The organism is Paractinoplanes tereljensis (assembly GCF_016862435.1).
Taxonomy (GTDB): Bacteria; Actinomycetota; Actinomycetes; order Mycobacteriales; family Micromonosporaceae; genus Actinoplanes; species Actinoplanes tereljensis.
On the sequence record NZ_BOMY01000034.1, the window covers coordinates 54,444 to 112,114 of the forward strand.

43 protein-coding genes (2 of these 43 cut by a window edge) are annotated in these 57,671 nt (G+C 70.7%); 24 read left to right on the forward strand and 19 right to left on the reverse strand.

Annotation, left to right across the window (positions count from 1 at the left end; genetic code table 11):
- The 4 genes from Ate02nite_RS25415 to Ate02nite_RS25430 all read left to right on the forward strand — a co-directional run.
- Nucleotides 1-391, forward strand: partial view of a ricin-type beta-trefoil lectin domain protein gene (locus Ate02nite_RS25415; protein ID WP_203809798.1) — the 3' portion only. It extends 95 nt beyond the left edge of the window; 391 of the gene's 486 nt are visible here — the last part of the coding sequence; its start codon lies beyond the left edge, outside the window; its stop codon occupies nucleotides 389-391.
- A gap of 63 nt (nucleotides 392-454) precedes the next feature.
- Nucleotides 455-1,597, forward strand: coding sequence for a hypothetical protein (locus Ate02nite_RS25420; RefSeq protein WP_203809800.1), 1,143 nt, complete (start codon nucleotides 455-457; stop codon nucleotides 1,595-1,597).
- A gap of 24 nt (nucleotides 1,598-1,621) precedes the next feature.
- On the forward strand, nucleotides 1,622-2,251 hold the full coding sequence (locus tag Ate02nite_RS25425; protein ID WP_203809803.1) for a maleylpyruvate isomerase N-terminal domain-containing protein: 630 nt from the start codon (nucleotides 1,622-1,624) through the stop codon (nucleotides 2,249-2,251).
- 74 nt (nucleotides 2,252-2,325) lie between these two features.
- On the forward strand, nucleotides 2,326-2,595 hold the full coding sequence (locus Ate02nite_RS25430; protein ID WP_203809805.1) for a flagellar biosynthetic protein FliQ: 270 nt from the start codon (nucleotides 2,326-2,328) through the stop codon (nucleotides 2,593-2,595).
- Nucleotides 2,596-2,688: 93 nt separating this feature from the next.
- On the opposite strand, the gene Ate02nite_RS25435 is transcribed toward Ate02nite_RS25430, so the two are convergent.
- Nucleotides 2,689-3,537 carry an SMP-30/gluconolactonase/LRE family protein gene (locus tag Ate02nite_RS25435; protein WP_203809807.1) on the reverse strand — a complete coding sequence of 283 codons (849 nt, stop codon included), beginning with the start codon at nucleotides 3,535-3,537 and terminating at the stop codon, nucleotides 2,689-2,691.
- A 341-nt stretch (nucleotides 3,538-3,878) separates the two neighbouring features.
- Here Ate02nite_RS25435 and glgX point away from each other — a divergent pair, with 341 nt between their 5' ends.
- Entirely contained in the window at nucleotides 3,879-5,987 is a 2,109-nt protein-coding gene (gene glgX / locus Ate02nite_RS25440; RefSeq protein ID WP_203809809.1) for a glycogen debranching protein GlgX, read from the forward strand.
- Here glgX and Ate02nite_RS25445 read toward each other — a convergent pair.
- The 5 genes from Ate02nite_RS25445 to Ate02nite_RS25465 all read right to left on the reverse strand — a co-directional run bounded on the left by Ate02nite_RS25445 (nucleotide 5,981) and on the right by Ate02nite_RS25465 (nucleotide 11,014).
- Nucleotides 5,981-6,193 carry a hypothetical protein gene (locus Ate02nite_RS25445; RefSeq protein WP_203809811.1) on the reverse strand — a complete coding sequence of 71 codons (213 nt, stop codon included), beginning with the start codon at nucleotides 6,191-6,193 and terminating at the stop codon, nucleotides 5,981-5,983. The genes glgX and Ate02nite_RS25445 overlap by 7 nt on opposite strands.
- Before the next feature lie 407 nt (nucleotides 6,194-6,600).
- Nucleotides 6,601-7,089, reverse strand: coding sequence for a permease-like cell division protein FtsX (locus Ate02nite_RS25450; protein WP_203809813.1), 489 nt, complete (start codon nucleotides 7,087-7,089; stop codon nucleotides 6,601-6,603).
- A 40-nt stretch (nucleotides 7,090-7,129) separates the two neighbouring features.
- Nucleotides 7,130-7,618 carry a permease-like cell division protein FtsX gene (locus tag Ate02nite_RS25455; RefSeq protein ID WP_203809815.1) on the reverse strand — a complete coding sequence of 163 codons (489 nt, stop codon included), beginning with the start codon at nucleotides 7,616-7,618 and terminating at the stop codon, nucleotides 7,130-7,132.
- A gap of 57 nt (nucleotides 7,619-7,675) precedes the next feature.
- A complete protein-coding gene (locus tag Ate02nite_RS25460) occupies nucleotides 7,676-9,856 on the reverse strand; it encodes a PAS domain-containing protein (RefSeq protein ID WP_203809817.1) in 2,181 nt (726 codons plus the stop codon).
- A gap of 18 nt (nucleotides 9,857-9,874) precedes the next feature.
- Entirely contained in the window at nucleotides 9,875-11,014 is a 1,140-nt protein-coding gene (locus Ate02nite_RS25465; protein ID WP_203809819.1) for an FIST N-terminal domain-containing protein, read from the reverse strand.
- A gap of 105 nt (nucleotides 11,015-11,119) precedes the next feature.
- Here Ate02nite_RS25465 and Ate02nite_RS25470 point away from each other — a divergent pair, with 105 nt between their 5' ends.
- From Ate02nite_RS25470 to Ate02nite_RS25480, 3 genes are all read left to right on the forward strand, one after another.
- Complete coding sequence (locus tag Ate02nite_RS25470) at nucleotides 11,120-12,211, forward strand: response regulator (RefSeq protein WP_203809820.1); 1,092 nt, start codon at nucleotides 11,120-11,122, stop codon at nucleotides 12,209-12,211.
- A gap of 108 nt (nucleotides 12,212-12,319) precedes the next feature.
- A complete protein-coding gene (locus tag Ate02nite_RS25475) occupies nucleotides 12,320-14,470 on the forward strand; it encodes a two-component system sensor histidine kinase NtrB (RefSeq protein WP_203809822.1) in 2,151 nt (716 codons plus the stop codon).
- On the forward strand, nucleotides 14,467-15,720 hold the full coding sequence (locus Ate02nite_RS25480) for an HDOD domain-containing protein (protein WP_203809824.1): 1,254 nt from the start codon (nucleotides 14,467-14,469) through the stop codon (nucleotides 15,718-15,720). Before Ate02nite_RS25475 ends, Ate02nite_RS25480 begins: the two co-directional genes overlap by 4 nt.
- An 8-nt stretch (nucleotides 15,721-15,728) precedes the next feature.
- On the opposite strand, the gene Ate02nite_RS25485 is transcribed toward Ate02nite_RS25480, so the two are convergent.
- Together Ate02nite_RS25485 and Ate02nite_RS25490 are read right to left on the reverse strand one after the other, a co-directional pair.
- A complete protein-coding gene (locus tag Ate02nite_RS25485) occupies nucleotides 15,729-17,282 on the reverse strand; it encodes a sensor domain-containing diguanylate cyclase (protein WP_203809826.1) in 1,554 nt (517 codons plus the stop codon).
- On the reverse strand, nucleotides 17,279-19,900 hold the full coding sequence (locus tag Ate02nite_RS25490; RefSeq protein ID WP_203809828.1) for an ATP-binding protein: 2,622 nt from the start codon (nucleotides 19,898-19,900) through the stop codon (nucleotides 17,279-17,281). Before Ate02nite_RS25490 ends, Ate02nite_RS25485 begins: the two co-directional genes overlap by 4 nt.
- A 243-nt stretch (nucleotides 19,901-20,143) precedes the next feature.
- On the opposite strand from Ate02nite_RS25490, the gene Ate02nite_RS25495 reads away from it, so the two are divergent.
- The 3 genes from Ate02nite_RS25495 to Ate02nite_RS25505 all read left to right on the forward strand — a co-directional run bounded on the left by Ate02nite_RS25495 (nucleotide 20,144) and on the right by Ate02nite_RS25505 (nucleotide 27,416).
- Nucleotides 20,144-24,463 carry a PAS domain S-box protein gene (locus Ate02nite_RS25495; protein WP_203809830.1) on the forward strand — a complete coding sequence of 1,440 codons (4,320 nt, stop codon included), beginning with the start codon at nucleotides 20,144-20,146 and terminating at the stop codon, nucleotides 24,461-24,463.
- A gap of 28 nt (nucleotides 24,464-24,491) precedes the next feature.
- Nucleotides 24,492-26,135, forward strand: coding sequence for a sensor domain-containing diguanylate cyclase (locus Ate02nite_RS25500; RefSeq protein WP_203809832.1), 1,644 nt, complete (start codon nucleotides 24,492-24,494; stop codon nucleotides 26,133-26,135).
- Between the two features lie 75 nt (nucleotides 26,136-26,210).
- Complete coding sequence (locus Ate02nite_RS25505) at nucleotides 26,211-27,416, forward strand: lanthionine synthetase LanC family protein (RefSeq protein ID WP_203809834.1); 1,206 nt, start codon at nucleotides 26,211-26,213, stop codon at nucleotides 27,414-27,416.
- Here Ate02nite_RS25505 and Ate02nite_RS25510 read toward each other — a convergent pair.
- On the reverse strand, nucleotides 27,411-28,343 hold the full coding sequence (locus Ate02nite_RS25510; protein WP_203809836.1) for an NAD(P)-dependent alcohol dehydrogenase: 933 nt from the start codon (nucleotides 28,341-28,343) through the stop codon (nucleotides 27,411-27,413). The genes Ate02nite_RS25505 and Ate02nite_RS25510 overlap by 6 nt on opposite strands.
- A 108-nt stretch (nucleotides 28,344-28,451) precedes the next feature.
- Here Ate02nite_RS25510 and Ate02nite_RS25515 point away from each other — a divergent pair, with 108 nt between their 5' ends.
- From Ate02nite_RS25515 to Ate02nite_RS25530, 4 genes are read left to right on the forward strand one after another with little or no spacing between them, the layout of a single operon-like run.
- Nucleotides 28,452-29,864 carry a DHA2 family efflux MFS transporter permease subunit gene (locus tag Ate02nite_RS25515; protein WP_203809838.1) on the forward strand — a complete coding sequence of 471 codons (1,413 nt, stop codon included), beginning with the start codon at nucleotides 28,452-28,454 and terminating at the stop codon, nucleotides 29,862-29,864.
- On the forward strand, nucleotides 29,861-30,901 hold the full coding sequence (locus tag Ate02nite_RS25520) for an alpha/beta hydrolase (protein WP_203809840.1): 1,041 nt from the start codon (nucleotides 29,861-29,863) through the stop codon (nucleotides 30,899-30,901). The genes Ate02nite_RS25515 and Ate02nite_RS25520 overlap by 4 nt, the downstream gene beginning before the upstream one ends.
- Nucleotides 30,898-31,680, forward strand: a complete 783-nt coding sequence (locus Ate02nite_RS25525; protein WP_203809842.1) for a class I SAM-dependent methyltransferase — start codon at nucleotides 30,898-30,900, stop codon at nucleotides 31,678-31,680. Before Ate02nite_RS25520 ends, Ate02nite_RS25525 begins: the two co-directional genes overlap by 4 nt.
- Complete coding sequence (locus Ate02nite_RS25530; RefSeq protein ID WP_203809844.1) at nucleotides 31,674-32,144, forward strand: P-loop nucleotide/nucleoside kinase family protein; 471 nt, start codon at nucleotides 31,674-31,676, stop codon at nucleotides 32,142-32,144. The genes Ate02nite_RS25525 and Ate02nite_RS25530 overlap by 7 nt, the downstream gene beginning before the upstream one ends.
- A 299-nt stretch (nucleotides 32,145-32,443) precedes the next feature.
- Here Ate02nite_RS25530 and Ate02nite_RS25535 read toward each other — a convergent pair whose 3' ends face one another.
- Together Ate02nite_RS25535 and Ate02nite_RS25540 are read right to left on the reverse strand one after the other, a co-directional pair.
- Nucleotides 32,444-33,223, reverse strand: a complete 780-nt coding sequence (locus Ate02nite_RS25535) for an erythromycin esterase family protein (RefSeq protein ID WP_203809846.1) — start codon at nucleotides 33,221-33,223, stop codon at nucleotides 32,444-32,446.
- 40 nt (nucleotides 33,224-33,263) lie between these two features.
- Nucleotides 33,264-34,829 carry a CocE/NonD family hydrolase gene (locus Ate02nite_RS25540; protein ID WP_203809848.1) on the reverse strand — a complete coding sequence of 522 codons (1,566 nt, stop codon included), beginning with the start codon at nucleotides 34,827-34,829 and terminating at the stop codon, nucleotides 33,264-33,266.
- A gap of 211 nt (nucleotides 34,830-35,040) precedes the next feature.
- Between Ate02nite_RS25540 and Ate02nite_RS25545 the strand changes: the two genes are divergently transcribed.
- From Ate02nite_RS25545 to Ate02nite_RS25555, 3 genes are read left to right on the forward strand one after another with little or no spacing between them, the layout of a single operon-like run.
- On the forward strand, nucleotides 35,041-35,646 hold the full coding sequence (locus Ate02nite_RS25545; RefSeq protein WP_203809850.1) for a TetR/AcrR family transcriptional regulator: 606 nt from the start codon (nucleotides 35,041-35,043) through the stop codon (nucleotides 35,644-35,646).
- A gap of 26 nt (nucleotides 35,647-35,672) precedes the next feature.
- A complete protein-coding gene (locus Ate02nite_RS25550) occupies nucleotides 35,673-36,941 on the forward strand; it encodes a S1 RNA-binding domain-containing protein (RefSeq protein WP_203809852.1) in 1,269 nt (422 codons plus the stop codon).
- Nucleotides 36,942-36,950: 9 nt separating this feature from the next.
- The gene (locus Ate02nite_RS25555) at nucleotides 36,951-37,700 is read left to right on the forward strand and encodes a 3-keto-5-aminohexanoate cleavage protein (RefSeq protein ID WP_239147677.1); all 750 of its coding nucleotides are present in this window, start codon (nucleotides 36,951-36,953) and stop codon (nucleotides 37,698-37,700) included.
- A 65-nt stretch (nucleotides 37,701-37,765) separates the two neighbouring features.
- On the opposite strand, the gene Ate02nite_RS25560 is transcribed toward Ate02nite_RS25555, so the two are convergent.
- Nucleotides 37,766-38,284 (reverse strand): GNAT family N-acetyltransferase, encoded by a 519-nt coding sequence (locus tag Ate02nite_RS25560; protein ID WP_203809854.1) that lies wholly within the window; start codon nucleotides 38,282-38,284, stop codon nucleotides 37,766-37,768.
- Nucleotides 38,285-38,372: 88 nt separating this feature from the next.
- On the opposite strand from Ate02nite_RS25560, the gene Ate02nite_RS25565 reads away from it, so the two are divergent.
- Entirely contained in the window at nucleotides 38,373-39,989 is a 1,617-nt protein-coding gene (locus Ate02nite_RS25565; RefSeq protein ID WP_203809856.1) for an alpha-amylase family glycosyl hydrolase, read from the forward strand.
- On the opposite strand, the gene Ate02nite_RS25570 is transcribed toward Ate02nite_RS25565, so the two are convergent.
- Nucleotides 39,916-41,679 (reverse strand): SpoIIE family protein phosphatase, encoded by a 1,764-nt coding sequence (locus tag Ate02nite_RS25570; RefSeq protein ID WP_239147678.1) that lies wholly within the window; start codon nucleotides 41,677-41,679, stop codon nucleotides 39,916-39,918. The two genes, Ate02nite_RS25565 and Ate02nite_RS25570, sit on opposite strands and share 74 nt — an antisense overlap.
- 129 nt (nucleotides 41,680-41,808) lie before the next feature.
- On the reverse strand, nucleotides 41,809-42,123 hold the full coding sequence (locus Ate02nite_RS25575; RefSeq protein ID WP_203809858.1) for a type II toxin-antitoxin system PemK/MazF family toxin: 315 nt from the start codon (nucleotides 42,121-42,123) through the stop codon (nucleotides 41,809-41,811).
- Nucleotides 42,124-42,320: 197 nt separating this feature from the next.
- Here Ate02nite_RS25575 and gnd point away from each other — a divergent pair, with 197 nt between their 5' ends.
- The gene (gnd, locus tag Ate02nite_RS25580) at nucleotides 42,321-43,757 is read left to right on the forward strand and encodes an NADP-dependent phosphogluconate dehydrogenase (RefSeq protein ID WP_203809860.1); all 1,437 of its coding nucleotides are present in this window, start codon (nucleotides 42,321-42,323) and stop codon (nucleotides 43,755-43,757) included.
- Here gnd and Ate02nite_RS25585 read toward each other — a convergent pair.
- On the reverse strand, nucleotides 43,754-46,060 hold the full coding sequence (locus Ate02nite_RS25585) for a putative bifunctional diguanylate cyclase/phosphodiesterase (RefSeq protein WP_203809862.1): 2,307 nt from the start codon (nucleotides 46,058-46,060) through the stop codon (nucleotides 43,754-43,756). The genes gnd and Ate02nite_RS25585 overlap by 4 nt on opposite strands.
- A 75-nt stretch (nucleotides 46,061-46,135) precedes the next feature.
- Nucleotides 46,136-47,779 (reverse strand): phosphoglucomutase (alpha-D-glucose-1,6-bisphosphate-dependent), encoded by a 1,644-nt coding sequence (gene pgm / locus Ate02nite_RS25590; protein WP_203809864.1) that lies wholly within the window; start codon nucleotides 47,777-47,779, stop codon nucleotides 46,136-46,138.
- Nucleotides 47,780-47,889: 110 nt separating this feature from the next.
- On the opposite strand from pgm, the gene Ate02nite_RS25595 reads away from it, so the two are divergent.
- Together Ate02nite_RS25595 and Ate02nite_RS25600 are read left to right on the forward strand one after the other, a co-directional pair.
- Nucleotides 47,890-49,545, forward strand: a complete 1,656-nt coding sequence (locus tag Ate02nite_RS25595; protein ID WP_203809866.1) for a copper resistance CopC/CopD family protein — start codon at nucleotides 47,890-47,892, stop codon at nucleotides 49,543-49,545.
- Nucleotides 49,546-49,603: 58 nt separating this feature from the next.
- Complete coding sequence (locus tag Ate02nite_RS25600; RefSeq protein ID WP_203809868.1) at nucleotides 49,604-49,948, forward strand: STAS domain-containing protein; 345 nt, start codon at nucleotides 49,604-49,606, stop codon at nucleotides 49,946-49,948.
- On the opposite strand, the gene yaaA is transcribed toward Ate02nite_RS25600, so the two are convergent.
- Nucleotides 49,943-50,728 (reverse strand): peroxide stress protein YaaA, encoded by a 786-nt coding sequence (yaaA, locus tag Ate02nite_RS25605; RefSeq protein WP_203809870.1) that lies wholly within the window; start codon nucleotides 50,726-50,728, stop codon nucleotides 49,943-49,945. The two genes, Ate02nite_RS25600 and yaaA, sit on opposite strands and share 6 nt — an antisense overlap.
- Nucleotides 50,729-50,751: 23 nt before the next feature.
- Nucleotides 50,752-51,378, reverse strand: a complete 627-nt coding sequence (locus tag Ate02nite_RS25610; RefSeq protein ID WP_203809872.1) for an FKBP-type peptidyl-prolyl cis-trans isomerase — start codon at nucleotides 51,376-51,378, stop codon at nucleotides 50,752-50,754.
- 371 nt (nucleotides 51,379-51,749) lie between these two features.
- On the opposite strand from Ate02nite_RS25610, the gene Ate02nite_RS25615 reads away from it, so the two are divergent.
- Together Ate02nite_RS25615 and Ate02nite_RS49510 are read left to right on the forward strand one after the other, a co-directional pair.
- Nucleotides 51,750-52,568, forward strand: a complete 819-nt coding sequence (locus Ate02nite_RS25615; protein ID WP_203809874.1) for a hypothetical protein — start codon at nucleotides 51,750-51,752, stop codon at nucleotides 52,566-52,568.
- A 35-nt stretch (nucleotides 52,569-52,603) separates the two neighbouring features.
- The gene (locus tag Ate02nite_RS49510) at nucleotides 52,604-56,821 is read left to right on the forward strand and encodes an MMPL family transporter (RefSeq protein WP_275422961.1); all 4,218 of its coding nucleotides are present in this window, start codon (nucleotides 52,604-52,606) and stop codon (nucleotides 56,819-56,821) included.
- A gap of 668 nt (nucleotides 56,822-57,489) precedes the next feature.
- Here the strand turns inward: Ate02nite_RS49510 and Ate02nite_RS25625 are convergent.
- Nucleotides 57,490-57,671, reverse strand: the end of a protein-coding gene (locus Ate02nite_RS25625) for a hypothetical protein (RefSeq protein WP_203809876.1). Its footprint extends 352 nt past the window's final position; the window shows 182 of its 534 coding nt (coding positions 353-534); its start codon lies beyond the right edge, outside the window; its stop codon occupies nucleotides 57,490-57,492.

A 57,671-nucleotide genomic window follows, 5' to 3' on the forward strand; every position in this document is an offset into this window, starting at 1 on the left:
CCTGATCAGCAGCCAGGACGGCCGCTGCCTGGACGCCGACAACTCGGTCACGGCCCACGACGGCACCAAGGTGCAGACCTGGCAGTGCTTCGGCAACGTGCCCCGCAACCAGAGCTGGCGGTCGTACTTCGACGGCACGATCCGCAGCTCGTGGGACGGCCGGTGCCTGGACGAGGACATCGCCGGCGGCACCCGCAACGGCAGCAAGGCCCAGCTCTGGGTGTGCAACGGCCAGCTCAACCAGCAGTGGGACTTCCACGCCGACGGCTCGATCACCAGCCGCAACGACGGACGCTGCCTCGACGAGGACATCGCGGGCGGCACCCACAACGGCACCAAAGTCCAGGTGTGGGACTGCAACGGCCAGCTCAACCAGAAATGGCACCGTTAGGCCTACATTCGCGGCCTCGCCGTCCGAGGATGGACATGTCCTACCTGATCACGGGAGGCACCCATGTCGGACGGCGAGTTCCACGTCTATGTCGGTCTGCTGGCCTTCAGCGGCCTGGCCCTGGCGGTCCTCGCCGTGCGCGGATTCGACCAGCGCGGCTTCACCCGGGTGATCGACGGGCTGTTCGCGGTCGCCTTCCTCGGGTACGCGGCGCTGCTCGCGGTGGCCGACCCGGCCCCCGAGGTGAGCCGGGGTTTCTACGGCCTGATGGCCGTGCCGGTGGTGCTGGTGCTGCACATGCGGCGGCAACAACGCCGGGTGCGGGCCAGCCGGTTCGCCGCCGGCTTCACTCCCGAGGCGTACGGGCCCAAGACCGCCCCGACCCCATTGACCCCGTTCCCGGCTCCGCCGCCGCCACTGAGCAGCGGCGGGGCCGAGGACGGGTCCGCCGAGCGCGGCAGTGACGCCCCACCTCGGTCCGGGCTGTCCGGGCTGTCCAACCTGCCGCCGCCCACGCTGCCACCGACCAAGTGGGTCGCACCCACGCCGGGGTCGCGCCCGCCGATGCCGTCCGGGCTTCCGGCGGCGGCACCGGCCGTAGGCCCGCCGGCCAATCTGCCCGGGGTTCTGCACGGCCTGAACCCGCCCCCACCGCCGCCCGACCCGCACCCGCCGCTCGGCGCCCCGGCCGGCCCGGCCCGGGCCATCGAACCGGCCCGCCCACCTGCCGCCCAGCCCGAGTCTCCGGCCGCTCCCCCGCCGGGGGAACCCGGCGGTTCACCAGTGCCCGGTTGGCACCAGCCCGGCCGGCACGAAGGAACCGCCGGCCGCCACGAGTCCGCCGAGCAGCCCGGGTACAACACGCCCTACGGGCGGCACGGCGACTACAGCGCGGCCGACCGGTACAGCAACTACGACCCGGGTGAACAGTTCGGCACCTACCAGCCGACCGGGTCCGGGGAGGCCTGGAACCAGGGTGGCTACGCCGGCCACGACACCCACGCCGGCGGGGACAACCACGCCGAGAACGCGCACCTCTACGAGACGAGCAGCCGACTGCGGCAGCCGGCCTGGCTGTCCTCGTACCCGGCGGACGACGCGCAGCCGGAGGCGGACGACGAGCCGGAGGAGAACGGCCGGCATTCTCGCGGCGGCCCGCCCGGCCCGCCGCAGCAGCCGGGCGACTGGCCGCCGCGGCCCGGCTGACCGCGGCCGGGGAGAATGGGCGGCATGGACTTTCGCCGGACCTACCGCTCGGCCGCCGTCGCCTATGTCGACCTCGTCTCGCGGGTGCCGGCGGGGCGGTGGGACGAGCCGGCGCTGGGCGACTGGACGCTGCGGGAGCTCGTCGGGCACACGGTGAGCTCGGCGCTGCGGCAGGTTCCGGGCGTGCTCGGCACCCCGGCCGAAGTGGTCGCGGTGGCCAGTGCCGAGGACTACTGGGCGCTGGCCCGGTCGGTGCCCGCCGAGACCTACGCGGCCGCCGTCGCCGCTTCCGGGGACGACGCGCGGGCCACCGGGTTGATGCTCGGCGACGATCTGCTCGACGCGGTGCGGGAGATGGCCGGGCGGGCCACCCAGGCCGTCGCCTCGGCCGGGGACGATGACGTGGTGACCACCGCGGCCGGCGGGATGCTGGTGCGCCAGTGGCTGCCGACCCGGACGTTCGAGCTGGTGGTGCACGGGATGGATCTGGCCGGCGCGATCGGCGTACCGCATGGGATGGGTCCGGAAGCCCTCGCCGAGGCAACCAGCCAGGCCGCGCGGGTGGCCGTCGCCGTCGGCGACGGGGAGACGGTGCTGCGGGCCCTCACCGGGCGCGGCGAGCTGACCGCGAAGTTCTCGGTGCTCCGAACCTGAGGATTCCGGCGGCCCGAACCGGATTGCAACCGGTTAACACTTGTCGGGTTGCGGTTTCGCCCGAAGTGATAGGTATGACCGACACGATGATTGTTGAGCTGGGTCTGCAGGCCATGACCATCGCCGCCAAGATGGCCGCCCCGGTGCTGCTGACCGCGCTCGGGGTCGGCTTCACGATCTCGCTGTTCCAGTCGGTGACCCAGATCCAGGAGGCCACCCTGGCCTTCGTCCCCAAGGCCGCCGCCTGCGGCGCCGCGCTGCTGTTCTCCGGCAACTGGATGCTGCACGAGATGGTCGGTTACACCGAACAGCTGTTCGCAAAACTCCCGATGCTGCTCAGCTGACCTGCGCCGCGCTGACGCCGATCACCAGGCGCCGGCCGTTCGGGAGGACGTTTTGTCCGTGTTAATCCGTTAGCGTGATGCGGGCGGCCATCGCTACGGACCTGGTCTCCGGGGGACGGCGACGACGTCGTAGCGGGCGCCGGGGGTTACCGGGGTGGTCAGCCGGGCGTTGACCACGTAGAGGTGGTCGCCGAAGGTGGCGGCCGCGGTCGGGATGGCGAAGCGCGGGTCGGTGATGGTGGCGGTGCGGACGCCGGCGGTGCCGTGCCGGTTCAGGGTGAAGACCGCGACGGCGTTCAGCCGGTTCTGCACCACGTAGAGGGTGTGGCCGTCCAGCAGCAGGCCGTCGCCGTTGGGGACGGTGGCGCCGGCCAGGTCCACCCGGGTGGTCGCGCCGGAGGCCGGGTCGGCACGGAACAGCAGACCGGTGTTGGACTGCACGACCAGCAGGGCGCGGCCGTCGGGGGTGGCACAGATGCCGTTGAGGTTGACGGTGCCGGCGGCGACGGTGAGGCCGGTCAGCGGCAGGGCGGTGACCGTGGCGTCGAGCGGGGCGGTCGGCAACCGGTACAGGGTGGCGCTGAACGAGTCGGTGAACCAGGCGGCGTCCCGGGTGAGGACCACGTCGTTGAGGTACGACGAGGTGCCGAGCCGGTGGGTGGCGAGCAGCGTGCCGGTGGCGGTGGCGATGACCCGGATGTCGCGGCCGGCCAGGAACGCCCGGCCGTTGGTGTCGATCCTCAGGCCGGTCGTCGGGGTGCCGGGGCCGGTGTGCACGATCTCGCCGGCACCGGTGGCCAGGTCGGCCCGGTAGATCGAGCCGGTCGCCCGGGAGCTCAGGTAGGCGGCGGAATCCGCGATCGCGATGCCCTCGGGAGCGAATCCGGCGGGCAGGTCGATGGTGTCGGGGAAAACGCCGGTCATCACGGAACCGCTTCGCATTGGCGATCTCCTCAGTGGCAGCGCGCTCGATACTGCCCAATTCACGTGGTTCGAGTCCAGACCTGAACGAAAATTAAAGAGCCCTTTTAGAATGATGTGCATCGATCAGGTTTTGATTTAAGCGGGACCGCTCACGCACGTCGCGCGGACGGGCCGGGCGCTCTGGGCGCCCCGCGCCCTGCCCGGCCCGTCCGCGTCCCGGCGGGAGCGGCGGTCCGTACCACGCGCCCGGGCACGACAAGACGATGTTGATTGTTCGCCTTGTGTTCCTGGCTGTGACGGGTTTGACTCCGGGTTCGGGCCGGGATTGCGCGGGGGGACTTGTGGGAAGCAGTGCGGGTATGAGGATCTGGCCGGGCAATCCGTACCCCCTGGGCGCCACCTACGACGGTGGTGGCACCAACTTCGCGCTCTTCACCGAGGTCGCCGAGCGCGTCGAGTTGTGCCTGTTCGACGACGACGGCACCGAGACGCGCATCGACCTGCCGGAGCGTGAGGCGCTCGTCTGGCACGGTTACCTGCCGCGGATCGTCCCGGGGCAGCGCTACGGGTATCGAGTTCATGGGCCTTACGACCCTTCGTCCGGTTTGCGGTGCAATCCCAGCAAATTGCTCCTCGACCCGTACGCGAAAGCGATCGACGGGCACAACGAGTGGAACGAGGCGCTGTTCGCCTACCGGTTCGGCGACCCGCTGTCGCGCAATGACGCCGACTCCGCCCCGTTCGCCCAGAAATCCGTCGTGGTGAACCCGTTCTTCGACTGGACCAACGACCGGCCGCTGCGCATCCCGTTCTGGGAGACGGTCATCTACGAAACCCACGTCAAGGGCATCACGATGCGGCACCCGGGCATTCCCGAGGACGTCCGGGGAACCTATTCCGGGCTCGCCCACCCGCGCATGATCGAGCATTTCAAGAAACTCGGCGTGACCGCCGTGGAATTGATGCCGGTGCACCAGTTCGTGCACGATTCCACGCTCGTCGAACGCGGCCTGACCAACTACTGGGGCTACAACACCATCGGCTTCTTCGCGCCGCACAACGACTACCACTCGTTCGGCGGGCACGGCGGTCAGGTGCAGGAGTTCAAGTCGATGGTGAAGGCCCTGCACCAGGCCGGCATCGAGGTCATCCTCGACGTGGTCTACAACCACACCGCCGAGGGCAACCACATGGGCCCGACCCTGTCGTTCCGGGGCATCGACAACCCGGCGTACTACCGCCTGGTCGACGAGGACAAGCAGTACTACTACGACACCACCGGCACCGGGAACAGCCTGAACGTGCGGCACCACGAGTCGCTGCGGCTGATCATGGACTCGCTGCGGTACTGGGTGACCGAGATGCACGTGGACGGGTTCCGGTTCGACCTGGCCGCCGCGCTGGCCCGGGAATTCCACTCGGTGGACCGGCTGGCCGCGTTCTTCGACCTGGTCAACCAGGACCCGATCGTCTCGCAGGTGAAGCTGATCGCCGAACCGTGGGACGTCGGCGACGGCGGTTACCAGGTGGGCGGGTTCCCGCCGCTGTGGACCGAGTGGAACGGCAAGTACCGCGACTCGGTGCGCGACTTCTGGCGCGGCGAACCGGCCAGCCTCGGCGAGTTCGCGTCCCGCTTCACCGGCAGCTCCGACCTGTACGAGGTGGACGGCCGGCGGCCGATCGCGTCGATCAACTTCGTCACCGCGCACGACGGGTTCACCCTGCACGACCTGGTGTCGTACAACGAGAAGCACAACGGCGCCAACGGCGAGGACAACCGGGACGGCGAGAGCCACAACCGGTCCTGGAACTGCGGGGTGGACGGCCCCACCGAGGACGCCGACATCGTCGCGCTGCGGGAACGGCAGAAACGCAACTTCCTGGCCACCCTGCTGCTGTCGCAGGGCGTCCCGATGATCGCGCACGGCGACGAGCTGGGCCGCACCCAGCACGGCAACAACAACGTCTACTGCCAGGACAACGAGCTGTCCTGGGTCGACTGGGAGGACGCCCGCAACCAGGACATCCTCACCCGGTTCACGGCCAACCTGACCAAGCTGCGGGCCGAGCACCCGATCTTCCGGCGCCGCCGGTTCTTCACCGGCGACCTGGTCGGCGACACCAAGGTGCCGGACATCGCCTGGCTGCGCCGCGACGGCGAGCCGATGACCGAGCCGGACTGGAACACCGCCGGCGGGATGACCATGACAGTGTTCCTCAACGGGCACGGCATCCCGGAACGGGACGCGCTCGGCGAGGCCATCATCGATGACTCGTTCCTGCTGCTGTTCAACCCGCTCGGCGACCAGGTGTCGTTCACGCTGCCGCCGCGGGAGTTCGGGCGCACCTGGGAGGTCGTGGTGAACACCGCCGACCCGCTGCTGGCCCAGCGGCGCAAGACCGCCCGGGCCGGCAGCGAGGTGGTCGTCCCCGGGCACGCCCTGCAGGTGCTGCGCTGCCGCTACTGAAGTAGCACCGCGTCCCGCAGGGCCTCCGGCTCCCGGTCCAGGATCTTCCCGGTCTTGTCGAGCAGGTAGATGGTGTCATCCCGGTCGCCGGTGATCCGCACGAGCAGGCGGTTCCCGGCGACCGGGTGCACCTCGGCGTCCAGCTTGGCGGCCGGGGCGATCTCGGCCGGTAACGGCACCTCCCGGCCGGTTTCCGTGTCCACCACCCGGAAGGCGAGTAGACGTCCAGGAGGATGCGCTTGGCCGGGTCGTCCTCGGCGACCAGCATCCGTTTCGAGTCCGGCAGCCAGGTGGGCACGTTGCCGCCGGTGCACAGGACGTGGTCGAGGACCTTCCGGCGGCCGGTGCCGTCCGGGTTGGCCACGATCAGCACCTGGCTGCCCAGCTCGTCGATCTCGGCCCAGGCGACCAGGCGGTGGTCCGGGGACACGGTCAGGCCGTACGCCGTATCCGGCACCTTGATCAGCGCCCGCAGGGCTAGGCGCAGGGTGGCCGGCCCGGCCCGGCCGGGTCGGCGCCGGGCCGGTCCGGCATCCGGACTCGTCCTCAGTGGTCTCCACGGCATCCCAGACGCTCGGCGGGCGGCGAATGGTTGGCGCCGGCCGGCAAGTTTTCAGCAGGCGACCGGCCCGCCCGGACGCTTGCCGGTGGGCACCATGGTGACCCGGACGTCGCTGAGGCCCGGCAGGGCCCGGACCGCGGCCAGCTGCGCGCACCGGAACTCGGTGCCGGTCGTGATCAGCTCGAACGACTGCGGCATGCTGTCGGCGTCGAGGCCCTCCAGGTACGCCGTCATGTTCTGGCTCTCCATGAGTTCCTTGGTGCGCGCGTAGGCCTCGGCCGAGCTGGTGTACTTCACGCCGTCCGTGGCCGGGATCCGGCCCAGCTCGGCCCGCACCGCGGCCTTCTGCGGCTCGGTGACGTCGGTCTTGAGGGCGGCCCACACCCGGAACTCGCGCACCACCGGCTGCCGCCACCCGGCCAGGTAGAGCGCCCCACCGGCCGCCCCCACGCCGAGCACCATGGACACCGCCGACACGGCGATCGTGACCAGCCAGATCTTCGCCGGTCGGGGCGGAACAGCCTCGAGTACGTCAGTCACGGCGCCGAAGCTACAACAAAGCGCGCCGATGCGATGCCCCTCAGCAGACCAGCTCCATGCCCGGCCGGCTCGCGGTGGCGACCATGCCCACCCGGACCCGGTCGAGGCCGGCCAGGCCGCGGAGCCCGGCCAGTTGGTCGCAGCGGAAGTCGATGCCGGTCACAGTCAGCTCGAACCGCTGCGGCCAGGTCGTCACGTCGGCGCCCGCGAGGGCCTCCGACATGGCCGCGCTGCCCGGGTCCTTCCTGGCGTTGGCGAGGTCCTCGGCGGAACTGACGAACTTCACGGCGTCCTTGGCCCGGATCTTCCGTAGCACGGCGCCGATCGCGTCCCGCTGCTCGGGCGTCGCCTCGTTCTTCACCAGCACCCACACCACGAAGTCGCGCCGCTCGGCCTTCTGCCACCCGGCCAGGACCGGCCCACCGACGCCGATGACCGCCCCGAGCAGCAGAGACAATGCGGCCACGATCAGCGCCACCGGCCACAGCCGAACCGGGCGCGGCGCCTGGGTCTCCACTACGTCGGTCACGGCGCCGAAATTACAACAACACGCGCCGATCCGATGCCCCGTGCGAACCGGAGGGCGTCACTCCGGAGTCGTGTCCGGCACGTGGGTGGGGATGGTGATGGTGAACTCGGCGCCCGCTCCGGGGCTGGACCTGACGTGGATGGTGCCGCCGTGTTTCTGGACGATGGTGGCGTACGCCATGCTCAGCCCTTGTCCGGTGCCCTTGCCGACCTCCTTGGTGGTGAAGAAGGGGTCGTAGATCCGCTGCTGGGTGGCGTCGTCCATGCCGATTCCGTCGTCGGCCACGACGATCCGGATCTCGTCCGGTGCCCGCGCGGTGCGCACCGTGATGTGACCGAGCCCGCCGCCACGCTGCGATGCGGCCGCCTCGACCGCGTGCGCGGAATTGACGATGAGGTTGAGGATGACCTGCTTGAGCTCGCCCTCGTAGCAGGGCACGAGGCCGACGTCGGCGCCTAGGTCGAGGGTCAGTTCGGCGTGGTACTTCCATTCGTTGCGGGCGACCTGAGAGGTGCTCTCGACCGCGCGGTTGAGGTCGACGTCACCACGGCCGTGTCCGGGGTGCGAGAAGTCCTTCATGGCCCGGACGATCTGGGCGACCCGGGCGAGCCCCTCCAGCGACTCGGTCATCGCGGTGGGCACCTCGGTGACGAGGAAGTCGAGGTCGAGGTCAGGATCGACGGCGACGATGGGCTCACGGACCTGAGTGACGGCGTTCAGCAGCTGGGTGAAGGACTGTTCGACGAACCGGGTGTTGTCGGAGATGAACTGGATCGGGGTATTGATCTCGTGAGCGATGCCGGCCGCGAGCTGGCCGATAGCCTCGAGACGGTTGGTCTGGTTGAGCTGGCGTTCCAGCGCGCTGATCCGGGTGACGTCGGCGCCGATCCCGATGACGCCGACCCGGCCGTCGCCCACGGGCTGGGGCAGCGCGCTCATCAGGACGGTACGCACGGTGCGATCCGGGCCGGTCACGGTGGCGTGATGGTCGACGATCGGCTCGCCGGTGTCCAGGACGCGGGCTTCCAATTGGGACAGCAGCCGGGCGAGGTCGTCGGCCGCGCCGATTTCGTTCTCGGTGCGGCCGGTGAGATCGCTGCCGGCCGGTAGTCCGCGGGTGGCCAGGAACGCCGCGTTGTGACCCACGTAGCGACCCTCGGCGTCCTTCCAGTAGATGAGGTGCGGAATCGACGAGATGACCCCGGTCAGCACCGCCTTCTCCACCGACAGCTCGTCGGCGAGCGCCTCGGCACGGTTCTTGGCCGCCTGCTGGGCCTGCTCGGCGTTGTACCGCTTGGTGATGTCCCGTTCGACGGCCATCAGGCTGACGACGCCCTCGTCGTCCGTGACCCGGTACAGCACGACGCGCATCCAGCAGGGCCGCCCGTCCTTGGTCCGGCTCTCGAACTCGGGCAGCACCATCGAGCCGCCGACGGCTAGCGCGGCGAGGTCGACGAGGGGGAGGGTATCGGTGCCGAGGAGGTCGGCGCGCAGCCGCCCGGTCGCCTCCGCCCGGGTGTACCCGCTCAGTTTGGTGAAGGCGTCGTTGACCCACTCGATCCGGCCCTCGGTGTCGGCGATCACGACGCCGTCCTCCATGTGCCGGGCTACCAGGGCCAGCCGGGAGGCCTCGCGGGTGGCCTGGCGCAGCTCCTCCTGAATACGGACGGCGTTCGTCTCGTCGGTGAGGGTGAGCACCGCCTGGGCGTCGCCGTGGCCGCGCACCGGGTCGGCCCGCATCCGCCACCAGCGCGGGCCCTCGGCCGTCTCGACCTGATGGGCGGCGGTGACCTGGCTCGACTGGTTGTCCAGCATGAGCCGCACCATGGTGGCTGCCTCGCGGGTCAGCGCGCCGAGCCCGTCCGTCGCCCCGCCGGCCAGCTTGAAGAAGCTGGTCGCGGTGCGGTCACCACTCGCGCGGTTCAGCATCGTGCCCCACACCTGGTTGGTGTCGACGATCCGGCCGTCACCGTCCAGGATGCACAACCCCGCGTCGATCGAGTCGACGACGGCCCGCAGCAGCTGTTCGGCGTTGCGGATGCGCTCGGTGCGTTCGACCAGACGGCGCTGCAACGTCATGTTGCGCTGCCAGGTGGCCAGGGCCGAACTGTCCGGTTCCCCGGTGGTGCGCCGCTCGGCCGCGACGATCAGGGCGTCGATGGTGCGCCGCTGTTCCTCGACCGTCCGGCGCAGCACCGCGGTCTCGTCGGTCCCCGGCCTCGTCGCCGTGTCGGTCATCGGGTCTCCTCGGATCGGTCAGCCGAACGCCACAGCCACCAGGGAATGGTTCATGTGCATTCCGTTGAACTGCTCGCCGTACGTGCTGAAGCCGATCGCCCGGTGCTCGGCGAGGAACTCGCCCACCTCGTCGGCCAGCCCGTGTTCTTCGAACTCCAGGCGGCGCAGGATGCAGTCGAAGGTGAGCACGGCGCTGATCGAGCCGAGTTCAGCGCCGACCGCGTCGAACCGCTCGGCGAGCTTCTCCAGCATTCCCACCGGGCGGCCGAGCCGCAGGACGTCACCGGTGTCGACCCGGGCCAACAGGCTCAGCGACTCGTCGTCGTTGAGCGCGGCGATGCTGCGGATCCAGCTCGACCCGGCCGCCTTCAGCAGCAGCGGATGCGTCGAGAACGTCGTCGGCCCGATGTCGGCCAGGTCAGCGCCGACCGCCTCCGCGTACGCCGAGGCAGCGGGCCGTCCGTTGAACTCCCGGATGATCCGCCGGTCGGCGTCCACATCGGTCGCCACCAGGATGGTGTCGGTGGGGTCGTGATGTTGTAACCGAAACAGCAGGAACGGCGCCTCGGCCCGGACCAGGGTGACCGTGGCGGTGTTGACCAGGAACTTTCCGTCGTGATAGACGGCGGTGTGCGCGAAGGTCAGATCGTCGCCGGCCGAGCCGCCCACGATCGGTACGTCGCCCAGCGTCGCCATCAGGTTCGCGGCCAGCAGGTCCTCGTTACGGGTGAGCCCGTCGGTGAGCAACACCGCGAAGCCCTCGCCGTCGTCGGCGAGCTCCGCCCGCAGCCCGGCCAGGGCCGAGCCGGCCTGTTCGACGGCGGTGGCGGTGTCGTCGAGCGGACCGACGGTTATCGTCCGGGTCCGGAGGCCGCCTCCGGTGAGCGCGGCCGCGCAGATGCCGGTCCGCTCGTAACCGTTCGGTCCGATGTTTCCGGAGCTTGTGCATCCGATGACCTGGTCGCCGAAGTGCTGCTTGAGTGCCGGTCCCACCACCTCGAGGTCGTAACCGGTCGAGACGAACACGGTGTAGAGATCGGCCTGGGAACCAAGCGCGGCGGCGATCTCGGCCACCGCGGCGGCGCCGTCGGGCAGGTGCGACGCCACGGATGCGGCGGAGATGTGCTGCCCGCTTCGGGGCAGAGTCGTCGTGACCATGAATTTCTCCCGTCTGCCGCCTTTCCTTTCGACCCCGCGGCAGCGGAGCTTAGCTGAGCTGAGCATTTGCCCATCATTCCGGCGTACGAGACATATGCTGCGCACGTGGCTGAGCGCATACTGATGGTCGACGACGAACAGCGGCTCCTGGACGGGCTCCGGCGCTCGCTGCACGGCCGCTACGCCATCGACTTCGCCACGTCGGGCGCCGACGGGCTCGCGCAGATCGCGGGCGCCCCCGGCCCGTACGCGGTCGTGGTGTCCGACATGATGATGCCGGTCATGAACGGCGCGGAGTTCCTCGCGCGTACCCGCGAGGTCAGCCCCGACTCGGTGCAGATCATCCTCAGCGGCCAGGCCGACCTGACCTCCACCATCGCCGCCGTCAACGACGGGAACCTGTTCCGCTTCCTCACCAAGCCGTGCGAACCGGACCACCTGACCCGCGCTCTGGACGCCGCCCTGCACCAGCACCAACTCGTCATAGCCGAGCGGGAACTGCTGCAGCGCACCCTCGACGGCACCGTGGAGCTGCTGACCGACCTGATGAAGGCGGCCAGCCCGCTGGCCGCGGCCCGCAGCGAGCAGGTCCGCGCCCTCGTCGACGCGGTCGCCCCGGCCGAGGCCTGGGAACCACGGATCGCCGCACTGCTCGGGCAGGTGGGGCTGCTCGCCATCCCCGGTGAGGTCCTCGCCCAGGTTCGGGCCGGCGTGCCGCTGGACCAGGAGGCCGAGGCGCTGTTCCGCAGCCATCCCCGGCTGGCATACGAGCTGACCAGGCGCATCCCCCGGCTCGAACGCGTCGCCGAGTGGGTGGCCGCGCAGCCGGTCGCGGCCGGGGCGACACCGGCCGGCACGGTCGACGACGACCAAGCGCCCTACGCCGCCGCGATCGCCTTCGTCGTGGGGGTGGAGGCGGGCGGATCACCGGCGTCGGTCGCCGCCGGGCTCGCCGGCTACCCGAGAGAACTCGTCGATTCCCTGCTGCGGGCGTACACGACCGCGAAGGTGCGCAAACCCCGGAAGGTCGCCGGGGCCGAACTCATGGTGGGCATGATGGTCGACCAGGACGTCATCACGACCAGCGGGCTCGTCCTGGTGCGGGGCGGCGAACTGCTGAGCGAGACGATGGCCATCCGTCTGCGGCACTTCGCCGAGGGCGTCGGCATCGTCGAACCGGTGGCCGTACTTGTCTGACGTTGCCCCCGTGGTGCGGGGGCACCGGGATTCGCGTCAGTCCGGCAGCCGATAGGCCGATAGGAACAGATGGCGGCCATTCGCGCAGGCGAAGGACGAGGAGGACCGATGGGAGGACGGGTACGCCGCGTCATCTCGTACTGGGCCCGCGAGCAGGACAGCATGCTCGGACAGGTCCGTCCGCTCTTCCTGACGTTGTGCGTGATCTGGACGCTGCTCGGTGTCGCCCGGGCAGACCTGACCGGTACGGGCGAGCCCTACGTGACGATCGGTGCCGTCACCGCGGTGCTGGTGCCCTTGGTCGTGGGCTACCGCCGCGGCGGCCTTCCGCGCTGGACCTGGGTCGTCGAAGGTGTCGGCGTGTGCGTCATCGCCACCGGTTCGGGGCACGCGATCACGTTCGGCCTGCTCTTCGTGTGGGTAAACTTCCGGGCCCTGTACGGCTCCTTGACCGACCAGATCATCGGCGGCAGCACCGTTGCCGGGATCATGGTGGCGGGCGCGGTGTTCCTGCACATCCCGGTACCCGACGCGCTCTCCATGCTGGTGGCGGCGTTCCTCGGCCTGATCGTCAACCATGTGCTGGCGCGCGGCATCCGGGGCCGGGACCGGGCGGCCATCCGGGAACGGGCGATGGCCAAGGCGGGCGCGCAGTTCGCGGCCTCGAACAGCCGGTCGGATGCCACGGCCGTCGCGGTCACGGCGGCGCTGACCATGGACCCCGACGCGCGGGCCACCCTGATCGCCATCGTGGCCGGCGGCAACGCGCGGATCATCGGTGCCGACGGCGAACTACAACCGGAGGTGGTCGGCCGGGTGGCGCCGGTCGACCAACTGGGCGACGAGATTCGCGCGGCCCTGGTGCCCGGCGGGTTCGCGCTGGTGAGCGGCGAGGCCGCCGCTCACCTCGCGCAGGTGTTCCAGCTGACGCCCGCTGCCGCCGTCGCGGTGGCACCGCTGGCCGTGCACGACGATGTGTTCGGCATGATCGTGCTGCTGCTCACCCGGCGCCCGCCGGACGACCTGGAGGCCGCGCTCACGACGCTGGCCGACGCGGCCGCTCTGACTCTCGATCAGCAACTGAGCCGGTCCCGGTTGAAGATCGTGGTTGAGCACTCGCCGGACGCCCTCATCCTGGCGAGCGAACGGGGGATCATCCGGTTCGTCAATCCGGCTGCCGAGAGGCTGCTAGACCGGTCCGCAGCCGAACTGCTCGGCAGCGACATGCGGCTGCTGCTGAATCCGGAGGATCTGGCGGCCACCCTGGCCGCTCCCACGGCGGTGGCGCAGACCTGCCGGATCCGCGGCCGGGAGGACCGGGCCTGGACCGAGACCGAGGCGGTGGTCGAGTACGTCACCGAGCACGACGGCTCGCGCAGCATCGTGTTCAACGCCCGGGACGTCTCGGAGCGCCGGCGGCTGGAGATGGAGCTGCAGCACTCGCGGAGACTCCAGTCGGTGGGCCGCCTGGCCGCCGGTGTCGCCCATGAGATCAACACGCCGATCCAGTTCATCGGTGACAACGTCCGCTTCATCGAGGAGGCGTTCACCGGGTTCGTCAAGGTCCTCGACGCGTACGAGAAGCTGTGCCCCGCCGAGGCGGCCGCCCCGATCGAGGAGGTGATCGAGGCGGCTGATCTCGAGTACCTCCGGGAAGAGACGCCGATCGCCATCGGGCAGTGCCTCGAGGGCGTCACTCAGGTGGCCCACATCGTGCGGGCCATGAAAGCGTTCGGGCACCCGGGTGGCGAGGCGAAGGAGCCCGCCGACCTGAACGAGGCGATCCAGAACACGATCATCGTGGCGGCCAACGAGATCAATTTCGTCGCCGACGTCACGACCGATCTGGCCGATCTGCCGATGGTTCCGTGCCGGATCGGCGACATCAACCAGACCATGCTCAACCTGATCATCAACGCGGCCCACGCGATCGAGTCGGCGAACCGGGGGCGCGGCACGATCCACATCACCACCCAGGTCCAGCGGGACCACGCCGTCATCGAGGTGGCCGACACCGGCACCGGCGTGTCACCGGAGATCGCGGACAAGCTGTTCGACCCGTTCTTCACCACCAGGGACGTCGGTGGCGGCACCGGGCAGGGCCTCGCGCTCGTACGGACGTTGGTGGTGGACCGCCACGGCGGCGAAGTCGACTTCACCACCGAGCCCGGCGCCGGCACGACGTTCCGGGTACTCCTGCCCTTGCAGAACCCCACCGCACCGCATCGCGCCGAAGACATCATGGAGGCGGCAGCGTGACTCCGAAACCACACGTCCTGTTCGTGGACGACGAACCGCGCGTCCTCGACGGTCTGCGCCGGATGCTGCGTGGGCAGCGGAACCGCTGGGAGATGTCGTTCGCCGGCGGCGGAGCCGAGGCGCTCGTCCTGCTCGGCGAACGGCATTGCGACGTGGTCGTCTCCGACTTCCGGATGCCGGAGATCGACGGGGCCGCGCTGCTGGAGAAGGTACGAACGCTCTCGCCGGACACCGCCCGGATCATTCTGAGCGGCCAGACCAGTGCCGACAACGTCATGCGAGTAATGACGCTCGCTCACCAGTTCCTCAACAAACCGGCCACCTCGGACGAGATCATCGAGGCGATCGAACAGGTACTGGGTGCCCAGGAGACGACCTCGGCCAGCGCCGGCCTCATCAGCGACGTCTCCGGCGTGCAGTCGCTGCCGAGCCCGCCGGCGCTGCTCGCAGAGCTGCTCGGCGTGCTCGAGGACGAGAAGGCGAGTGCCTCGTCGATCGGCCAGGTGATCGGGGGAGACCCGGCGGTGGCTGCCAAGATCCTCAACCTCGCGAACTCCTCGGCGTGCACCGCCGGCCGCCGGCTCGCCGATATCACGCAGGCCGTCGCGCTGCTGGGCACGAACGTCGTACGAGGGCTGGTGCTGCTGCATGACATCGTGAGCGTCTTCACCGAAGGTGTGCACCTGCCCGCGGCCTGGCTGGACGCCCTCAACACGCACTCGGTGCAGTGCGCCCAGCTCGCCAACCGGCTGGCCACCGGGAAGGACTGGGCCTCGCACGCCTTCACGGCCGGGCTGCTGCACGAGGTCGGTCAGCTCGTGCTCGCGACATCCCGCCCCGACCCGTTCGGCGTCGTCGTGAGCGAGTGGCGGCAGGCGGGCGAGGCGGCCGAGACCGCTGCGGCCGGCGCGAACGGCCCGGACAGTGACGCGAGGGGTGCCCCTGCCCTCGGCGAGCTCGAGTCCGCTGGCCTCGGCACCTCGCACAGCGACGCCGGCGCCAGCCTGCTGTCGCTGTGGGGACTGCCCTCGGAGATCGTCGAGGCCGCCGCCCGGCACGCCCGGACCGAGACGCCCACCACGGCCGAGGACCTGAATGCCGCGGTGGCGCTCGCACACGCGGCGGTGGAACAGGAGTTCGGCCCGGTGTGCGGGGCCCGCCCGACAAGCCCGATCGACGAGACGACGCTCGGTCCCGCCGAGCGCAACCACCTCCACCGGTGGCGGGCCGCACTGCGTCCGCCGGAGTGAGGCCGTCGTCAGCGAACCTTCGAGCCGGCGTGCGAGAGGTTGACGTTCACGATGTCGTCGCGGTACACCGCCCAGCCGGTGTCCTTGGCGCGTTTGGCGTGATACATGGCGGCGTCGGCCCGTTGGAGCAGTTGATCGGTTCCGGCGCCGCCGGGGCCGGTCACGGCGATGCCGATGCTGGCCGTGCACCGGATCGTGGTGCCGGCGAGGGTGACGGGCTCGGCCAGTCCGCCGAGGATGCGGGTCGCGACCGCGACCGCGTTGTTCTGCGAGGTGATGTCGCCGAGCACCACAGCGAACTCATCGCCACCCAGCCGGCCGACCGTGTCCGATCCCAGCACGGATCTCTGCAGGGTGTTCGCGACGGCGATCAAGAGGTTGTCACCGGCCTCGTGGCCGAGGGTGTCGTTGATCGGTTTGAAGTCGTTGAGGTCGATGAACAGCACCGCCAGGCACCCACCCGCCGGTAGGGTCGCCAGTGCTCGATCGAGGGCTTTCAGCAGCGCTCCGCGGTTGGCCAGGCCGGTCAGCACGTCGTGGGCGGCCTCGTGTTGAAGCAGGTCCTGGAATTCCCGCCGCTCGGTCACGTCCCGGTGGCTGACCACGATCCCGCCGACCGCGGGGTGCCCGGTCAGATCACGCCAGGTCACGTCGTGCCAGTGCCAGCTGCCGTCGGCGTGCCGGGTTCGGACCTCCGCCCGCTGCGCCGCCGAGCCGACGTCCTGGAATCCCTGGAACGCCATCACGTCGTCCGGATGGATGAGCCCGTAGTAGCTGGTGCCCACCAGGTCTTCCGGCAGGTAACCCATCACCGCGTGCACGGCCGGGCTGACCGACTCGATCACGCCGTCGCGGTCCATCACGTTGATGACATCGCAGGAGTCCTGCACCAACGCCCGATAGCGCTCTTCTCGCCGGCGCAGTTGCTCGGCGGCCTGCTCCTGGACGGTGTACATCTCCACCTGGGCCTCGCGGGTGAAGCGCCAATAGGCGAGTTGCACCGCGCACATCGCGAGCACGAATACCGCGTGAAGCAACGCGAAGAACACCGGATGCTGCCAGGCGAGGGGATCGGAGAACACGAGACCGGGCACGACTGACCCGACCAGAATGTGGTGAACCGTGACCAGGCCCACGGACAGCACCAGCGTCAACCACTCCTGGTAAAGGCTGATCAAGCCGAGCACGACGAAGAACCCGAAGTGCAGGTCCGTCAGTCCGCCACCGGCGTGCACCAGCGCCGCCGAGCCCAACAGCAGCCCCAGCGACACCACGAGCGACCCGCCGCGCCGGGACCTGACCAGGCCGGCCATGCCGGCGCACACCCCGGTCGCGGCCACCAGCACCCACACGATCACCTCGCCGTGGGTATGCCCGGCGTGCGGTTGCTGCAGGAGACCGTAGATACGGTCCCGGAACGCCGCCATCCCCACCAGCACCGGGAACAGCATCGTCAACACGACACGCAGTGTTCGGTGACGCGCCGCGAAGGTCTCCTCGGAAAGTCGGATGTCCGGGATCAGCATGCTGATCCACGTCGGCACCCTCTTCTGGTTCGTCATGACTGTCCGGTACCGGCTCCGGCCGGTTCCAGCGGGGCCGCCGGAAGGGCGGATACGGGCAGGGTGAACTGGATTCGCGTACCGCCGCCGGGGTTGTCACTCGCGGTGATGGTACCGCCGTGGCGGTTGATGACCCGGTGGCAGATGGCCAGGCCCAGGCCGGTGCCGGTATAGCTGGTGTGGGCGGCGGCTCGATGGAACGAGGTGAAGACATGGGGCTGGTCGCCGGCGGGAATACCGATACCGCGGTCGGCGATCTGCACCCGGATCCAGCCGCCGACGTCGGGTTCAGCCGAGACGACGATGCGGGCCGGTTCGCCGGCCGGCGTGTATTTGATGGCGTTGCCGATGAGGTTGTCGAGCAACTGACGGGTCATCGCCTTGTCCGCGTCGACGATGGGTAATGACTCGGAGACAATGCTGGGAAGCTGGTCGGACGGGCCGCCGCGGGTGAACCGGAGATGGGCGGTCCGTTCGGCGATGACCTCGGCGACCAGGATATTGAGGTCGACCAGTTCGCGGTTCAGATGCCGATCGCGGGCCGTGGCGTAGGAGAGCAGGTCGTCGATGAGCCTCCGCATGCGTTTCACGGCGTCGGCGACCCGGGTGAGGGTGGCCGTCAGCGACGCCGGTTCCACACCGTCCGCCAGGTCCTCGCTGAGAATGTCGACGAACCCGGCGATGGCGGCCAAGGGCGCGCTGAGGTCGTGGGCGGCGACACCGGCGAACGCCCGCAGGTCGGCCTCACGTTCCCGCTGGGCGGTGACCTCGTAGGCGGACGCGACCGCGCCGATGATGCGTCCGCTCGCGGCGTGCAGTGGACGGGCGTCCATCACCATGATCCGGTGCGCGCCGCCGGGAAGCGGAATCGTCAGCTCGGCACCGTCGATCTGCTCTCCGGCCAGGGCCCGGATCAGCGGAATGTCGGCGACGGCCATCGCCGCACCGTCGCTGCCCCGGATGCCGGCGCCGGTGAAGGCCTCGGCGATGGTGCGGGACTCACCGCCCGGCAACAGAGTCAGATGGACGACCCGATTGGCCTGGAGGATCGCTCCGGTCGTATCGCAGGCGAGCACGGCGACATCGATGGCGTCGAGGATCTGAGTCAGGTATGCCTGATGCTCGGCGAGCTGGTCGCGAGCAGCGCGCAGCTCGATCTCGGCGGTCTTGCGATCGGTGAAGTCGTGGAACACCGCGACCGCACCGGCATGACCGCTGCCGGTCTGCAGCGGACGCGCCGAAACGGTGAGCACCACGCCGTCGGGGTGCCCCGGATTGCGGACGACCAATTCGACCTGCTCGACGGATTCGCCGCCCATCGCCCGGACCAGCGGGAGTTCGGCGGAGGGGAAGGGCTCCTGTCCGTCCGGCCGGTAGGTGCCGAAGTGAGTCGCCCAATCCTGGGTACCGTCATTGGCGGCCTCGACACCGAGCATCACCCGCGCAGCCGGGTTGTACAGCAGAAACTTCCCGTCGGGGCCGACCACGGCAACGCCGTCGCTGATGCTGTCGAGGATCGCCGTCAACAGGCCTGCCTGGTGCCGGGAGTCCGATTCCGCCGCGGTCAGGTCCCGGGTGGCCCGGTTGACCTGTGCCCGGGCCCGAGCGCGGCCGGTGGCCAGGACCCAGACCAAGCCGGCCAGGAGCAGACCGACCACGACACCGGCACCGACCACGAGACCGGGCAGCTTCGTCACGCCGCCGGGTAGTCGCTTGCCCGGTGCCTGGACCCGCAGTTGCCATTGCCGGTCGGCCACCCCCACGTCGACCGTGGTCGACAGGTCCCGGCGTCCCGACACACCGGCCGGCTGGGTGGCCACCGTGACGTCGACGCCGTCGACGTTCTGCGTGCGCAGGGTGACATCGAGCAGATTCTGCGACACCTGATTCAGGGTGGCACCGACGAAGTTCTGGCCACGCAGGCCCATCAGCACCCATCCGAGGAATGGGCGATCCCCGCGCGCGTCCGGTGGGCCGCGGACCGGCGCTGTCAGCGAGAACGATTGCTGCCGCCGCTCGGCCGGCAGGTTCTGATCGATGATCAGCTGGTAGGCCGCCGAGATCGCGACCCGTCCGGTACGCCGGGCCTGGTCCAACGCCTGGGTCGGTGCCGGAGCCTGGGTGACGTCCAGGCCGAAGCGAGGCGTGGTCACCCCGTCCAACGGCACGTTGAACACGGAGAAGATGTGCTGACCACCGGAATGGGCGGGAGCGAAGGTCAGGTCCGGAACGCCCCGGGACCGCCAAAGCGCTTGCACCGAGGTTATCCGGGCATGGGCAACCGGCACGAGGTACACGATCGAGGTGGCGCCCGCCAGCCGCATCTCCGTCAGCGGTTCGGCCACCTGGGCGAACTTCGCCGCCGTCAAGGTGGTGTACGACCCGGTCGCCGCAGCAACCGTTCGCAACGTGTCGACATAGCGGCCGGTTTCGCTCGACACCGCCTCGGCGACCAGGGTCGCCCGCCGAGCGAGCTGCTGCTCGGCCGCGTCGTGCTGGCCCCGGGCCACCAGTGCCCCCACCACCACCGCCAGGCCGGCACCGACGCATGCCACCAGGACGGCCAGCATCGTTGCCGACCAGGACCTGGCCAGAACCCCTCTTGCGGTGGTCCGCACACAGCCACGATCGGCAGCCGCGACGAGAACCTGAGCGCCTGATTCGCTGAACCGGCGTCGGGGTTGCCTTGCGGGTGCGGGAGGGTCGAGTGACTCAGCTTGCTGGGGTGGGGGCCGATCTCGCCTTGCATGGTGGCTTCTTCGGTGTCTGGTTCGATCGCGTGGGATTCGGCGCGGCTGGGTGATCCTGTTCGGTTGCGGGCTCTGGGTGCTACGGGACTGATGGACGCGCCTGGTGCGGCGATGCTGGACCGCCTGACGCTGCTGGCGACGCGGCTGCTCGGGACGCCAGTGGCGTTGGTGTCGCTGGTGGATGACAGCCGGCAGTTCTTCGCCAGTTCCGTTGGCCTGCCGGAGCCGGCGGCCAGCCGGCGGGAGACGCCATTGCCGTTCTCGTTCTGCCGGCACGTCGTGGTGTCGGAGTCGCCGTTGATCGTGACGGACGCCCGGTACGACCATCGGGTGCGCGAGAATCCGGCGGTCAAGGCTCTGGGCATGGTCGCGTACGCGGGCTTCCCGCTTCGTACCCCGGAGGGGCAGACGCTGGGCTCGTTCTGTGTCATCGATACCCGGCCGCGGGAGTGGTCGGCGGACGAACTGGCCATGATCGAGGATCTGGCGTCGGCCGTCGAGGCGGAGATCGCCGTGCGGCTCTCGCACGCGGACCTGTTGGTGGAGACCCGTCGTATCCAGATGATCGTGGACGCGGCAGCGGACGCGTTCGTGACCGCGGACGAGGCCGGCCTGGTGCGGACCTGGAACAACGCCGCGGAACGGCTGTTCGGCTGGCCGGAGGTCGATGCCCTGGGCCGGCCGCTGACCGACCTGATCGTCCCGGAGCGGTTCCGTGCGCAGCATGAGGCCGGCCTGGAGCGGGTCCGCCGGGCCGGCGCGTCACAACTGGCCGGGCAGCGGCTCGACATGATCGCCGTCGACCGGGCCGGGCGGGAGTTCCCGGTGGAGATGACGTTGCAGGCGCAGGTCGAGGGCGGTACGACCATGTTCCACGCCTTCCTGCACGACATCACTGACCGCCAGGCCCACGTGCAGGCGCTGGCCGACAGCGAGTCGCGGTTCCGCTCGCTGTTCGAGTCGTCGCCGATCGGCATGGCATTGGTGGGGCTGGACGGCGCCTGGCTCCGGGTGAACCCGGCCATCGCGGCCATCACCGGCTACACGATGCCGGAACTGATGGCCATCGACTTTCAGACCATCACGCACCCGGAGGATCTCGAGGCCGACCTGGCCCAGGTGGACCGCTTGATCGCAGGTGACATCAACGACTACCGCATGCACAAGCGTTACCTGCGAAAAGACGGTAGGGCGGTGTGGTGCCAGCTGTCCGTCACGCTGATGCGCGACGAGGATGGCCGGCCGCTGCACTTCCTGTCGCAGATCGTCGAGGTCGATGCGGAGCGGCGCAGCCAGGAACTCCTGGACGTGACCTTCTCGTCCTCCCCGGACCTGCATCTGCTGACCACCCCGGACGGCACCATCGTCCGATCCAACGCGGCCTGGGAGAAGGTCCTCGGCTGGACCGGGGACGAGTTGCGCGGCACCGACCTCAGCTCCCTGATCCACCCGGATGACCGGCCGGCCAACCCGGTGAAGGGCAACCCGGTGGGCACCACCCGCTGCCGGGGCAAGGCCGGGCAGTACCGGTGGTTGCAGTGGACCGGCGCGGCGCTGCCCGGGCAGGGTTTGTCGATCGCCAGCGCCCGGGACATCACCGAGGCCCGTACGGTCGAGGAGGCGCTGCGGCGCAGCGAGGAGCAATCCCGGGCGGCCTTCGAGGCAAGCCCGCTCGGCATGGTCATCACCGACGAGCAGGGCCGGTCCGAGCAGGTGAATGCTGCCTTCGCGACGATGCTCGGGATCAGCGTCGAAGACCTCGTGGGCCGCGACTATCGCGACCTCGTCCACCCCGACGACCTCGAGGTCAGCGACCGGGAGACCGCCCGGATCGGACAAGGCCCGAGCGCGACCGCCGCCCTGCGGAAGCGATTCGTCCGCGCCGACAGCACGGTGGCGTGGGCACAGGTGACGATGACCGCGATCACCGACCCGGACGGGCAGCCGCAGCGGCTGATCCAGATCGAGGACATCACCGCTCGTAAGTCCGCCGAGGCCCTGGCCGCGCGGGAGACCGACCGGCTGCGGACCACGATCGCCGCACAGCGTGAAGTTGCCGCGGCCGCCTCCGACCGTGGCGCCACCCTGGCCCTGGTCGCCGAGCGGACCTTGGCAGCGCTGCCCGCCGCCGAGGGCGCGGTCGTCGCCTTGATCGACGGCGCCGGACTACAGGCCCAGGCCGCCGCGGGAACGCTCGCCGAAATGACCGGCAGGCAGGTGGCCTGCGACGGCTCCCTGGCCGGCCTGGCCATCCGGACCAGAACCACGCTGCGCAGCGACGACACGGCCGCCGACGAGCGCGTCGATCGGGCGGCATGCCAGGCCGGGAGCATCGGCTCGATGATCATCGCGCCGCTGTTCGCCGACGGCACCGCCATCGGCACCCTCGGCGTGACCAGCCGTCAACCGAACACCTTCGACGACGCCGACACCCAGCAGCTCACCCTGCTCGCGGACGCGCTGTCCGGCGCCCTGCAGCACGCCGAGGCGGCCGAGTACCGCGTACAGCTGTTGCAGCAGGCCAATCAGGCGGTCGCCGCGCTTGAGGCGAGCGAGGCTCGGTTCCGGTCCGCGTTCGACAACTGCCCGCTGGGCATGGTCCTGACCAGCATGCGTACCGACAGCCTGGGCGTCGTGCTGCAGGCGAACGAGGCGATGGCGGCGATCACCGGCTACCCGGTGTCCGAACTGGCCGGCATGCCCGTGCACGAGTTCCACCACCCGGACGACCGGGCCGAGACCGACCGGGCCCTCGCCGCGGTGCTCCGGATGGAGACCGACACGTTCACCACCGCGAAGCGCTACCGGCACGCCGACGGGCACACGGTCTGGGTCCGGCTGCACGTCGCGGTCGTCCGCGACGATGCACGCCGGCCCCTCTACCTGGTCACCCAGGTAGAGGACGTCACTGCCCGCCGGGAGATCGACGAGCAGCTCCGGCAGCGCGCCCAGCTGCTCGACCTCACCCAGGACGCGGTCATCGTCCGGGATCTCGGCGGCCACATCACCTACTGGAATCCCGCCGCCGAACGGATCTACGGCTGGGCCGCCGACGTCGCCGTGGGGCACGACCTGGACCGGCTTCTCGGCACCACCTGGCACGACGACGCCTCCCGGCAGCAAGTCACCGATGCGCTGCTCCAACACGGCTCGTGGGACGGTGAACTCGGGCACCGCCGCGCCGACGGCTGCCAGGTCACCATTCTGTCCCGCAAGGCTCTACAGCGCGACGTGGACGGACGACCGGTCGCGGTCCTGTCCATCAACACCGACGTGACCGCCCGGCGCGCCGCCGAACAGGCCCTGCAAGCCAGCGAGAAGCGATTCCGTTCCCAGTTCGCGCATTCGGCCATCGGCCAGATCATCCGCGGTGCCGACGACCGCATCCAGGAGGTCAACCCCGCCTTCGCCGTCATGCTCGGGCACCCCGCGGATCGGTTGCTCGGTACCCGGATCACCGACTACCTGGCCCCCGAGGCACACTCGGACCGCACCCGTGCGCTGGCCACCATCATCACCGGCCAGGCCGACTCCTACCGTCAGGAATGCCAGCTGATCCGCGCTGACGGCAGCCGCCTCGACGTGCACGTGACGGTGTCCGCGATCCGCAACGACCCCGGCCACCCCGACCGGTTCGTCTCCATCTTCCAGGACATCAGCGACCGCAAGACCGCCGAGCAGGCCCGGGACGCGGCGATCGCCGACCTGGCCGACCGCAACAGTGAACTGCAGGCCGCCAACCACCTCAAACAAGACCTGATCGGGATGCTGGGGCACGAGATCGGCAACCCGCTGTCCTCCATCCTCGGCTACACCGAGCTGATCAACGACGGCTGGGACCAGATGCCCGCCGCGCGGCAACGAACCATGCTCGGCGCCATCGACCGCAACGCTCATCTGCTCGACGGCATCGTCCGGGAAGTCCTGGCCATGGTCACGCTGGATGCCGGCAAGCTCACCGCGACGCCGGAGACCGTCAGCGTCCGCGACCATCTCGACGCCGCCCTGGCCGCCCGGGGTGCCGACAACGTGCCCATCGACTGCCCCGCCGGACTTACCACGTACGTACAGCCCGGACATCTCGGCCAGATCTTGACCAACCTGCTGTCGAACGCCACCAAGTACGGCGGCGGCGCCACCGCCCTGACGGCCACCCTCCCGGACGACGGCCTGGTCCGGATCGCGGTCCGCGACGCCGGCCCCGGCGTCCCGGAAAAGCTGCGTCCGAACCTTTTCGACCGGTTCACGCGGGCGGAGAACACCGCCGGCACGGTCAAGGGCACCGGCCTCGGGCTGTACATCGTGCGGGAGCTCGCCCGCGCCAACGACGGCGACGTCCACCACGAGCCGGCGCCGGGCGGTGGGTCCGTCTTCGTCATCACCCTGCCGGCCGAGTGCTTGGTGCCGGCAGCCAGTACCTTCGCCGGTTGACCGGCTCGCCGATATGCCAGGTGTGGGAATGAATGTCGAGTCGGCGCCAACCGCCCGAAAGCGCCGACGGCACGCCGTCGCGCTGGTGGTCGCTGTCATCATCGTGGGCCTGGCCAGCACGGTGATGGTGACAACCGCGGTCCGGCGCGCTCAGCAGCGCCATGCCGGACAACTGATGGACCAGCACGCCGACGAGGTCGCCCGGGCGGTCACCAGTGAGGCCGACCGCTATCGCGACACCGTGTCCGATGTGGCCGCGGCCGTAGGGGCACAGTCGGACTTCACCGCCGGCGACTTCACGGAGATCACCTCCCGGCTTACCCGGCAACGGCTGCCGGGAGCCACCGCCGTTGCCTTCGCGGTGGCGGCCGAGGACGGCCGGATGTCGCAGGTCGAGGCGGCCTGGCGGGAGCGTGGTGCGCCTGGGCTCACGCTGAGGGCTCTCGGGCCGGGTCGGGAGCGCATGTTCCTGATCTTTTCTCGCTCTCTCGACGACACTCCCCCGGTGCCGGGGCTCGACGTGAGTCAGGCGCCGCAAGCCGCGGATGCGCTGATCACGTCTCGCGCCACCGGGCAGGTCACCGCGAGCCATACCTACGTCCTGCTCAAGGACCGGACATTGCCCGGTGCCGAACAGCAGATGTCGTTCGTGCTCGCCGCCCCGATCAACGGCGGTCTCGGCACACCCGACGCCGGCCGGTTCCGGGGCTGGATGGTCATGGGTATGCGGGGCAGTGACTTCATTCAGGAGACCTTGCGGTCGCAGTCACGGGGCAAGGTCAACGTCACGCTTGTCGACATGTCCACCTCCACGCCCACGATCGTCGCCCGGCCCAAGACCGACGCCCTACCCCGGGCCGGCGCACTCGGCCGCGAGCGCAACGTCATCGTCGGCCAGCGCGAGTGGCAACTACGCCTCGCACCGACCGAAGAGTTGCTGATGGACACCGACCGGCGGATGCCCGCACTCACCTTCGGTGTCGGCATGCTCATGACGCTGCTCGTGGCGGCCATGGCCGGCATTCTCGTCGGCGCGCGCGTCCGAGCCATGAACGCGGTGGACCGGGCGACGGCGGCGCTACGCGAGGACATCCGGCGCCGGGAGGCGATCGAGGTACAGCTTCGCGAGCGGGAGAACGACCTGCGACGTCTCGCTCTGCACGATCCGCTGACCGGCCTGGCGAACCGCACCCTGTTCGGTGAACGCACGGAACACGCCATCGCGACCCACAAGCGCGGCACGACAACGTTCGCGGTGATATTCGTCGATCTGGACGGCTTCAAACAGATCAACGACACGCTCGGGCACAGTGCCGGCGACACCGTGCTGAACGAGGTCGCCGCGCGGCTGCGCCGCTGCGTCCGCCTCGGCGACACCGTCAGTCGTTTCGGTGGCGACGAATTCGCCGTCCTGGCCGAACAGGTCGCCACCATCGACGACACGACGACCGTCGCGGACCGCATCATCCACGCCCTGGAACAGCCCTTCGAGATCGCCGACCGGGTCCAGCACATCAGCGCCAGCGCGGGTGTGGCACTCTACGAGCAGGACATGAGCGTCGACATGATCATCCAGAGGGCCGACCGGGCCATGTATGCCGCCAAGGCGGCCGGCAAGGGCCGCTACGTTGTCGCCTCGGAGCACGACCCGGCCGGCGCAGCCACTGATTGAACGCCGCGTCCGCTCGGCGATTACATCAACGCGCGCCGATGCGACGCCAGGTGCTGAGCGTGCGAGCATGGGCGGGTGACGGGGGACGTGGCAGGCCAGGCCTTCGCCTGGATCGCATCGGTGGCGGTCGCCACCGACGGCGGACTGAGCTGGACCGAGAACGGCCAGGTCGACGACGGACTGTACGTCGGTACGGCCGGCGTGCTGCTCGGCTGCGCCGAAGCGGTGGCGGCCGGAGTGGAACCGAGGGTCGCCGAGGGCGCCCGGGACCGGCTGGTGCACCTGGTCGCCGCGGGCAACAAAGCCGAGCTCGACGACGGGCTCTTCGAAGGGTGGCCCGGCATCGCGGTGGCACTGCGCGCCTGGGCCGACGTCACCGGCGACGACACCGCCCGGAAAGCCGCCACCACGATCATCGGGCGGGTCGCGGCGCGGATGCCGGACCGCCTCGCCGATCCGGACCGCTGCACCGACATCATCTCCGGGGACGCCGGGATCCTGCTGGCCCTGGTGGACGGCTGCGACGACCCGGCCGTCGCGGCGGCGGCCGGGCAGGTGGCGGACGGCCTCGTCGGGCTGGCCCTGGACCGGCCGGACGGGCTGCACTGGCGGATGGACCCGACCCCGGCGTACGAGCATCTGCTCCCGGGTTTCTCGCACGGGACCGCCGGGGTCGCGTACGCCCTGGCCAGAGCGGGGGAAACGCTCGGCCGGACCGACCTGATCGAGGTTGCCGTCCGCGCCGCGGACGGCCTTCTGGCCCTCGGCCACCAACCCGGCGGCGGGTGGGCGGTGCCGCTGATGATCCCGCCCAAGCCGGACCGGCCCACCGTGAACTTCGGCTGGTGCCACGGGCCGACCGGCGTGATCCGCACGTTCGCCCTGCTCGACACGCTGGTGCCGGATCCGCGCTGGCCGCAAGGCATCGACGCCTGCCTGCAAGGCCTGCGGGACAGCCGGATCCCGGAGCGGCTCTACCCGGGTTACTGGGACAACCTGGCCCGCTGCTGCGGCACGGCCGGCGTCGGCCAGGTGCTGCTCGACCGCTACCGGGCCACCGGCGACCCGGAGATGCTGGCCTGGTCGCGGCGCCTGGCCGACGACGTGCTGGCCCGCACGCTGACCACCCCGGCCGGGCTGACCTGGTCGAACTTCGAACACACCGCCACCGTCCCGGACCTGCCGCCGGAGCCGGGTTTCATGCAGGGCGCCGCCGGCATCGCCGGCTGGCTGGCCCGCCTCGACGCCCCGCACACCGGGCCGGTGCTGGACTGGCTATGAGATCAGGACGGCTTTGCCCGCGATTCGGCCGGACGCCAGGCGGGCCATCGCGGCCGGGGCCTCGGCCAGCGGATATGTCTCGCTGACCAGCGGGGTCAGCGAGGTCAGGGCCTCCAGGGCGGGCCGGTTGGTCAGCACCACCGGGGCGCCCAGGTGCTGCCGGACGAACGGCGACAGGGCGAACAGCTGGAGGTTGCGTTCCAGGCCGCCGAACCAGCGGCCGCCGTCCTCACCGCCGGCGATCATCAGCCGGCCCCGCGGGGTGAGCAGGGCGCGCAGCTCGGCCAGCGAGCGGTTGCCGGCGATGTCGACGACCAGGTCGTAGCGGCCGGTCACCGGCTCGCGGGTGTAGTCGATGACCCGGTCCGCGCCGAGCGACCGGACCGCGTCGGCCTTGGCGGTGCTGCACACGCCGGTCACCCGGTCACCGCGGGCCGTGGCCAGCAGCACCGCGAACGAGCCCACTCCCCCGCCCGCGCCGATGATCAGCGTCTCGGTGCCGGCGGCCGCCTCGCCGACCATCCGCCGGGCCGTCGAACCCGAGGTGGGCAGGGCGGCGGCCTGCTCGAAGGTGAGGTGGGCGGGTTTGCGGGCCAGCTTTCCCGGGCGGGCCAGGGCGTACTCGGCCCAGGTGCTGCGGCCGCTGCCGAACACCTCGTCACCGGGCGTGAAGTCGGTGACCTCGGCGCCGACCGCCTCGACGACACCGGCCAGGTCCATGCCGGGGGTGGGGTTGCGCGGGCGGCGCGGCCCGAAGCCGAGCCGGGCGATCAGCGGCAGGCCGGTCATGGCGTGCCAGGCGCCGCGGTCGACCCCGGCCGCACGCACCCGGATCAGCACGTCCTTGGGGCCGGGGGTGGGTGGGGGCACGTCGGCGAGGCGGAGCACGTCCGCGTCGCCGTACACGTCCTGAACGATGGCCTTCATGATCACTCCGAAGGTGGAAGGCGGTATGCCGTCGAAGGTAGAACACCTCGGCGAGATCGAGATCGAGATAACAGGCTGCATCATGCAGTCACCGGGTAGAACTGAGGGGTGCGCCGCCCCTATCTCGTCCTGGCCATCTGCTGCATGAGCCTGTTCATCGTCGGCATGGACGCGACGATCATGAACATCGCGCTGCCGGCCCTGCGCGAGGACCTCGGCGCGAGCATCTCCGGCCTGCAGTGGACCATCGACGCGTACACCCTGGTTCTCGCCAGCCTGCTGGTGCTGTCCGGGTCTACCGCCGACCGGGTCGGCCGGCGCCGGACCTTTCAGACCGGGCTCGCCCTGTTCAGCGCCGGGTCGCTGCTGTGCAGCCTGGCGCCCAGCCTGGGCTGGCTGATCGCGTTCCGGGCGGTGCAGGCGATCGGCGGGTCGATGCTCAACCCGGTCGCCATGTCGATCATCACGAACACCTTCACCGAACCCCGTGAGCGGGCCCGGGCGATCGGCGTGTGGGGTGGCGTGGTCGGGTTCAGCATGGCGGTCGGGCCACTGCTCGGCGGCTTTCTGGTCGACACCCTCGGCTGGCGGTCGATCTTCTGGATCAACGTGCCGGTCGGGGTGGCCGCGTTCCTGCTGGCGTGGAAGTTCGTGCCGGAGTCGCGGGCACCCAAGGCGCGGCGCCTCGACCCGGTCGGGCAGGTGCTGGTGTTCCTGACGCTCGCCGGAGTCACGTACGGCATCATCGAGGGACCCACCGCCGGCTGGAGCTCGCCGCTGATCGTCGGGTGTTTCCTGGTCGGCGCGGCCTCCTTGGCCGGTCTTTTGATATACGAGCCCCGGCAGAAGGAACCCCTGCTCGAGCTGCGGTTCTTCCGCAGCGTGCCGTTCAGCGGCGCGACGCTGATCGCGGTGTCGGCGTTCGGGGCCCTCGCCGGGTTCCTGTTCCTCAACTCGATTTACCTCCAGGACACGCGCGGCCTGTCGCCGCTGCACGCCGGTCTGTGGACGCTGCCGATGGCAGCCACCACCGCGCTGTTCTCACCGATCTCCGGGCGTCTGGTGGGGGCGCGCGGCACCCGCCTGCCGCTCACCCTGGCCGGGGTCGCGTTCGTGGCCGGCCTGCTGCCGCTGACCCGGCTGACCGCCGACACCCCGGTGTGGCTGCTGATGGTCTGCTACGTGCTGTTCGGGTTCGGCTTCGCCATGGTCAACTCGCCGATCACCAACACCGCCGTCTCCGGCATGCCGCGCGAGCAGGCCGGGGTGGCCGCGGCCATCGCCTCGACCAGCCGGCAGGTCGGCGGGGCGCTCGGCGTCGCGGTGATCGGCGCGGCCGTCGCCGGGAACGCCGGGGCCGGCTTCGCCGAGGCCAGCCACGCCGGCTGGTGGATCATGTCGGGCCTGGGCGCGGCGGTGCTGGTGCTGGGCCTGGTCACGACCGGGAAATGGGCACGCGGCACGGTCGAACGGGCGGCGGTGCAAACCAGCCCGGCGGAGGCGGCCAAGATATCGCTGTGACTCTCAAGCGGGTTCTGGCGGCCGCGGCGGCCGCGGTGCTGCTGCTCGGCGGCGCATACGCCGGGTTCCTCGGCCACCGGTCGCGGCACCCGGTCTCGCTCGCGCCGGACGGGCCGTACCGGGTGGGCCGGGCCACCCACGAGCTCGCCGACCGCTCCCGCACCGACGAACTCGCGCCGCTCGGCGGAAACCCGCGGGTGCTGGCCCTGACCCTCTGGTATCCGGCCGCCACCGGCGGCGGCACACCGTCGCCCTACGCGCCCGGGGAATGGGCCGCGCTGCACCGTTTCGGCTGGGCCCAGACCAACTTCACCAACATCAGGACCGGCACGTACGACGATGCGCCGCTGGCCACCGGCACCTTCCCGATCGTGGTGCTGATGCCCGCCCTCGGCCTGTCGGCACCGCAGTACGCCGCCCTCGGCGCCCGGCTCGCCAGCCACGGTTACCTGGTCGCCGGGGTGACCCCGACCTACAGCGCCGGTCTGACCGTGATCGGCGGCCAACCGATCCGCGCCTCGGCGGCCGGCCGCCCGACCGACCTGGCCGGGCCGCGCGGCGACCGGCTCGCCACCGTGCAGGCGGCCGACGCCCGGTTCGCGGCCGGCCGGGTCGCGGTGCTGCTCGGCGCGCACGCCGACGCTTCTCGGGTGATTTATGTGGGGCACGGGTTCGGCGGGGCCGCCGCCCTCGAGGCGTGCCGCACCGACGACCACTGCCGGGGTGCCGCCGACCTGGACGGGACACCCTATGGGCAGGTCGCCACGAGCGGGCTGGACAAGCCGGCCCTGCTGCTCGGCTCGGCGGCCGGATCTCGCCGGTTGATCGCCGCCGGTGCCCGGGCCTACCCGCTGCCCGGCGCCGGGCCGCTCGACATGAGCGACTACGCCGCGTACTGGCTGGCCGCGCCGGTGCGGCGGGCGCTACGTCTCGGCGACCCCGGCACCGGCCGGATCGCCGAGGACTACCTGGCCGCCTTCCTCGACGCGGTGACGAACGGGACCGAATGGCGGGCGCCTGACATAGTTGGTCGATGACCGAACCCGCCGCGATCGTCCGCGTTTTCGACAATGCCTCCGAAACGTACGACAACGTCGGGGTGGAGTTCTTCCGGCCGATCGCCGCCGAGCTGGTGCGGGCGGTCGCGCCCCAGCCGGGTGAGCGGGTCCTCGACGCGGGCTGCGGCAGCGGCGCTGTCCTGGTCCCGGTCGCCGAGGCGGTCGGGTCGCGCGGGCAGGTCACCGGCATCGATCTCGCACCCGGCATGGTGGCCCGCAGCCGGGCCGCGGCCACCGGCCTCGACCAGGTGCGGGTGGTGCTCGGCGACGCGCAGAACCCGGCCTATCCCGGCGGGTCGTTCGACGTGATCACCTCGGGCCTGGTGCTGTTCTTCCTGCCCGATCCGCCGGCCGCGCTCGTCGCGTACCGCCGGCTTCTGCAGCCCGCCGGCCGGCTGGCCGTCAGCAGCTTCGCCCAGCATGACCCCCGCTATCCGCAGGCCATGAAGATTTTGGCGCGGTTCGCCGACAGCCCGCCGGAGCGCCGGAACCACCCGATGTTCGACTCGGCCGAGAGCCTGCGGGCGGCCGTCCTGGCGGCTGGCTTCGCCACCGCCGAGGTCCGCGAGGTCGAGGTACGCAGCGCCTTCAACGACGCCGCCCACCTGTACGAGTGGATCGGCTCGCACGCCGGCCGCCAGCTGGTCGACGGCATCCCGGTCGAACGCCGCTCCCTCGCCATCTCGGCTCTCGCCGCCGAACTGGACCACCCGCTCGACTTCACCACCCGCGTGCGGATCGTCCTGGCCCATTGCTGATCATTATCAGCGGCGCCCCCGGCACCGGAAAGAGCACCCTGGCGCACCGGCTGGCCCGCTCCCTCGGCTGCCCGGTGATCAGCCGAGACGAGATCCGCGAGGGAATCGTCCACGCCGGAACCCCGGACCCGGGGTTGATGCACTCCTACCGGACCTTCGTCGACACGGTGTCGTCGCTGGTCGCGGCCGGGGTAACGGTGATCGCGGAGGCCGCCTTCCAGGACGGACCGTGGCAGCCACTACTCGCCCTCGGGCCGACCCGGGTCATCCGATGCGTCGCGGATCCTTCGGCCGCGGCAAACCGCGTGGTGGTCCGGGCCGCACATCCGGGGACGCCCATGGGAGTACGGGAGTGGGCGCCCATCGCAGCGCCGCTGCCGACCTTGCTCGTCGACACCACCACGGACTACGAGCCCGGCTTTCCGGAAATATTGGCTTTTGCCGGTCGGGCACCACTCGAGTAGGTCTCGGACTTCCCGACGTCGACGTGCAGCACGCCGTAGACAAGCGCAATTACGCCCGACCGCCGCCACCGCGCGACCGGCGTGCCACACCGGCACGTGCGGCGGCGCTCGCGCAATCGGACACCAACCCCCTGGCGGCTTTGCTCTGCTCACCTATACGCGCTGCTCTGCGTACCTCCGGTAAGCGCGCGATCTTGTGGAGTTCCTGCTCGCTCCGAGCAGTAAGTCTCCAACGTTTGCAAGCTGGCCCGGGCGCGGAAGACCCGGGCGCGGGCCGGCCACCACTAGGACCGGCAAAGCTAGCAAAACACCTGACACCCTGGGTGAGCCGTCGCCTGGCGGGATAGGAATTGAGGTCTTGGGTCGGGACCGCCCGTAGCGGGCGCGCGGAGGGCGAGTTGCACCTGGCGGCACCGAGTGCCACGGGAGTGGACCGGCGCGTACGGATAAGGGATCTGCTCTTTCCGGGCGAAAGCGGTCAGCTCTCCGAAGCGGAGCGTCAGACCTTCGACCTGGTCGGCGCAGGACGCGTCGCCGAAGCGGGTCGCGTAGGCGTACGCGTTGGGGTCCTCGCCGTAGGCGGCCAGGCAGTGATAGGCGGCCAGGGCCGCCGGGACCTGGTCGGGGTCGTGCTCGCGCAGCCAGACCAGGATCTCCCGGATCGACTCCCACAGCGAGTAGACATCCAGGCCGTGGAAGCCTCTCTCTTTGCCGCAAGAGGCGTTGTGGCCGCGCAGCCAGTCGGCGAAGTCGACGGTCTCCTCGTTGGCCCACATCCAGGTCGGCCAGCGGTCGTAACCGAGCAGCGCCTCGCGCGGCTGCGGGCCGCCGCGCACCGCCGCGTCGACTCGCGCGCAGTCCGGCCAGTCCCCCTCGACCGCGAGCAGGTCGAAGCCGCGCTCCTCGATCAGCCGCCGGGTCAGCGCGGACCGCCACTGGTAGAACTCGTGCGTGCCGTGGCTGGCCTCGCCGATCAGCACGACCCGGGCGTGGTCCGCCCGGTCGAGCAGGATGTCCAGGTCACCCGGGTCGCGCAGGGGCCGCGCGATCGCCGCCACCTCGTCGCCGTACCGGTGCATACCGCCCGGTTACCCACGGCAACCGGGCGGTATACGTCGGTCATTTCACCGGCAGATCCAGGTACGAACCGCCGGTGATCGTGGTGGTGCCGCCGCTGTTGGCGTCGTAGTAGAGCGGGTCCACGGTGTCGACAACCAGGGTCAGCGAGTGCCCGGCGGGCACGTCGTAGTTGACCGCGGACAGTGACAGGTCGATCGACCGGCTACCGGTCGTAGTGGACTGCCAGTTCACCGGAGCGTGGGTGAGCAGGTCGGCGTTGCCCACGCTGTCCAGGTCGTAGAGGTACGCGACGAGCGAGCCGGTGGCGGCGGTGCCGGTGAGGTTCAGGTGCACCTTCGGGATGCCGCGCACCTTCAGGGCGGTCGACGGGCGCTCGGCGGCCCAGACGCCGGCCCGGTTGCGGTCGACGAACGGCAGCCAGATCGTCGGGCGCCGGCCGGTGAACGCGGAGATGCCGTTGGTCAGCAGCACCACGCCGCCGTTGGCGACCGTGTCGTAGTCGTTGGGCAGGCTCTTCGACCAGCCGGTGCTGGGGCTGCCGCCGAGCAGGCCGGTGCCGTCGTACCAGCGGATCTCGCCCAGCCCGTACCGCTTGGTGCTTGTGGTTTGAGCGCTCCAGGCGCTCCAGGTCTCCGCCGCGGCGTTGTCCGGCTTCAGGTAGACCTGGCCGGGCTTGGTTCCGCCGGTGTCGCCCTTGAGGTAGCGGTCGAACCAGCCGGTGGTGCTGGTCCACACGTCGTTGGGCAGGCCCAGGATGCCGGTCAGCTCGGCGATCGCGTGGTCGCCGGGGCGCAGCTCGAGGCGCTTGGGGGTGGAGAGCTTGCCGTAGAAGTCGGCCAGCTGGTTGGGCGGGAAGAAGGTGTCGCCCCAGGCGTTCTGGATCAGCACGGCCGGTGCGTTCGCGTTGATCTGGTCCAGGTAGGTGGCCGGCGAGCGGACCTTCGCCCACTCCATCACCTTGGGCACGTTCCGGTTGGCCATGAAGTCGCCGAGCATGGTGCTCAGCTCGGCGCTCGGCTTGCCGACCAGCTGCGCGGCCAGGCTGAGCAGGCCGGACGACTGCAGGTGCCGGGTCTGGTCGCTGTAGAGCGAGTACACCAGGTCGGTCCAGCCGCTGAGCATCGCGACCGCCCGGATCCGCTTGTCGAACGCCGCGCCGAGCAGGCTGATCCCGGCGCCGTAGGACACGCCGGCCGCGCCGAGGCGAGCCGGGTCGGCCGGGGTGTTGGCGATCGTCCAGTCGAGCACCTTGGACAGGTCGGCCATGTCCTTCGGCCCGGCGGTGTCGATCTCGCCGCCGCTGGCCCACCACCCGCGCGGGGTGTAGGAGACCACCACGTACCCGTCGGCGGCCATGCTCTGGGCCTGGGCCAGGTATTCGATGTCGTTGAGGCCCCAGCTGGACGGGAAGACGACCGCCGGGTAACTGCCGGTCGCGGCCGGGGCGACCACGTTGGCCTTCAGCGTCACGCCGTCGCCGGGGATGTCGACGAACCTGGTGGTCGTGGTGGCCGCGGCGGCGGCCGGGCCGGGAGCGGCCCCGATCAGGACGGTCGCGGCCAGCACCGATAGGACGGCGAACAGGGTTGAGCGGCGTGGCACCATGCGCACTCCCGGGCGGGGACGGACGGGCGCGGCGCCGCCGGGTGGATGGCGGCTGCCGCGCCCGGAGGCGAGGTGGAGCAGTGCCGGAGCGCTCCGGTGCCGGGAGCGTAGGAGTGAGTACCGAGAATTTGAACTTCATGACATTATCGTTACTTGCCAGTAACGTTGGTCACTTTACTGGCGAGTAACCCGTGTCAACTGGGGGTGCAGGATGCTCTACGGCACTCAGCCGGCGCGTCGCCGGGACGCACTGCGCAACCGCACCGCCATCCTGCAGGCCGCCTGCGAGCTGATGTCCAGCCAGTCGGCCACGGTCGGGATGCCGGAGATCGCCCGCCGGGCCGGGATCGGCCAGGCCACCCTGTACCGGCACTTCCCGGACCGGATGGCGCTGGCCACCGCGGTGATCGGCTATCTGCTGGACGGGCTCGAACACTGTGTGGCGGCCGGTCTGGAACAGCCCGCCACCTTCCGCACCGCGCTCAACGAGATCCTGCGCGCCCAGGTGACCATGCGACCCCTGGTCCAGCTGGCCCGGCGGCTCGACGCGGCCACCCGGGGCCGGTTTCTGCGCCGCCTGATCGGGGTTCTGGCCGAGCCGCTACGGCGCGCACAGGACAACGGTTACGTAAGAGCCGATCTGGTACCTGACGACCTGGTGCTGTTGTTCGGTATGGTCGAGGGCGTCGTCGAGGGCGCAACAAACCACGCCGAAGCGGTGGCCGCAGCCGGCCGCTCCATCGACCTGGCTCTCGACGGCGTGTTCAGGCCGGTTTCGTCGCCTTCCGAGGCGCCACAGCGGATTGGTAAGCTCTGATGTTCGACGAACAGGTGGGATAGTCGATGAGCTCGCCCGATGCAATGGTGCCCGAAATCGAGGCGCCAGAGTCCGTTCTGCCCGAGACTGCTCCGTCTCCTGAGATCAATACCGCAACACCGGAGCAAGCTTTACCCGATGCCGAGCCTTCCGCTCCCGATCCTGACGGCGCACTGCCGGCTGCGGCCGAAGCTGAGCCGGCCGAGACCTCGCTGGCCGAAACCGCGCCGGACGACGCTGAGCCGGCCGAGCCGGCTGCGCCCGATCCGGCCGCGATCGCTCGCGAGGAGCTGTGGGCCTCGATCGAGAAGATCAAGGACGAGGACGGGACCGTACGCGGACCTGTCACCGAGGCCGTCAAGGGCGGCCTGATCCTCGACATCGGGGTGCGGGGCTTCCTGCCCGCGTCACTCGTCGAGATGCGGCGCGTCCGCGACCTGCGTCCCTACGTGGGCCGCGAGCTCGAAGCCAAGATCCTCGAGCTGGACCGCACCCGTAACAACGTGGTGCTGTCCCGCCGCGCCTGGCTCGAGCAGCACCGCACCGAGGCTCGCAGCGGCCTGTTCGAACGGCTCGCCAAGGGCCAGGTCCGCAAGGGCGTCGTCTCGTCGATCGTCAACTTCGGCGCGTTCGTCGACCTCGGCGGGGTCGACGGGCTGGTGCACGTCTCGGAGTTGTCCTGGCGGCACGTCGACCACCCGTCCGAGGTGGTGCGGGTCGGCCAGGAGGTCGAGGTCGAAGTCCTCGAGGTCAGCTCCGAGCGCAAGCGGGTCTCCCTGTCGCTGAAGGCGACCCAGGAAGACCCGTGGCGGCACTTCGCCCGCACCCACCAGATCGGCCAGATCGTGCCCGGCCGGATCACCAAGCTGGTGCCGTTCGGCGCGTTCGTCCAGGTCGACGACGGCATCGAGGGCCTGGTGCACATCTCGGAGCTGTCCGGCGGCCACATCGAGTCCCCCGAGCAGGTCGTGCAGACCGGCGACGAGGTCTTCGCCAAGGTCATCGACATCGACCTGGAACGGCGGCGCATCTCGCTGTCGCTGCGCCAGGCCGCCGAGGCCTACCAGGAGGGCGACGAGAACTTCGACCCCACCCTGTACGGCATGGCCGCGACGTACGACAACGACGGCAACTACATCTACCCCGAGGGCTTCGACTCGGGGACCGGTGAGTGGCTCGAGGGGTTCGACGAGCAGCGCGACGCCTGGGAACAGCAGTACTCACAGGCCCGCGAGCGCTGGGAGGCACACGGCCGGCAGGTCCTGGCCGCCCGCGAGGCCGGCGGCGGCGTCTAGCCCGCCGTGGTGAGAAGCGCGACCGTCCCCGGCAGCTACCAGCCCACCGGGGACGGCGCGATTCGGCGCATCAAGGCCTGCCTCAATGGCGGCCGCCCGTTCCCCGCCTCCCCCGCCGACCTGGCCGCCGAGGCGGTGGCGGCGGTAAAGGCCGGCGCCGAAGCGGTCCACGTGCACCCACGCGACGCCGCCGGCGCGGAATCGCTGGCGGCGGCCGACATCGGCGCCGCGGTGACCGCGATCCGAGCCGCCTGCCCCGGTATCCGGGTCGGTGTCTCCACCGGCGTGTGGATGACCGGCGGCGACGCACACCGCCGGGCCGCCCTGGTGGCCTCCTGGCGCGAGATGCCGGACTTCGCGTCGGTCAACGTGAGCGAGCCGGGCTTCACCGATCTGGTGCGCCTGCTGGCCTCCCAGGGCGTCGGCGTCGAGGCCGGCGTGTGGCACCCGGACGAGGTGGACGCGCTGCGCAGGCTCCCCCTGGAACGCGTCCTGATCGAGGTCCTCGACACCCCCGCCGACCGGGCGGTGCCGGCCGCCGACGCGATCCTGGCCCGGCTGGACGCCGCCGGTTACCGAGGCGAGCGCCTGCTGCACGGCGAGGAGGAGGCCTGCTGGCCCCTGATAACCCACGCCGGCCACCTGGGCCTGCCCACCCGCATCGGCCTCGAGGACACCCTGACGCTCCCGGACGGCTCCCCCGCCCCCGGCAACGCGGCCTTGGTCGAGCACGCCCTGCCCAGGTGGCGCACTCCGTAAAACCCAGCGGCGGGCGCCCGTTTCCAGGGAACCGGCATCTCGCCCGCGCCAGAGGGACCAAAGCATCAGCGGACTTGATCGACGAAGCCCAGTCGCCGGTTCATGGCGATGGCGGTCTCGTTACGGGGGTGGTGGAAGGCCACGAGGCGTCGGTAGCCCGAAGATCGAACGAATTGGATCGCCAACAGTTTCAACGCAAGGGACAGGCCCTTGCCGCGGTGCGGAGCAAGCACTCCGGTCATCTCCGAGAACGCGAACTGTTGATCGGGGTGCAGGGAGGTGGCCGACATCGCGATCCAATCGGCGCCCAGGGTGGCGACTATGACACCGTTCGGGTTGAAGGTCGCGACGTCGATGCGCTGAGCCACGTACTCGTCGTACGTGTAGAACGGTCCTCGGTCGGGGATGTCGGCCGAGCAGGCCTTGTTCAGGTGGTAGAGCGCTCGGCGTTGCTCCGGTGCATCGTCGAGGGCGGCCATGGTCGTGAACCGTGTGCCTGCCGACTGAGCCCGTCGCAGGTAGGGCTCGAATCTCGCATCGTCGAACCTGTCGATGTCCAGCTCGAGTTTCACCCACTCCGTCATGGGAACGGACTCTATCTATGTAGCGCGTTCCGGTGGACGCGTGGCGCTCTACGCGACTCTGAGCCTGGAGCTGCTTAGCATGGCGGGCATGGCTGGTGACTGGTTTGCCGATGCGGTGATGTATGAGATCTATCCGCAGTCGTTTGCCGACTCCGACGGGGATGGCGTGGGTGACCTGCGTGGGGTCATTGAGCGGCTCGACTACATCGCCTCGCTCGGGGTCGACGTCATCTGGTTCAATCCCTGCTTCGCCTCGCCGTTTGTGGACGCGGGGTATGACGTGTCGGACTACCTTGCGATCGCGCCTCGGTACGGCAGCAACGACGACATGGTGGAACTCGTCGAGAAGGCCGGGGCGCGCGGCATTCGGGTCATGCTGGACCTCGTTGCGGGGCACACCTCTATCCAGCACGCCTGGTTTCAGAAAGAGCTGGCGGCGGACGGGCCTGATCCTGACGGGGACCGGTACATCTGGTGTGAGCAGTTGCCGGAGGGTGGGTGGACTCGGGACACGCCGGGGGTGCCGGCCTGGGTTCCGTCGCCGGGGCCTCGCCGGGGGTGGTACCTCAAGAACTTCTATGACGAGCAACCCGCGCTCAACTTCGGGTGGGTGGCCCGGCCGGGGCGGGACGAACCGTGGCGGGACGCCGTGGACGCTCCAGGGCCGCTGCGCAATCGGCAGGCGCTCAAGGACATCATCGGGTTCTGGCTGGCCAAGGGGGTGGCCGGGTTCCGGGTGGACATGGCGTTCTCGCTGGTCAAGGACGAGCTGTGGGACGACGGGATCCGGGAGACCGTCGAGATCTGGCGGGAGATCCGGGCGTGGCTCGATGAGGCGTACCCGGACGCGGTGCTCATCCCGGAGGGCAGTGAGCCTCGGACCGGTGGGTCGTTCGCGTTCGACGCCGACTTCTTCCTGGTCATCAAGAACGCGCACGCCAGCCTGTTCGACAATCACGCCGCCGGGATTCTGCCGTTCCAGGCGCCGCAGGACCCGTTCTTCGACGAAGCCGGCAAGGGCAGCACCCGGCCGTTCCTGGACGCCTGGCACGGGGCCCGGGCGGCCGGGCCGGACCGGCCGATCGTGCTCGCCACCGCCGACCACGACTACGACCGGCTACGCGTCGGCTCGCGCACCGAACAGCAGCTGCGGGCCGCGCTGATGTTCCTGTTCACCTGGGGCAACGTGCCGTGCCTGTACTACGGGGACGAGATCGGCATGCGGTACCTGCCGGACATGCCCGATGTGGAGGGCGCGATCTGCAACCCGACCTACAACCGGGCCGGCTGCCGTACGCCGATGCAGTGGGACGACTCGCCGAACGCCGGGTTCTCCACGGCCGACCCGGACAAGCTCTACCTGCCGGTCGACCCGGATCCGCGGCGGCCGACGGTGGCCGCCCAGGAGGACGATCCGGATTCGACGCTGAACTTCGTGCGCGAGCTGATCCGGGTGCGGCCGCCGACGCGGGGCACCACCCAGGTGATCAACGAGGGCTATCCCCTCGCGTACATCCGGAATGGGTCTGATCTGGTGGTTTTGAATCCGCGGCGGGAGCCGGCGACGATCACCGTGGCGGGGACGGCCACCCCGATCCTGGCGGACGGCATCGAGCATGACGGCGACACGATCACCGTGGCGGGGTTTGGCTACGGGCTCCTGAGGCTTGCAGGTGATGCCGCAGGTCCCGGGTCTCGCCGCTGACCGGGCGGGCGGCCAGGATGCACGTGTCGTCGTCGGGGTTGGCCTGACGCAGCCGGGCCAGCAACTGGGCCAGGGGCTGCTGGGGCGAGGCCCGGACCGCCTCGTCGACCGTGCGGATCACCTGGCCGAGGCCGTCGTCGGGGCCGCGGTGCCGGTGTTCGACAAGGCCGTCGGTGTAGAGCAGCAGCACGTCACCGATGCGGAACGGCATCCGGCTCGTGGGATAGACGGCGTCGTCGACCACGCCCAGGATCGGGCCGGGTGGCCGTTCCAGGGGCATGGTGCGGCCGCCCCGGCTCAGCAGCGGCGGCGGGTGCCCGGCCTGGGCCCAGGTGATCTCGCCGCCGGCCGGGTCGTAGCGGACGACCACGGCGGTGGCCGAGAGCTCGGGGTTGTCGCGTTCGAGTTCGCAGGTCAGCCGGTTGAGGTGACCGAGCAGGACACCGGGGTCGCTGGTGGTGACCGCCAGGGCGCGCAGCGCGTGCCGCAGCTGGGCCATCGTGGTGGCGGCGGGGGTGCCGTGCCCGGCGACGTCGCCGACCGCGAGGAGCACCGAGCCGTCGCGCAGCCGGGTCGCCTGATACCAGTCGCCGCCGACGAAGCTCTCCTGGCCGGCCGGCAGGTAGCGCAGGGCCACCTTGAGGCCGGGCAGTTCGATCGGCTCCTCGGGCAGCGGCTGGATCATCCGCTGCAGGTGGCCGGGAAGCGAAGGAGCCGGCGCGGGCCGGGCCGGCGGCGGGAACGCCCGGTCGGTGACGTCCTGGACGATCGCGAAGACCCGCAGCGGGCGGCCGGCCGCGTCACGGACCGCCTCGGCCACGGTGCGCAGGTGTTTCACCCGGCGGCCGAGGCGCACCCGGACGGTGACGTCCACCTGGGACTCGTTGTCGTACGCCTCGAGGGCGGCCCGGATCATCGCGGTGTCGCCCGGCTCCAGCAGCGCGTCGGTCTCGGCCGCGCTGAGCGGGCCGAGGCCCGGGTCGCGGTCGTAGATCTTGTACATCGCCTCCGACCAGAAGATGTCGCCGCTGGTCAGGTCCCACTCGCCCCAGCCGAGGTTGGCGAACCGGTCGGCGCCGTCCTGCTTGGACCAGCTGAGCAGCAGGCCGTGCCCGAGCCGGTGGGCGCTGACCGTGTAGTGGCCGTCGCCGTAGCGGAACGGGCCGACCGCGGTCGGACAGCCGGAGTCGAGGACGTCCTGGAAGGTGTCCCAGCCGTGGGGGAACTGGTCGCTGGCCCGGTGGCCGATCAGCTGCCGGCCGCGGCGGCCGTCGGGGGTGGTGGCGCCGGGGCTGGCGGCCTGCCAGACCAGGTCGGCGATGCGGCCGGAGCGATCACGCTCGGCGGTCAGGTAACCACACATGCCGGGGCTGGTGTCGAGCACTCGCTGCACCAGCGACACCCACGGAGCGTAACGGCGGACCGGTTCGGGGCGGGTGGGCAGCGGGCCGGTCAGGGCGGCGTCGACCATCTGCGGCACCGACCCGGGCGACGCGGGCATGGCGTAGCCGACGTCCAGCACCCGGATCACCCCGGCGGCCACCTCGGCGATGTCCCGGCGCTGCTCAACGGCCATCCGCTCGAGGTGGAGGTGGGCCTCCGCGAGGCGGCAGCGGGACCGGCCGGCGAGCAGGCCGACGGCACGCTCGATCAGAGCGTCGGCCGGAGTGCTCACCAACTGACTTCCCACCCGTACCTCCCGACCGTCCGTGACCACCGGCCTCATTGGTACGTCAGTGAGGGTGGGGTCGTCATCGGCCGTTCATCCGGGCTGTATCGACCTGCGGGCCTTCCGGTCGGCTGTTCACCCGACCGGGGGTCAGATCTCGAAGAACTCGCGCAGCGCTTCGGTCAGGCGGACCATGCTGGATCCGGTGATCATGCCGAGCCGTTCGGCACCGACCTCGGCGGGCAGCCGCCGCATCCGGTTGACTACCACCACGCCGGTGATCGGGTCCTGTTCACTGAGCGGAACCGCGTACGGCGGGAGTTCGGTGGCGCCCCGCTGTCGTACGATCGGGGCGCAGAAAGGTGCGGCGTTCTTCCGGTCGTTGTAACTGTCCGCGGACAGCACCAGCACCCGATAACGCAGGTCGGTGCGGTTGCCGATGGTCCAGATCTCGCCGCGCCGCATCTCAGCGCACCTCGCAGGGCATGTGCGACGCGGCTGGCGATGACATGCGCACGAGGGTACAGCCGCACGGATCTTCTGCGTCGCGCAGGCCGCGGCGCGCCGGAAACGCCTTTCCGGAGGTCGGGATCGAACCAAGATCGGCCCTGTCCCGTAGGTAAGAATGAGGGCGTTGCTCAGACTAAGGAAGGACGTCACTGATGTCGGAGAAGGCACAGATCGGGGTTACCGGTCTGGCGGTGATGGGGCGCAACCTGGCGCGCAACTTCGCTCGGCACGGCCACACCGTGGCCCTGCACAACCGCTCGTACGGCCGCACCAAGGAGCTCGTGGAGGAATTCGGCCACGAGGGGAAGTTCATCCCGTCGGAGAGCGCCGCTGACTTCGTGGCCAGCCTGGAGCGCCCTCGCCGGGTTGTGATCATGGTGAAGGCCGGTGGGCCGACCGACGCGGTGATCGACGAGTTCGCGCCGCTGCTCGAGCCGGGCGACATGCTGATCGACGCGGGCAACGCGCACTACCTGGACACCCGGCGGCGCGAGGCGGCGCTGAAGGCCAAGGGCCTGCACTTCGTCGGCGCCGGCGTCTCGGGTGGCGAGGAGGGCGCGCTGCACGGGCCGAGCATCATGCCGGGCGGCCCCAAGGAGTCGTACGACGCGCTGGGCCCGCTGCTGGAGGACATCGCGGCCAAGGTGGACGGGGAGCCGTGCTGCGTGCACGTCGGCCCGGACGGCGCCGGCCACTTCGTGAAGATGGTGCACAACGGCATCGAGTACGCCGACATGCAGCTCATCGCCGAGGCATATGACCTGCTCCGGCAGGTCGGCGGGCACGAGCCGGCCGAGATCGCGGCGATCTTCCAGGATTGGAACGAGGGCCGGCTGGGCTCCTACCTGATCGAGATCACCGCCGAGGTGCTCAAGCAGGTCGACGCTTCGACGGGCAAACCGTTCGTCGACATCGTGGTTGACCAGGCCGAGCAGAAAGGCACCGGCCGGTGGACCGTACAGGCGGCTCTGGATCTTGGGGTTCCGGTCTCCGGCATCGCCGAGTCGGTGTTCGCCCGCGCCCTGTCCGGTGGCCCGGACGTGCGCAAGGCCGCCGCCGACGCGGGCCTGCCCGGCCCTACTGCGGAAAAGACCCACGCCGGTGACCTGAAGGCTGACGTCGAGCAGGCGCTGTTCGCCTCCAAGATCGTGGCGTACGCGCAGGGCTTCCAGCAGATCCAGGCGGCCAGCAAGGAGTACGGCTGGGACATCGACCCGGGCGCGATGGCCAAGATCTGGCGGGCCGGCTGCATCATCCGGGCCAAGTTCCTGGACTTCATCAAGCAGGCGTACGACAAGCAGCCCGAGCTCGCGACGCTGCTTGTCGACGACTACTTCCTGGACGCCGTGAGCGGCGCGCAGGACGCCTGGCGGCGGGTCGCGGCGACGGCCGCCCAGCAGGGCATCCCGGCCCCGGGCTTCGCGTCGGCGCTGGCCTACTACGACGGTCTGCGGGCCAAGCGCCTGCCGGCCGCCCTGATCCAGGGTCAGCGTGACTTCTTCGGCGCGCACACGTACCACCGGGTCGACAAGGACGGCTCGTTCCACACCCTGTGGGCGACCGAAGACCGCAAGGAAGTCGACGCCTAGTACTTCGCTACGACGGGGTCGGCGGCCATGAGCATGCCGGCCTCGTCGGCAGGGAGGGGCTTCGCCATGAAGAAGCCCTGGCCCAGGCGGTAACCCATGTCGCGGAGGCGGTCGAGCTGGGCCTCGCTCTCGATGCCCTCGGCCACCGCCGACAGCCCGAGATACTCGGCGAGCTGGGCGACTGCCGCGGCCACCGCGAGCCGGCCCCGGTCCTCGCCGTCGGCGATGCCGTCGACGAACGACTTGTCGAGCTTCAGCACGTCGACCGGGAAGGCCCGCAGCAGCGAGAGCGACGACTGCCCGGTGCCGAAGTCGTCAAGCGCGAGCCGCACCCCCATCTCGTGCAGGGCCTGCAGCGTCTCGCGCACCTGCCGGCCGTCGGCCACCGACGACTCGGTGATCTCCACGACCAGGTTCGACGGCAGCAGCCCGAACTCGGCCAGCACCGACGCCACCTCGTCGACGAAGCCGGGCTCGCGCAGCTGGCGGACCGCCACGTTCACGTTGATCGCCTTGATCGCGCCGGCGCCGTGCTCGGCCTTCCAGACCGAGAGCTGACGCAGCGCCTCGCGCATCACCCACGCGCCGAGCGGCACGATCAGCCCGGAGCGCTCGGCGACCGGGATGAAGTCGCCCGGCGACACGAACCCGCGGACCGGGTGCTTCCAGCGCACCAGCGCCTCGGCGCCGTGCAGGCGGCCGGTGACGATGTCGAAGACCGGCTGGTACATCAGGAACAGCTCGTTGCGGATGATCGCGTTGTGCAGCTCGCTGCCGAGCCGGGCGTGGTTGACGACCTCCTGGCGCATCCGCGGCTCGAAACGCACCCAGGCGGCCTTGCCACCCTCCTTGGCGGCGTACATGGCGATGTCGGCGTTGCGCAGCACCTCGTCGGCGCTGTCCCCCGGGCCGGCCAGCGCCACCCCGATGCTGGCGTGCGCGAGCAGCCGCTCCTCACCGACCCGGAACGGCTCGGCCAGGGCCTGCTGGATGCGGGCGGCCGCGTCCTCGGCGACCGCGATCTCGTCGGCGTCGATCAGCACCGCGAACTCGTCGCCGCCCAGCCGGGCCGGCAGTTCGCGGACCGCGCTGGAGTTCCGCAGCCGCTGGGCGACCTGGTAGAGCAGCTGGTCGCCCAGCGCCGGGCCCATCGAGTCGTTGATCGTCTTGAAGTCGTCGATGTCGATCAGCAGCACGGTGACCGGGCGGTGCGCGCCGAGGCGCTCGGCCAGGGCTGCGCCGAACCGGGTGCGGTTGGCCAGCCCGGTCAGCGGGTCGGTCATGGCCAGCCGTTCCAGCTGGACCTGCTGGGTGCGGATGCCGTTGAGCAGGCGCTTGTTCTCGCGCAGGCCGAGCAACTGGCGGGCCACCACGCAGACCACGATCAGCACCGCGCCGACGATCACGGCTCGTTCCCGGCCGTCCATCTCCCGGGCCGACACCGAGATGACCATGCCGGCCGTGGCGACCACGCCGATCAGCGGGAGCATGTCCCACAGCGAGCGGTGCCGGCGGGTCGCGTCGGCGGGCGGATGGGCCAGCACGTGCTTCTGCCGGAACGCGGCCGCGGCGAAGGCCAGGGCGAGCAGCGGGCCGGTGAGCACCGACTGGACCAGGCGCGGGCCCTCGGAGCCGGCGATCAGCAGCACCGCGGTGGTGACCCCGATCATCGGGGCGACCGCGATCAGCCGCAGGGCGAGCGAGTCGACGGGAGCGTTCGGGACCACCGCGGCCTTGCCGATGATCACCAGCACCAGCAGGCTCAGCACGCCGACCGTGCCGGCCGCGGCCCGGGTGTCCAGGTCGGTGGCGTCCGGGGCGAAGCTGAGCACGACGTACCAAAAGATCAGGGTGCCGGCGACCGCGACGGTGACGCAGTCGAGCAGGGTGCGGGCCCAGCCCAGCGCGGAAGAGTCGCCCAGCGGCAGCCGGAACACGGCGACCACGACCCAGATGATGCCGAGCACGTTGGGGGCGGCGGCCACCAGGGACAGGCCGGCGTTGTTGTTGGAGAGCGCCAGCGAGATGCAGGAGCCGATCAGCAGCAGCCCCGCCGAGTGCGACAGGGCCCGCCAGAACGCGCGCACCGGCCGGGACACCCGGATGCTGGAGCCGATCTTCCAGCAGCTGTAGACCGCCGCGACCAGCGCAATCGGTCCGCCGAGGTAGCCCAGCGTCACACCAGACCCGGTGTGCAGCAGGAGCCACAGGCACACCGCGGCCGTGGCCACGCCCGCGACCAGCAGCGGGACCAGCCCGGCTGCGGCGCGGGACCGGCCTGCGGTCACCACGGGTTGTGTCATGAGCTCCCCTGGCTCCCGAGACGGTATCGCTGTTGCGGCATACCTGTCGGCCGGGAGCCGGGAGAGCTGAGAAGATCAGCCCTTCAACGCGGCGGAGACCACCCCGCGGGCTTCCTCCTGGATGCGGGCCAGGTGTTCGGGGCCCTGGAACGACTCGGCGTAGATCTTGTAGACGTCCTCGGTGCCGGACGGCCGGGCCGCGAACCAGCCGTTCTCGGTGACGACCTTGAGGCCGCCGATCGCGGCCCCGTTGCCGGGCGCGGTGGTCAGCACCGAGGTGATCTCCTCCCCGGCCAGTGAGGTCGCCGTGACCTGGGCCGGGGACAGCGCGGCCAGGATCGCTTTCTCCTCGCGGGTGGCGGGCGCGTCGATCCGGGCGTAGGCGGGTTCGCCGAACTTCCCGACCAGGTCCCGATAGTGCTCCGACGGCGTCCGGCCGGTCACCGCGATGATCTCCGAGGCGAGCAGGTCGAGGATCAGGCCGTCCTTGTCGGTGGTCCAGGCCGAGCCATCCCGGCGAAGGAACGAGGCGCCGGCGCTCTCCTCCCCGCCGAAACCGATCGAGCCGTCGAGCAGGCCGGGCACGAACCACTTGAACCCCACTGGCACCTCGTCCAGGTGCCGGCCCAGGTCACCGGCCACCCGGTCGATCATCGAGGAGGAGACCAGGGTCTTGCCGATGGCCGCACCGCCCGGCCAGTCCGGCCGGTGGGCGAACAGGTAGGAGATCGCCACGGCCAGGTAGTGGTTGGGGTTCATCAGCCCGGCGTCGGGGGTGACGATGCCGTGCCGGTCAGCGTCCGCGTCGTTGCCGGTGGCCAGCTGATACTTGTCCTTCTGGGCGATCAAAGAAGCCATCGCGTACGGCGAGGAGCAGTCCATCCGGATCTTGCCGTCCCAGTCCAGCGTCATGAAGCCGAACGTCGGGTCGACGTGCGGGTTCACCACCGTCAGGTCGAGGCCGTGCCGCTCGCCGATCGCACCCCAGTAGGCAACGCTGGCCCCGCCGAGCGGGTCGGCACCGATCCGCACCCCGGCCGACCGGATCGCCTCCAGGTCGATCACCTCGGGCAGCGCGGAGACATATCCGTCGAGGAAGTCATAGCCGGTGACCTGCGCCGACGTGCGGGCCCGGGTGGCCGGCACCCGGCGTACCTCCTTGAGGCCGGCCGCGATGATCGCGTTGGCCCGGTCCTGGATCCACTTGGTGGCGTCGGTGTCGGCCGGCCCGCCGTTCGGCGGGTTGTACTTGAAGCCGCCGTCGGCGGGCGGGTTGTGCGAGGGGGTGACCACCACGCCGTCGGCGAGCCCGCTGGTGCGGCCGCGGTTGTGCGCGAGGATCGCCCGGGACACCGCCGGGGTCGGGGTGTACCCGTCCCGGCTGTCGATAAGCGTGGTCACGTCGTTGGCCGCGAACACCTCGAGCGCGGTGATCATCGCGGGTTCGCTGAGCGCGTGCGTGTCGCGGCCCAGGAACAGCGGCCCGTCGGTGCCCTGTGCCTTGCGGTACTCGACGATCGCCTGGCTGGTGGCGGCGATGTGGTCCTCGTTGAACGCGGTCTTCAGCGACGAGCCGCGGTGCCCGGAGGTGCCGAACGCGACCCGCTCGCCGACCACGGCCGGATCGGGGTGCTCGGTGTAGTACCGGGAGATCACCCGCGGAACGTCGATCAGGTCGCTGGGTGCGGCGGGCTTACCGGCGCGGGGATCAACGGACATGAGGGGCCTCCTTCAGTACAGGTAACCTGCCCGGAGCCTATCGATACCCCGTATCAGGTGAACCTTTCACCTCCGGCATCCGAACTATCTGACGTGATGAAAGGGCGGACGTGACAAGAGCAGTGCGCGCGCTGGCGGCCGTACTGATCGCCCTCGGAATTTTTGTCCTGCCCGCGAGCCCGGCCAGTGCGCACGCCGCGCTGATCGGCTCGATCCCGGCGCCGGGCAGCATCGTCGGCTCCTCCCCCACCGAGATCGTGGTGACCTTCAGCGAGGGCATCACCCCGGTGACCGGCCGGGTGCAGGTGCTCGACCCGGACGGCCGGCGCATCTCCGGCACCCCGACGGTCTCCGGGACAACGCTGCGCATTCCGGTCGGCAAGGCCGGCCAGCCACTCGGCACGTACCTGGTCAGTTACCGGGTGATCTCGGCCGACAGCCATCCGGTCGGCGGGGCGATCACCTTCTCGGTCGGCGCGCCGTCGGCAACGCCGCCGGAGGCCGGCCCGGCCGAAACCCACCGGTCGGTCACCCTCGCGACGCCGGTCACGCGCTTCCTGGGGTACGCCGGTCTCACGCTCGCCGTGGGCCCGGCCCTGTTCCTGGCGCTGCTCTGGCCGCGCCGCCGTTCCCGGACCGGTGCGACCCGCACCGTCTACGCCGGCCTGGTGCTGGTCGGGGTGGCCACGCTCGGCTCGCTCTGGACCCAGGCGCCGGCCAGCAGCGGGGCCGCCCTGTGGGACGTCCGACCGGCCGAGCTCGGCCAGGTGCTCACCAGCTCCTACGGCCTCACCTTGATCGCCCGCCTCGCCGCCCTCGCCATCGCGGCCGCGCTGCTCCCGGCCGTGCTGCGCGGTGGCGCGTCCCGAATCAAGGGGCTCACACTCCTTGCGGTCGCCCTGGGCGGGATGGTCACCTGGCCGCTCACCGGGCACGCCGCCGCCTCGCCGCTGGCCGCCGCGGTCGTCGCGTCCGACGTCGTGCACATCGCGGCGATGGCGGTCTGGCTCGGCGGCCTGATCACCCTCACCGTCTTCCTGCTGCGCCGCACCCACCCGCGCGTTCTCGGCGTGATCCTGCCGGTCTGGTCGCGGTGGGCCGCACTGGCCGTGGTCTGGCTGGTCGGTGGCGGGGCCGTGCAGGCGGTGGTGCAGGTCGGCACGGTGCGGGCGCTGTGGGAGACCGACTACGGCCGGTTGCTGCTGGCCAAGGTCGGCGTCCTGGCCGCCACCCTCGCTGTCGCGGCGTACGCCCGCAGGCTTGTCAATCGCCGGCAGGTGCCGGCCTCCGGGGCCGGCGCGATGCGCCGCACCGTCGGCATCGAGGTCGCCGCCACCGTGGTGATCCTCGGTCTGTCGGCCGTGCTGGTGCAGGTCAACCCGGGGCGCAGCGCCACCGTCGACGAGGGCGCGGTGCGCGAGGACGGGGTCTCCCAGACGCTGACCTGCCCGCTCTACACGCTGCAGTTCAACATCTTCCCGACCCAGGTCGGCGACAACAACACGATCCACGCGTTCGTCTACACCCCGGCCGGCGCCCCGCTGCCGGCCGACGAGTGGACCGTCACCTCCCAGCTGCTCGGCCGGGACCTGGAACCGGTCACCGAACCGCTGCTCCCGCTGGTGCCCCGGCACCACGCGGCCGGCGCGATCACCTTCCCGTACCCCGGCCAGTACGAGATCAAGTTCACCGTCCGCATCGGCGAACTGAACCAGGCCACCGTCAAAACCACGATCGACGTTCCGGCGGACACCGCGAAGAGGTGACTTTCGGTCACGTTCTGGGCAGGTAGAGGGCCTCACCCCGTCCCAGGAGGTTCCGGTCGTGCACGTATCCGTGGTCGGTAACCAAGACGATTCCGTGGTGGTGACGGTCCGCGGGCACCTCGACGTGGACAACGCCACCGTTCTCACCACCACCCTCGAGCAGGTGCTCGACCGCCCGGCGCCGCGCGTGGTGGTGGACCTGTCCGGCGTCGAGTTCTGCGACTCGATCGGCCTGAGCACGTTCGTGGTCGGCCACAACCGGGCCGTCGCGGACGGCGGCTGGCTGCGGCTGGCCAGCCCGCCGGAGTTCCTCGAGCACCTGCTCGACACGGTCGGCCTGGCCCAGCGGCTGGGCGTCTACGCCACCGTCGGCGACGCCCTCATGGGCCGCCAGGAGCTATAGCTCGCGGACCACCACGTCGAGCTGCCGAACCTTGCCTGGCTGCTCCTCGACCGTGTACTTGAGATCACGCAGCGTGCCGACCACCTCGTCGATCGAGGCCGGCGCGGCCGCCGACTCAGCCAGCGCGCGCACGATCCGGCCCTTGGTGGCCTTGTTGAAGTGACTGACCACGGACCGTTTCGGCACCCCGCCGACAATCCGCTCGTGCAGCACCCGCACGGTCGCCGCCTCGCCGGCCGGCTGCCACATGGCGCCATAGGCGCCGGAGCGAAGATCCAGGACCGGGCCGTCCGCCGCCGCCGGGTCGAGCGCGGGCTTGAGGTGCTTCTTCCAGTACGGCGTGAGCCCACCGACGGTCGGCAGGCTGACGCCGACCGAGCACCGGTAGGCCGGAATCCGGTCGCCCAGCCGCACCGCGCCCCAGAGTCCGGAGAAGACCACCGCCGACTCGCCCAGCCAAGACTGCGCAGCCGGCGGGAGGGTGGGCGCGTCCAGCGCCTCGTACAGCACGCCGGTGTAGACCTCGATCGCCGGCGCGGCGGGCGCCTCGGCCAGCACCGCGTTGCGGGCGATCTCGTCCCGCTGCCCCTCGCTGAGCCCGAGAACCTTGAGCGAGTCGGCCACCGACCGGGCGCTGCTGCGCCGGCACATCGCGACCAGGCGGTTGAACACCCGCTGCCGGGCCCCGGCCAGCCCCGGAAGCCACAGCTGAGCGTGGTCGACCGGGGAGCCTTCAGTCGCGGGTGTCTTGCCTTCGGAGGGCGGGAGCAGGATCAGCACGCCGAGAGATTACTGGGCGGCTTTTACTGGGCCGCCAGGATGTCGACCACGAAGCGCAGGTCACCCTTGCCCGGGTAGGCGAGCGCCTCGGGGATGTCGAGCTGGATCCGGCTGCCCACCTTCTGGCCGAGGACGCCCTGGTCCCAGCCCTGGATGACGGCGCCGACGCCGATCTGGGTGCTGAACGGCTCGCCCCGCGACCAGGACGAGTCCATCACCTCACCGGTGGTGTAGGCGATCAGCTTGTAGTTGGCGGTGACGGTCTGGCCCTTGGCGACGGCCGGCCCGGTGCCCGGCACCAGCACGGTCACCACCAGCTTGGTCAGCTTGCCCTGGCCCGCCTTGACGTCCGGCTCCTTGCTCAGCGCGGCCGGGGTGTTCACGCCCGCCGCGGACGGCTGGGCGGCGGCCGGCGCCTCCGCGGTCGGCGCTTCTGCCGTCGGCTGGGCGGCCTCGGACGGCTGGGACGCGGCGGGGGCGGAGCCGGCCACCGGCGTCTTGTCGTCGTTCTTGTCGTTGTTCCGGACCACGAAGAAGACCACGGCCAGGACGATGACGATCGCCACCCCCGTGAGGGCGCCGGCGACGGCCTGCCCGCGACGCTTGGCCGACTCCCCGGAGCTGGTGGGCCGCACGGTCTGGGTGCTCATATGCTGTCGACTCTCCTGTAACGGGCTCGGGCGGAAACTTCCGACACGGTACCCGTAGCGGTGACGGAGCCCTCACCAAACCTCCACCGAACCGCCGATGTGGGTGATCGGCCATCCGGTTCGTCACTCAAATCGTTCTTCACCGTCACTGATCGAAATGAGATTGTTTACGCGCTACAACGTGAGAACGCTTTCACGGCCGGGCGGGGCCGTCAGACGACCAGGGGAGGGTCCGTTTGCCGTCGACCGGTTCTGGTCGCCAACCCGCGCGCCGCCGCGGTCCGCATCGCCGGACCGCTTTCATCGGATTCCGCCGCGCCGCGGAGTCGCCGCAGGATTCCACTCGCGACCGGTACGGGTGGAACGAGATCATGTCCTCGGCCTCGGTGATCCTGGCCGGCGTGATCGTGGTGGTCGGCTTCGGCTTCATCGCCAGCCGCATCATCAACGGCAGCGGCGACAACAATCCACTGCCCGACCCGCCGCCGACCGCCGCGCTCGGTGGCATCGAGCTGCCCTCCGGCAGTCCCGGTCCGATCCCGATCGGCAGCCCGTCACCGTCGCTCTCGCCGAGCCCGACGCCGACTCCCACGCCGACCACCACCAAGCCGAGCCCGAAGCCCACCACCAAACCGCCGTTCCAGGGCAGCATCCAGATCGACGCCGGGTCGGTGCCGTCGACCGTGGACCTGACCGCCGAGGGCACCGACGACTGGGTGCACTGGGGCGAGGACGGCACTTTCTCGCTGGAACGCGACAAAAACGGAAATTTCAAGATCTTGGAGGGTACGCCGACCGCGCCCCGGTTTCGGCATGCGTTGAGTGCGCAGTTCTTCCGGTGGACCGGCGGCGACCCGGTCGACCACAGTGACGGCACCACCACCGGCATCCGCACCTGCGGCGCCGGCAACGGCTTCACGGTGAGCGCACCCGCGTCGGCCACGACGAAGGTGCTCCGCCTGTACGTCGGCATCATCAGCGCGAAGGGAGAGTTGCGGGCCTCGCTGTCGGCCGGTTCCGCGACCGCGTCGCGCTCGGTCGAACAGCGGGACGGTACCTTCCGGACGCTGGTTTACACGGTCACCTACCGGGCACCGGCAGCGACCAGGATCAACTTCAGTTGGAACACCGCGCAGGCGTTTGGGGACGGCTGCGGCGGGGTGGCGCTCGAAGCGGCCACCCTGCGCTGATGCACATCTGTTACACGCGCAAATAAGGGGATTTCGTGTTCGCGGGCTGGGGATCGTGGGTTGCCCGCTTCCGGTGGCCGGTGCTGTCCGTCGCGCTCGTCGCGGTGATCAGCGCCGGTGTCTGGGGGCTGGGTCTTTTCTCGGAGCTGACCGAGGGCGGCTACACCGACCCGAACAGCGAATCCTCGCAGGCCGCGGATGCGATAACCGGCGCGTTCGGCGCGCAGGGCGGCGACCTGGTCGTCATCTACACGCCGGCCGCCGGCAAGATCGACGACGCGGCGCTCGGCAAGGCGGTCAAGGACTCGCTGGCCAAGCTGCCCAAGTCGGCGGTCAGCGCGTCGAGCTCGTACTGGTCGACGAAGTCCGCCAGCTACGCCGCGAAGGACAAGTCCAGCGCCATCGCGCTGGTCACTCTGGCCGGCAGTGACGACTCGGCCAAGCTCGACGCCTACCGGGAGATCGACGACCAGTTCGCCGTGAGTGGCGCCAAGGTGCAGCTCTCCGGGGCCACCGTGCTCGCCGACGCGTCCTCCACCCGCTCCACCGAAGATCTCGGCAAGGCCGAGGCGATCAGCGTGCCGATCACCCTGATCCTGCTGGTGCTGATCTTCGGCTCGCTGGTCGCCGCGTCGCTGCCGGTGCTGGTCGGCGGGGCGGCCGTGCTCGGCTCGCTGGGCATCCTGCACGCGGTGGCCGGGTTCCACGACGTCAACTCGTTCGCCGTCAACGTGGCCAGCCTGCTCGGCCTCGGCATGGCCATCGACTACGGCCTGTTCATGGTGGGCCGATTCCGGGAAGAGCAGGCCGATGGCCGTACGCCGGCCGAAGCGGTGGCCCGGACCGTCGGCACCGCCGGGCGCACCGTGGTCTTCTCCGCCACCCTGCTGATGATCGCCCTGGCCGGCCTGCTGCTGTTCCCGCAGGGCTTCCTCAAGTCCCTCGCCTACGGCGGCCTGGCCTCGGTGTTCCTGGCCGCGGTGCTGTCGCTGACCCTGCTGCCCGCGCTGCTCGCCGTGCTCGGCCCGCGGGTCGACAAGCTCCCGGTGCGCCTGCCCGGCCGCAAGAACGCGGCCGAGGCCGACCCGGACGCGTCGGCCTGGGCCCGGCTGGCCCGGTTCGTGCTGCGCCGCCCGCTGCTGGTGGCCATCCCGATCCTGGCCGTGCTGTTCCTGCTGGCCTCGCCGATCCGGCACGTGCACTTCGGCGAGAACGACGAGCGCCAGCTGCCGGCCGGCGATCCGTCCCGGGTGGCCATCGAGACCCTGAAGGCCGACTACCCGCAGTTCACCGGCGACAGCGTGGACATCGTGCTGCGCAACGCGCCGGACACCGCCGGGTTCGCGGTGCAGCTGCGGCAGGTGCCCGGCATCGCCCAGCTCGGCGTCCCGCGCAAGGCCGACGGGGTCGCGGTGTTCACCGCCACCCTGACGGCCAAGGACGCGTTCAGCAACGAGGCCCGCGACGTCGTCGACGCGATCCGCGCCATCCCCGTGCCGGCCGGGGCGTCGCTGCTGGTCGGCGGCACCACCGCTCGCAACGTGGACAGCCTCGAGGCCACCGCCGACCGCTTGCCGCTGATGGTCGGGCTGCTGGTCGGCGCCACCCTGCTGCTGATGTTCCTGGCCTTCGGCTCGATCCTGCTGCCGATCAAGGCGGTGCTGATGAGCGCGATCAGCCTCAGCGCCACCTTCGGCGCGCTGGTCTGGATCTTCCAGGAGGGCCACGGCTCCGGCCTGCTCGACGTCACCCCCGCGCCGTTGGAAGTCGGCATCGTCGTACTGATGGCGGCCGTGGTCTTCGGTCTGTCCACCGACTACGAGGTCTTCCTGCTGTCCCGGATGGTCGAGGCCCGCACCCGCGGCGCCACCACCGACGAGGCCGTCACCACCGGCCTGGCCCGCACCGGCCGGGTGATCAGCGCGGCCGCCCTGCTGCTCATCGTGGTCACCGGCGCCTTCGCGATGTCCTCGGTCACCACCATGCGCTTCGTCGGCGTCGGCATGATCATCGCGCTGCTCCTGGACGCCACGATCGTGCGGATGCTGCTGGTGCCCGCGGTCCTGCGCCTGCTGGGCGACGCGGCCTGGTGGGCCCCCGGCCCGCTGCGGCGCCTGCAGGAACGCGCCGGCCTGGCCGAGTACGAGGTGGCGGCCCCCGGCCGGCACGCGGCCCCCGACGAGACCCAGGTGCTCACCTACCACTCCGACTTCACCCTGGCCCTGCCCCCGGCCGCCGACGACCTGGCCGGCCGGGCGCTGCCGGCCCCCGCGAAGCCGTTCGCCCTCCCGGCCGGCCCCGCGAGCGACGAGACCCAGGTGATCGCCCGCTTCGAGGACACCCAGGTGCTGAGCCTGCCGGCCGCTCCCGAGGCGCGCGTGGTGGCCGACGAGGAGCCGGTGGACGCGGAGATCGTCGACTCCGGCCTGTTCTTCGCCCAGCCGGAACTGCCGCAACTGCCGGAGTTCGACCCCGCGGTCGCCGCGACCCGCCTGGCCGAGCTGTCCGGCTTCCTGCCGGCCGTCCCCCGCTACGAGCCCCCCGCACCCCGCCCGAAGTCCGACGACGCGTTCTTCTTCGGCGCGCCGCAGTCCCCCCTGGCCCTGCCGGCCGGCCTGTCCCGCTACGACACCCCCCGGGAGAACGACCGCCCCCCGATCTCGGTCCCGGTAGTCCCCGGCATGTCCCTCCCGGTCCCCGACCCGGAACCGTCCGACGCCCCCGAGCCCTCGGACGACGCCGCCTACGCCGCCCCGGACGCCAACACCGGCGACGCGGAGACCCCGGACAAGGACAACACCCCGACCACAACGCCTGCCTTCGGCCGGGACAACGACGACGCCCCAGCGGCGACGACCGCTCCCACCTGGCACCAGGACGCACCCCCGGCGACAACGTCTACCTCCGGCTGGGACAACGACGACGCCCAGGCGGCAGCGACCGCTCCCAACTGGCACCAGGACGACGCCCCGGCCGGAGTGACCGATCCCGCCCGGGACAAGGAGGGCGAACCGGAACTGGTCACCGCCTCGGGCTGGGACCACGACGACGCCTCGGCGACGGCGACCGCTCCGACCTGGGACCAGGAAGACGCCGCGACCGTTTCCGCCTGGGACCAGGGAGACGACGCGACGACCACTCCTGCCCGGGATCAGCGGGACGCCCCCGCGACGGCTGCCTCCGCCTGGGACCAGGCAGACGCTCTTCCGGCGGCGGCCGGTCCCGACTGGGACCAGGCAGACGCTTCGGAGGCGGTCGCCGACTCCGGCCGGGAGCACGACGACCTGCGGGAGCCGGCCACGGATTCCGCCCTGGACCAGGACGACGTCCCGGCGCCGGCCACCGCCTCCGGGTCCGGCCGGGAGACCGCTGCCGTGTCCGGCTCTTCGGCCGGCCGGGCCGAGGCGCCCGAGTCGATCGCGGTGGAGGACGACCCCGTCGAGGAGGCCGTCGCCGAGGAGGAGGTCCTTGCTCCGGCGGCGGTCCACCCGGTCGAGGACGAGCCGGATGCGCCGGACAGGGGCGAACCGCCGCTTGGTGAGGAGTTCTACGCGCGTGCGGCCGCGACCCTGTTCGGGCCGGATCCGGTCACGCCGGATTACGCGTACGCGCCGTCGGCCTTCGCCGAGACCGTCGACCTCGCGCCCCGGATCGGTTCGGGCCGGCCGGCCACGCTGGCCGACCAGCCGCCGGCCCGCCGCTCACCGAATCGGCCGACCGACCTCGGGACCTACACAAAGGACGGGCTGACGGCGCCGCGCCGTCCCGCTACGCTCGGCGATCAGCCGCTCCCCCGGCGGCCCGTCCCCTCCTTCCCGGAGCCAGAGCCCATGACCGAGACCGAACCGCAGCCGTCCCCCGCGGCCGAGCCGGTGTCGCGCCGCCCGGCCGACCTAGCCGACCACCTGCGGGAGTCCCGACCCGCCGACCTGAGCGACTACACCGCGGGCCGAGTCCCGCGTATGCGCCGCCCCGTCGACGAAACGCCCCCAGCCGCCCCGAACGACGGCGCTTTCTCCACCGCCCCCGACGGCAACGAGGGCGCCTTCCCCTCCCCGTCGGACGGCAACGACGGGACCTCCCCGCCCGACGGCAACGACCGCACCTTCCCCGCCGCGGCGGACGGCAACGACGGCGCCTTCCCAGCCGCGACAGACGGCCCGAAGCGGCCCGCTACGCTCGCCGACCACATGTCGGCGCGCAGGGCGGACGAGGCAGGCCCAACCCGCGACCTCCGCGAGCACGTCGAATAGCCCAGTCGCACCGCGCCCAGTCGCACCGCGCCCAGTCGCGCCGCGCCCAGTCGCGCCGCGCCCAGTCGCGCCGCGCCCAGTCGCACCGCGATCTTGTGGAGCCCCTGTCCTGAGCGATCAGGAGTTCCACAAGATCGCGCCCCACCCGCCGCGCCACGCCTCGCTGCACCGCGCCCCCGCCGCGCTGCAGGCCGCCGTCCTGCGATCTTGTGGAACTCCTGCCCGGAGCGATCGGCAACTCCACAAGATCGCGACCGCACCCGCCGCGCCACGCCCCGCTGCGCCGCGCCCCGCTGCACCGCGCCCCCGCCGCGCTGCAGGCCGCCGTGCTGCGATCTTGTGGAACTCCTGCCCGGAACGATCAGGAACTCCACAAGATCGCGGCCTCATCCACCGCGCCGCACCCCGCTGCACCGCGCCCTTGTGGAACTCCTGCCCGGAGCGATCGGGAACTCCACAAGATCGCGGCCCCACCCACCGCGCCACGCCCGGTTGCACCGCGCCCCGCCGTGCTGCGCACCGCCGTGCTGCGACCTTGTGAAACTCCTGCCCGGAGTGAACGGGAACTCCACAAGATCGCGCGGGTGGGCGCCAACGCGCACGGTCAGCGCCAACGCCTCCGGCGACCGCTCACGCCTCCGGCGAGCGCCTTCGCTTTCGGCGAGCGCCTACGCTTTCGGTGGACGGTGGCGGGTGAGGACCTTCTGGTAGCGGTTGTCCAGGTCGTTGTGGACGCGGCGGTCTCGCGCCAGATCCAGCAGCGTGTAAAGGATCGATCCCTTTCGGCGGGACTCCAGGTCGTCGGTCAGGGCGCTGCGGAGGCGGCTGAAGATCTCCATCATCTCGGTGT

What these genes read in the sequence shown, in the direction of transcription:
- Ate02nite_RS25420 (WP_203809800.1), top strand. Translation starts at nt 455, where the DNA reads ATGTCGGACGGCGAGTTCCACGTCTATGTCGGTCTGCTGGCCTTCAGC.
- Ate02nite_RS25425 (WP_203809803.1), top strand. Translation starts at nt 1,622, where the DNA reads ATGGACTTTCGCCGGACCTACCGCTCGGCCGCCGTCGCCTATGTCGAC.
- Ate02nite_RS25430 (WP_203809805.1), top strand. Translation starts at nt 2,326, where the DNA reads ATGACCGACACGATGATTGTTGAGCTGGGTCTGCAGGCCATGACCATC.
- Ate02nite_RS25435 (WP_203809807.1), bottom strand. Translation starts at nt 3,537, where the DNA reads ATGCGAAGCGGTTCCGTGATGACCGGCGTTTTCCCCGACACCATCGAC.
- glgX (WP_203809809.1), top strand. Translation starts at nt 3,879, where the DNA reads ATGAGGATCTGGCCGGGCAATCCGTACCCCCTGGGCGCCACCTACGAC.
- Ate02nite_RS25460 (WP_203809817.1), bottom strand. Translation starts at nt 9,856, where the DNA reads ATGACCGACACGGCGACGAGGCCGGGGACCGACGAGACCGCGGTGCTG.
- Ate02nite_RS25465 (WP_203809819.1), bottom strand. Translation starts at nt 11,014, where the DNA reads ATGGTCACGACGACTCTGCCCCGAAGCGGGCAGCACATCTCCGCCGCA.
- Ate02nite_RS25475 (WP_203809822.1), top strand. Translation starts at nt 12,320, where the DNA reads ATGGGAGGACGGGTACGCCGCGTCATCTCGTACTGGGCCCGCGAGCAG.
- Ate02nite_RS25485 (WP_203809826.1), bottom strand. Translation starts at nt 17,282, where the DNA reads ATGACGAACCAGAAGAGGGTGCCGACGTGGATCAGCATGCTGATCCCG.
- Ate02nite_RS25495 (WP_203809830.1), top strand. Translation starts at nt 20,144, where the DNA reads ATGCTGGACCGCCTGACGCTGCTGGCGACGCGGCTGCTCGGGACGCCA.
- Ate02nite_RS25500 (WP_203809832.1), top strand. Translation starts at nt 24,492, where the DNA reads ATGAATGTCGAGTCGGCGCCAACCGCCCGAAAGCGCCGACGGCACGCC.
- Ate02nite_RS25510 (WP_203809836.1), bottom strand. Translation starts at nt 28,343, where the DNA reads ATGAAGGCCATCGTTCAGGACGTGTACGGCGACGCGGACGTGCTCCGC.
- Ate02nite_RS25525 (WP_203809842.1), top strand. Translation starts at nt 30,898, where the DNA reads ATGACCGAACCCGCCGCGATCGTCCGCGTTTTCGACAATGCCTCCGAA.
- Ate02nite_RS25535 (WP_203809846.1), bottom strand. Translation starts at nt 33,223, where the DNA reads ATGCACCGGTACGGCGACGAGGTGGCGGCGATCGCGCGGCCCCTGCGC.
- Ate02nite_RS25540 (WP_203809848.1), bottom strand. Translation starts at nt 34,829, where the DNA reads ATGGTGCCACGCCGCTCAACCCTGTTCGCCGTCCTATCGGTGCTGGCC.
- Ate02nite_RS25545 (WP_203809850.1), top strand. Translation starts at nt 35,041, where the DNA reads ATGCTCTACGGCACTCAGCCGGCGCGTCGCCGGGACGCACTGCGCAAC.
- Ate02nite_RS25550 (WP_203809852.1), top strand. Translation starts at nt 35,673, where the DNA reads ATGAGCTCGCCCGATGCAATGGTGCCCGAAATCGAGGCGCCAGAGTCC.
- Ate02nite_RS25560 (WP_203809854.1), bottom strand. Translation starts at nt 38,284, where the DNA reads ATGACGGAGTGGGTGAAACTCGAGCTGGACATCGACAGGTTCGACGAT.
- Ate02nite_RS25565 (WP_203809856.1), top strand. Translation starts at nt 38,373, where the DNA reads ATGGCTGGTGACTGGTTTGCCGATGCGGTGATGTATGAGATCTATCCG.
- Ate02nite_RS25575 (WP_203809858.1), bottom strand. Translation starts at nt 42,123, where the DNA reads ATGCGGCGCGGCGAGATCTGGACCATCGGCAACCGCACCGACCTGCGT.
- gnd (WP_203809860.1), top strand. Translation starts at nt 42,321, where the DNA reads ATGTCGGAGAAGGCACAGATCGGGGTTACCGGTCTGGCGGTGATGGGG.
- Ate02nite_RS25585 (WP_203809862.1), bottom strand. Translation starts at nt 46,060, where the DNA reads ATGACACAACCCGTGGTGACCGCAGGCCGGTCCCGCGCCGCAGCCGGG.
- pgm (WP_203809864.1), bottom strand. Translation starts at nt 47,779, where the DNA reads ATGTCCGTTGATCCCCGCGCCGGTAAGCCCGCCGCACCCAGCGACCTG.
- Ate02nite_RS25610 (WP_203809872.1), bottom strand. Translation starts at nt 51,378, where the DNA reads ATGAGCACCCAGACCGTGCGGCCCACCAGCTCCGGGGAGTCGGCCAAG.
- Ate02nite_RS25615 (WP_203809874.1), top strand. Translation starts at nt 51,750, where the DNA reads ATGTCCTCGGCCTCGGTGATCCTGGCCGGCGTGATCGTGGTGGTCGGC.